We start from the raw sequence: 53,347 nt of genomic DNA on the forward strand, positions 1-53,347 counted from the left end.
GGCCGCGCAGGCGAAGTGGGCGCCGCGGTGGGCGTCGTCGATGTCGCCCAGCTGGGCGAGGAGCAGGTCGAGGTTGGCCTGGTCGTCACCGTGCCGTCCGGCCCAGCGGGCCGAGAAGATGCCGGGGGCGCCGTTGAGCACGTCGACACACAGCCCCGAGTCGTCGGCGACGGCGGGCAGCCCGGTCGCCTGCGCCAGGGCATGGGCCTTCAACAGCGCGTTCTCGGCGAAGGTGACGCCGGTTTCCTTGACGTCGGGAATCTCCGGGTAGGCGTCCGCGCCGACGAGGTCGTGATCGAGACCTGCGTCGGCGAGGATCGCCCTGAGCTCGGTGATCTTTCCGGCGTTACGGGTGGCGAGGATGAGGCGGGTCATGGGGTCCAGTATCCCGGCCTCACCCGTAGTGGTTGCCCGTGGCCGGGGTTACGGCGTGCAGACCTTGGTCAGTTCGCCCGCCGCGTCCGTGACCGGGCTGATGTCGGGGGTCTCGTCGCCGTTCCTGACCGCGTCACGGACGTTGGTGACGGCCTGCTGGAGGTCGTCCACCGCCTTGTTGACGTCGGTGTTGTCCGTCTTGTCGCCGATCTTGTCGAGGTTCTGGTCGATGGAGGTCAGCGACTCCTCGAGCTGCGTCGGGTCGTTCGAGGCGCTCTCCACGGCCTGCTGGAGTTCCGTGACGCTGTCGGCGATCGCGTCGGCGGTCTGGACGCAGTCCAGCGCCTTGCTGACGGCATCGCAGCCCGTGGTCAGACCGACCGTCAGCCCGACTGCCGCGATGGCTGCGGCGGCTATGGCGGTACGGCTCCGGCGTCGTCGGCTCGTGGCCATGCTTGACGTTCCCCTCCCTGCACAGGCCTCGCAGGCCCCCGTGTCCACTGGCCGGGCGTACAGCGATGTGCCGTACGCCCGTACCCCTAGTGACGCCGGGAAGGGCCGCGCGGTTGCCCGCGGCTGCGGCTCTACTTGGCGCGTCCTTTACTTTTCGAGGACGGTATCAAGTGCCTTGCGCTGGAGTTCCGCCAGCTCCCCGCAGCCCGAAACCGCAAGGTCCAGAAGGGCGTTGAGCTCCTCGCGGGCGAAGGGCTCGGCCTCGGCGGTGCCCTGGACCTCGACGAAGCGGCCGTCGCCGGTGCAGACGACGTTCATGTCGGTGTCGGCCTTCACGTCCTCCTCGTAGCACAGGTCGAGGAGCGGGACGCCGCCGACGATGCCGACCGAGACGGCGCTGACCGTGCCGGTGAGCGGCTTGCGGCCGGGCTTGATCAGCTTCCGGCCCTGGGCCCAGGCGACGGCGTCGGCGAGGGCGACGTAGGCGCCGGTGATGGCCGCGGTGCGGGTGCCGCCGTCGGCCTGGAGGACGTCGCAGTCGAGCACGATCATGTTCTCGCCGAGCGCCTTGTAGTCGATGACCGCACGCAGGGAGCGGCCGATGAGGCGGCTGATCTCATGCGTACGGCCACCGATCTTGCCCCGGACGGACTCGCGGTCGCCGCGGGTGTTGGTGGCGCGGGGCAGCATGGCGTACTCCGCGGTGACCCAGCCCTCGCCGCTGCCCTTCCGCCAGCGCGGGACGCCTTCGGTGAAGGAGGCGGTGCACAGGACCTTCGTGTCACCGAAGGAGACGAGGACGGAGCCCTCCGCGTGCTTGCTCCAGGCGCGTTCGATGGTGACCGGGCGGAGCTGCTCGGGGGTGCGCCCGTCGATTCGAGAAATTGAGGAGGTAGCTGCCATGGCGTGAGCCTAGCCCGACATGTGGAAGGGGCCGCTCCCGCGGCTTCGATCGCCTGGGAGACGGCCCCTTCGGTGAGCTCACGGCTCACATCATGTCTTCGATCTCCGCCGCGATCGGGTCGGCGTCGGTGCCGATGACGACCTGGATGGCGGTGCCCATCTTCACGACGCCGTGTGCGCCGGCGGCTTTCAGGGCGGCCTCGTCGACCAGCGAGGCGTCGCTGACCTCGGTGCGCAACCGGGTGATGCAGCCCTCGATCTCCTCGATGTTGTCGATGCCACCGAGCCCGGCGACGATCTTCTCAGCCTTGCTGGCCATGTGCCTTCTCCCTGATCCGAACCGCTTTGTCGCAGTAACCCACAGTTGGCCCATCTTCGCGAGCGGTCCCCTCGTCTGTACCGAAGGATGGCGTTCACGACAGCGGAACCGTCCGTCAACTGGTCTACACCACCTTACCGAGGGGCGTCCATGAGTGCCGACAGCTCCGCCATCAGCCCCGCGCGCGCCCGTTGGAACAGGGCGTTCCAGGGGCTGCAGAAAATGGGGCGCAGCCTCCAGCTCCCGATCGCCGTACTGCCCGCCGCCGGCATCCTCAACCGCCTTGGCCAGCCTGACGTGTTCGGCGACGACGGGCTCGGCTGGACCGATGTCTCCAAGGTGATGGTGGGCGCGGGCGGCGCGCTGCTCGACGGTTCGCTCGGTCTGCCGCTGCTGTTCTGCGTGGGTGTGGCCATCGGCATGGCGAAGAAGTCCGACGGCTCGACGGCGCTGGCGGCGGTCGCGGGGTTCCTCGTCTACTACAACGTGCTGCGCCAGTTCCCGGAGGACTGCCCCGGGGGCTCGAAGGCGGTCCCGAACGTCGGCTGCCAGCTGCAGGACGGCACGGTCACCGTCTTCGAGTACCAGAACCCGGGCGTCTTCGGCGGCATCGTGATCGGCCTGCTGGCCGCGTTCTTCTGGGCCCGCTTCCACCGTACGAAACTGGTGGACTGGCTCGGCTTCTTCAACGGCCGGCGACTCGTGCCGATCATCATGGCGTTCGTGGCGATCGCGTTCGCGGCGCTGTGCCTGTGGGTGTGGCCGCCGATCGGCGACGCGCTGGAGAGCTTCAGCGACTGGATGGACGGCCTGGACGCCTGGGGCGCGGGCGTGTTCGGCGTCGCCAACCGCGCGCTGCTGGTCGTGGGCCTGCACCAGTTCCTCAACGTGCCCATCTGGTTCCAGTTCGGCAGCTACACCAAGCCGGACGGCACGGTGGTGCACGGTGACATCAACATGTTCCTCGCGGGCGACCCGGACGCCGGCCAGTTCACCTCGGGCTTCTTCCCGATCATGATGTTCGCGCTGCCCGCGGCGGCCCTCGCCATCACGCACTGCGCGAAGCCCGGCCGCCGCAAGGAGGTCGGCGGCCTGATGCTGTCGGTGGCGCTGACGTCGTTCGTCACCGGCATCACGGAACCGATCGAGTACTCGTTCCTCTTCGTCGCCCCGCTGCTTTACGCGGTGCACGCGCTGCTGACCGGTGTGTCGATGGCGGTGACCTGGGCGCTGGGCGTGCACGACGGGTTCAGCTTCTCCGCCGGGCTGATCGACTACATCATCAACTGGAACCTCGCCACGAAGCCCTGGGCGATGATTCCGATCGGCCTGTGCTTCGCCGTCGTCTATTACGTGATCTTCCGTTTCGCGATCACGAAGTTCGATCTCAGGACTCCGGGCAGGGAGCCCGAGGACCAGGTCGAGGACGTCACAAAGGTCTGAAATAGGGCTTGATAACGGTCCAGAAAACCCTTGGGAATCGCGGGTTCCTTATCTCCCCTTCATCGTGCTACAACAGGTCTACACCACTGAGTGGTGTAGACCACCACCCGATGGAGGAAGTCTATGAGCACCGCCACCTCGCCAACGGCGGCCCCCACAAAGAAGTGGGGATCCGGTCTTTTCCAGGGCCTGCAGAAGGTCGGCCGCAGCCTTCAGCTCCCGATCGCCGTGCTCCCGGCCGCGGGGCTGCTGCTCCGCTTCGGTCAGCCCGACGTGTTCGGCAAGGACGGACTCGGCTGGGACAAGGTCGCCGCCGTGTTCGCCACCGCCGGTGGCGCGATCTTCGACAACCTGCCGATGCTGTTCTGTATCGGTGTCGCGATCGGCTTCGCCAAGAAGTCGGACGGCTCGACGGCCCTGGCGGCGCTGGTCGGCTTCCTGGTCTACAGCAACGTGCTGAAGGCGTTCCCGGTCACCGAGGCGAAGGTCCAGGCCGGCGCGGACATAGCCGCGACCTACAACAACCCCGGTGTCCTCGGCGGCATCATCATGGGTCTGCTGGCCGCCGTGCTGTGGCAGCGCTACCACCGCACCAAGCTGGTCGACTGGCTCGGCTTCTTCAACGGCCGCCGCCTGGTCCCGATCATCATGGCCTTCGTCGGCACCGTCATGGGCGTCTTCTTCGGCCTGGTCTGGGAGCCGATCGGTGAGGTCATCGCCGACTTCGGCGAGTGGATGACCGGTCTCGGCGCCGTCGGCGCGGGTCTGTTCGGTCTGATCAACCGCGCGCTGATCCCGGTCGGCATGCACCAGTTCGTGAACACCGTCTCCTGGTTCCAGCTCGGTGACTTCAAGGACGCCGCCGGTGAGATCGTGCACGGCGACCTGAACCGCTTCTTCGCGGGTGACCCGACCGCCGGTCAGTTCATGTCGGGCTTCTTCCCGATCATGATGTTCGGTCTGCCGGCCGCCGCCATCGCCATCGCCCACTGCGCCCGCCCCGAGCGCCGCAAGGCCGTGATGGGCATGATGATCTCGCTCGCGCTGACCTCCTTCGTGACCGGTGTGACCGAGCCGATCGAGTTCGCGTTCATGTTCATCGCCCCGGTGCTGTACGTGATCCACGCGGTGCTCACCGCCCTGTCGATGGCGATCACCTGGGCGCTCGGCGTCCACGCGGGCTTCACCTTCTCCGCGGGCTTCATCGACTACGCGCTGAACTGGAACCTGGCGACCAGGCCATGGATGATCATCCCGATCGGCCTGGTCTTCGCGGCGATCTACTACTCCGTCTTCCGCTTCGCCATCACCAAGTGGAACCTCCCCACCCCGGGCCGCGAGCCCGAGGAGGAGCTCGAGGACCTCACCAAGGCGTGAGTTACAGCCGTAAGGCACTGAGCCGTACGGCATGACGAAGGCCCCGGAACCGAATTGGTTCCGGGGCCTTTCTCGCGCATACGGGCCTGAGCCCCGTACGGACTGTGTTCGAGAGGTTAGATCTCGTACGTCTGCCTCGGCGCCGCGAGCTCCACCGGACCGTCGTAGACCTCGCGCGCGTCGGCCAGGTTGACCTGGGGATCGGTCCACGGCGGGATGTGGGTGAGCACCAGACGGCGGGCACCCGCGCGGGCCGCCGACTGACCTGCCTCGCGGCCGTTGAGGTGCAGGTCGGGGATGTTCTCCTTGCCGTGCGTGAAGGCGGCCTCGCACAGGAACAGGTCGGCGTCGCGGGCGAGTTCGTCCAGGGACGTGCTGATGCCCGTGTCACCGGAGTAGGTCAGGGTCTTTCCACCGTGCTCGATGCGGATGCCGTACGCCTCCACCGGATGGGCCACGCGTTCCGTGTGCACCAGGAACGGGCCGATCTCGAAGGTGGAGGGCTTGACCGTGTGGAAGTCGAAGACCTCGCTCATGGACGAGGCGGTGGGGGTGTCGGCGTAGGCGGTGGTCAGGCGCTGTTCGGTGCCCTCGGGTCCGTAGACCGGGATCGGGTCGCAGCGGCCGCCGTCGTGCCGGTAGTAGCGCGCGACGAAGTACGCGCACATGTCGATGCAGTGGTCGGCGTGCAGATGACTGAGGAAGATCGCGTCGAGGTCGTAGAGACCGCAGTGGCGCTGCAGCTCGCCAAGGGCACCGTTGCCCATGTCGAGAAGCAACCGGAAGCCGTCGGCCTCGACGAGGTAGCTCGAGCAGGCCGATTCCGCGGACGGGAACGACCCCGAGCAGCCGACGACGGTGAGCTTCATGAAACAGAAACCTCCGCTGGCGGGAAATCCAGAAGATCGGGAATTGGGGCGTCGGGGGTCGTGCGGTTTGTCGAGCGTAAGGCGCAAAACCTCCGGTCGCTCCTCCGCAAAGGTCTGTTGTGGGCGAACTCACCTGTGGTGTCACGCGTTCGGCTGGATACGCGGCGCGAGAAACGAGAGGTGCGTGCGAAGCACTCGCACAAGGGTGGTGAGAGCGACGGGTGGGAGCGGGAGAACGCGGGCGCGGGTGGGGGCGCACCGGTACCTTCGTCCGCATGGACACGTCCTGGTGGTTGGCGCTCGCGGCGGTGGTACTGCTCGCGCTGGTCGCCACGCTCGTGGACGGGTGGGGACGCGGACGGCGGCCGAAAGGGCGACGGACCCGGCCGCCGGGGAGGCCCGGACGGCGCACGCCGGCCCGTCCGGTGCCCGCCGAGATCTGGTGGGCGAGGGTGCCCTACGAGGACGGGCCGGGGGCCAAGGACCGGCCGTGTCTGGTGCTGGCGGTGCGCGGGCAGCAGGTCACCGTCGCGAAGATCACCAGCAAGTACCGCGACGAACGGTACGGCGTGATTCCACTGCCGCCGGGTGCGGTCGGGGACGCCCGCGGCCGGGCGAGCTTCCTGGAGACGGCCGAGCTGCGGCACGTACCGGTGGCGGACTTCCGGCGGCGGGTCGGGGTGATGGACCCGGTCGTGTGGGACCAGGTCCGTCACCTCTCACCTTAGGGCGCCGTCACTCGCCCCGAGCCGGCGGACCGGCTCACGCCCAGAGCTGCCCCTGGAGCGTCTCGATGGCCTCTTCGGTGGACGCGGCGGTGTAGACGCCGGTCGAGAGGTACTTCCAGCCGCCGTCGGCCACGACGAACACGATGTCGGCGGACTCCCCCGCCGCCAGCGCCTTCTTTCCGACACCGATCGCGGCGTGCAGGGCGGCGCCCGTGGAGATGCCCGCGAAGATGCCCTCCTGCTGGAGGAGTTCACGGGTGCGGGTGACCGCGTCGGCCGAGCCGACCGAGAAGCGGGTGGTCAGGACGGAGGCGTCGTACAGCTCGGGAACGAAGCCCTCGTCGAGGTTGCGCAGGCCGTACACCAGGTCGTCGTAGCGCGGTTCCGCCGCGACGATCTTCACGTCCGCCTTCTGCTCGCGCAGGAAGCGGCCGACGCCCATCAGGGTGCCGGTGGTGCCGAGGCCCGCGACGAAGTGCGTGATCGAGGGGAGGTCGGCGAGGATCTCCGGGCCGGTCGTGGCGTAGTGCGCGCCCGCGTTGTCCGGGTTGCCGTACTGGTAGAGCATCACCCAGTCCGGGTGCTCGGCCGAGAGTTCCTTGGCGACCCGTACGGCGGTGTTGGAGCCGCCCGCGGCGGGGCTGGAGATGATCTCCGCGCCCCACATGCCGAGCAGGTCGCGGCGCTCCTGCGAGGTGTTCTCGGGCATCACGCACACCATGCGGTAGCCCTTGAGCTTGGCCGCCATGGCCAGCGAGATGCCGGTGTTGCCGCTGGTCGGCTCCAGGATCGTGCAGCCCGGGGTGAGCCGGCCGTCCTTCTCCGCCTGCTCGATCATGTGCAGGGCGGGGCGGTCCTTGACCGAGCCGGTGGGGTTGCGGTCCTCCAGCTTGGCCCAGATGCGGACGTCCTCGGACGGCGACAACCGCGGCAGGCACACCAGAGGGGTGTTGCCCACCGCGGCGAGCGGGGAGTCGTAGCGCATTCGGATCAGGCCATACCGCCGGCCACGGCCGGCAGGATCGTGACGTTGTCGCCGTCGGCCAGCTTGGTGTTGATGCCGTCGAGGAAGCGGACGTCCTCGTCGTTCAGATAGACGTTGACGAAGCGGCGCAGCTGGCCGTCGTCCACGATGCGGGCGTGGATGCCCGCGTGCCGGCTCTCGAGGTCGGTGAACAGCTCGGCGAGGGTGTCACCGCTGCCCTCCACCGCCTTCTGACCGTCGGTGTAGGTGCGGAGGATGGTGGGGATGCGGACCTCGATGGCCATGGCTCAGGGCTCCTGTCGGGAGTAGTCAGTCGGGGGCGCGCGGCAGCGCAGTACAGCGGAGGTGGTGCGTGTGTGAGGCGCCGCGGCTCACGGCCGTACGGCGGCAGGGTGTCGCGTCAACAGATGGCGCTGGCGAGCCTGCACAGGTCGACGTGCAGCCGCGCCACGAGCAGCATGCCCGGCGTCTTCTCGCTCACGTCGTCGAAAACCATGGGGTCATCGTATCGATTCCCGGTCCGGCTTTTGGAATGTGATCCCACATCGCGGACGGTTGAGGGCCGAGGAGTGAGACCGCGCTGTTCAGACCGACTCAGTACGCCTCGACGACCTTGACCTCCTCCTCCGTCACCTCGCCGTCGACGATCCGGTAGGAGCGGAACTGGAAGTCGCCCAGGCCGTCGGTGTCGGCGGTGGAGACGAGGACGTAGTGGGCGCCGGGCTCGTTGGCGTAGGAGATGTCGGTGCGCGAGGGGTGGGCCTCGGTGGCGGTGTGGGAGTGGTAGATGACCACCGGCTCCTCGTCGCGGTCGTCCATCTCGCGGTAGAGCCTGAGCAGGTCGCCGGAGTCGAACTCGTAGAACGTGGGCGACATCGCCGCGTTCAGCATCGGGATGAACCGCTCGGGCCGGTCCGAGCCGGCCGGGCCCGCGACGACGCCGCACGCCTCGTCGGGGTGGTCCTTGCGCGCGTGGGCGACGATCTGGTCGACGAGGGCCTGGGTGATGGTCAGCATGTTCGTCAGGATAGACAGAGGGGCCGCTCCGTACCGAGGGATGGTACGGAGCGGCCCATATACCGGACGCCCTGAGCGGCGGCCGTCGGGAGCGCCACGAGTGCTCCCGACGGCGGGACGTCCTGGACAAGCAGCTCGGCAACGCCCCTAAAGGGGCGCGGGGAACTGCGCGACCAGCCACAGCGGCGCCGCAGACAACGGACGGCCTTTTGTGGCAATCACCTCACGGGCTCTTTCAGCGAAGCGTCCAGCTCGGGCTCATCGCCGCCGCGATCCGCGATCTGCGGGTTGCGGTTCTTGAGGATCGCCCAGCCGACGCCCAGGGCGACGGCCCAGCCGGCCGCGACGTACAGGCAGATCCGCGCGTCCTTGTCGTACGCGATCATGAAGGTCACGCCGATGAGGAAGAGCAGCGCGACCCAGCTGAAGACCGCCCCGCCGGGAGCGGGGAAGGACGAGGCGCGCAGCCGGCCGGCGTCGACCGCGGCGCGGTAGCGGATGTGGCTGACCAGGATCATCATCCAGGTCCAGATGCCCGCCGCGGTGGCGACCGAGGTGACGTAGAGGAACGCCTTCTCGGGGACGACGTAGTTCAGGACGACGCCGATGCCCATGAGCGCCACGGAGACCGTGATGCCGACGGCGGGCGTCTTGCGGGCGTTGAGCCTGCCGAAGGCCTGCGGGGCCTCGCTGTTGGCGGCGAGGTCGCGCAGCATCCGGCCGGTCGAGTACATGCCCGAGTTGCAGGACGACAGGGCCGCGGTGAGCACCACGAAGTTGACGATGCCCGCGGCGAGCGGGATGCCGATCTTGCCGAACGCGTGGACGAACGGGCTCTCGCCCGCGGTGAACTCGGTCCACTTCACGACGGACAGGATGACCAGCAGCGCGCCGACGTAGAAGACGATGATGCGCCAGGGCAGGGTGTTGATGGCCTTGGGTAGGGTCTTCTCGGGGTTCTCGGACTCGCCCGCGGTGACGCCGACGAGCTCGACGGCGAGGTAGGCGAACATGACGCCCTGGAGCGTCATCAGGCTGGAGCCGATGCCGTTCGGGAAGAAGCCGTCGTGCGACCAGAGGTTGGAGACGGCGGCGGTGTCACCGGCGTCGGAGAAGCCGAGGGTGAGCACGCCGAGGCCGATGACGATCATGCCGATGATGGCCGTGACCTTGATCATCGAGAACCAGAACTCGACCTCGCCGAAGATCTTGACGGAGATCAGGTTGACGCCGAAGAGCACCACCAGGAACACCAGGGCGCTGACCCATTGCGGGATCTCGGGGAACCAGAAGTGGATGTAGATCGCGGCGGCCGTGAGTTCGGCCATGCCGGTGACCACCCACATGAGCCAGTACGTCCATCCCGTGGCGAACCCGAAGAACGGGCCGAGGAATTCGCGGGCGTACTCGGCGAAGGAGCCGGAGACGGGCCGGTAGAGGAGCAGTTCGCCCAGGGCCCGCATGATGAAGAAGATGACGACGCCCGCGAGGGCGTACATGAGGATGATGCTGGGGCCGGCCTTCGCGATGTTCGCTCCGGCACCCATGAACAGCCCGACACCGATGGCGCCGCCGATCGCGATCATCTGGACCTGACGGCTGCCCAGGCCTCGCTCGTACCCCTCTTCCGGGGCACTCGTGGCCTTCTCGTCAGTGACCTTCGCAGAGGTCATGTGTAGTGCGCCTTTCTCCATGCCGACCCGGGCCTTCGGCGGCCTCGGATCGGGTCTCGATCCCCCCGGATTGCTGGAGCTGTGCCCGGCCGACGATCCGTCGGCCACCTGGCGCACCCGGCCGAACATTCGGGTGGTGCTCGCCGGGCGGTCGTGAAGATTTATCACGGCCGCAACAGTGATCGGCCAAGGCGCTTGTGGCGCATCACACAGGAAGAACCGGACAAATACATCGCCGCCCCCCAGAGGGGGCGGCGGCGGTGACGCGATCGTTATCCGGATTTGAGCGTCCGCTGAGCGAACACAAAATCGTCACATATGACGATGAAAGCGGCACAAACTGCGCTCCCGAGGCAGCGTGAGCTACGGCATCAGCGTCCCGACCAGGGTCTCCTGGAGTCCGCCCAGCCATAGATACGCCATCACCATCGGCTTGCGCGGATCCTCGTCCGGGAGCCGGTAGAGCAGGTCGGTGTCGTCCTCGTCGGCGATGTCCAGCCGGGAGCCGATGGCCAGCCGCAGGTCGTTGAGGGCGCCGAGCCACTGCTGGGACTCCTCGACGGAGAGCTTCAGCACCGCGCCGCCCTCACCTGCGGAGGCATCGCTGAGCGAGTCCAGGGAGCGGACCACCATGAGCGCGTTGTCCCGCTTGCCGGCGCGCAGGTCGTTCTCGGTGTACCGGCGGAACTCCGCGGAGTACGCCCGCTGCTCCTCGGCCTCCTTGGCCTGCGGAGTGCCCTCGGGATCGCCGTACGCGTCCGGGAACAAACGCTTGAGGACCGGGTCGGCGGGCGGTTCGCTCGGGCCCTCGGCGAACAGCTCCGCGAGCGGGTCGTCGGGGGCGTCCTCGCCGGGGCCGGGGCCGATGAGCTCCAGGAGCTGCACGGCCAGCGACCGGATGATGGAGATCTCGACGTCGTCGAGGGCGACGGCCGCGCCGCCGCCGGGGAGCGGTTCGAAGGTTCCTGGCATGAAGACGATTCGCTACTTCCGGTCCTGCTGCAGGGTGGCCCACAGACCGTAGCCGTGCATCGCCTGCACATCGCGTTCCATCTCCTCGCGACTACCGCTGGAGACGACCGCCCGGCCTTTGTGGTGGACATCGAGCATGAGCTTGGTGGCCTTGTCCTTGGTGTACCCGAAGTACGCCTGGAAGACATACGTCACGTAGCTCATGAGGTTGACCGGGTCGTTGTGCACGATCGTGACCCAGGGGACGTCCGGCTCGGGGACGGCGAAGGTCTCTTCCGCCGTTTCGGTGCGTTCGATCTCTACGGGAGCGGGTGACGTCACAGTGCCCATGCTGCCACCGGAGGGGGGTGGTCGCACAAATCCTCGGCGAACCCACGGGACCAAATCGTCAGACTGACGAGATGGGGGTACGATCGGTTGCCATGAACACAGCGGACCTTGGGCTGCCAGAAGAAGAAGGGCGCGAAGCGCTTCCTCAGAAGGGCGGTGGCGGGCGACGGGTGGGCGTTCCCTCTACGGCGCTCTTCACGGACCAGTACGAGCTCACGATGCTGCAGGCCGCCCTGAAGGCGGGCACGGCCGAGCGGCGGAGCGTGTTCGAGGTCTTCACCCGGCGACTGCCGGAGGGGCGGCGCTACGGCGTCGTAGCGGGCACTGGCCGCGTGCTGGACGCCGTCGAGAACTTCCGCTTCGAGGCCGACGTCCTCGGCTTCCTGCGCGAGCGGAACATCGTCGACGAGCAGACCCTGAAGTGGCTCGCGGACTACCGCTTCTCGGGCGACATCTGGGGCTACCCCGAGGGCGAGGTCTACTTCCCGGGCTCGCCGATCATGCGGGTGGAGGGCACCTTCGCCGAGTGCGTGCTGCTGGAGACGGTGATCCTCTCCATCCTCAACCACGACTCCGCGATCGCCGCGGCCGCCTCCCGCATGTCGTCGGCCGCCGGTGACCGCCCGCTCATCGAGATGGGCGCCCGGCGCACCCACGAGCTGGCCGCGGTGGCCGCCTCCAGGGCCGCCTACCTCGGCGGCTTCGCCTCCACCTCCGACCTGGCCGCCGGCTTCCGCTACGGCATCCCCACGGTCGGCACCAGCGCCCACGCCTTCACCCTGCTGCACGACCGCGAGCGCGACGCGTTCCAGGCCCAGGTGGACTCCATGGGCCGCGGCACCACGCTGCTCGTGGACACCTACGACGTCGCCGAGGCGGTCCGGACGGCCGTGGAGGTCGCCGGGCCCGGCCTGGGCGCGGTCCGCATCGACTCGGGCGATCTGCTGCTGGTCGCGCACCGGGTCCGCCAGCAGCTGGACGAGCTGGGCGCGACGGGCACCCGGATCATCGTGACCTCGGACCTGGACGAGTACGCCATCGCCTCCCTGGCGGCGGCGCCGGTGGACGCGTACGGCGTCGGCACCCAGCTGGTGACCGGCTCGGGGCATCCGACCTGCTCGATGGTCTACAAGCTGGTCGCGCGCGCCGAGTCCACCGACCCCACGGCGCCGCTGGTGCCGGTGGCGAAGAAGTCGACCGGCGGCAAGACCTCCATCGGCGGGCGCAAGTGGGCGGCCCGCCGCCTCGACGAGTACGGCGTCGCGGAGGCGGAGGTCATCGGCACGGAGGCCGTTCTGGACGAGCTCGCCGACCGGCAGCTGCTGGTCGAGCTGGTCAAGGGCGGTGACGTGGTGGCGCGCGAGCCACTGGACGTCGTACGGGAGCGGCATACGGCCGCCCGCGCGAACCTGCCGTTGTCCGCGACGCAGCTCTCGCGCGGGGAACCAGTCATTCCGACGGAATATGTCAACGGGCGCTCGGAGAGCCGGACGGGGTCGTGAAGCCAGTGCGCCCGGCGCGCTCACCCCGTGCCCCCTCCCGCACCGCAACCGAAGTCTCTAGGCTCGGAAGTTCACGGCCGGGCCCGCACGCTTCACCGTCCCGACCTCAGCGTCCATAACCGAAGGACACGACCATGCGCCGCGCCTTGATCGTCGTAGACGTGCAGAACGACTTCTGCGAGGGAGGCAGCCTCGCCGTGTCCGGCGGAGCCGATGTGGCCGCCGCCGTCACCGAGCTGATCGGGCAGGCGGCCGGGTCCGGTTACCAGCACGTCGTGGCCACCCGCGACCACCACATCGCACCCGGCGGCCACTTCTCCGCCCACCCCGACTTCGTCCGCTCCTGGCCGGCGCACTGTGTCGCGGGCACCGAGGGCGTCGGCTTCCACCCGAACTTCGCCCCCGCGGTCGCCTCCGGCGCGATCGACGCGGTGTTCGACAAGGGGGCGTACGCGGCGGCATACAGCGGGTTCGAGGGGGCCGACGAGAACGGCGTGAAGCTGGCCGACTGGCTGCGGGCCAGGGATGTCTCGGAGGTGGACGTGGTGGGCATCGCCACGGATCACTGTGTGCGCGCCACCGCGCTGGACGGCGCACGGGAGGGGTTCCGTACCCAGGTGCTGCTGGACCTGACCGCGGGGGTGGCCACGGAGACCACCGAGCGGGCGCTTGAGGAGATGCGGGAAGCGGGCGTGGAGCTCACCGGGAAGCCGGTCGTCGCGTAGCGCTCCCCGCGCCCCTCAGCTCGTTGCCGCCGGGCGTCTGAGCAGCGCCCTGATCGGGTGCCACAGCTCCTGCATCAGGTCCGGGCACATGGCGACACCGTTGTCAGGGGCCGTTCGCCATATCAGGCCGTCGGGGTGGTGCAGGACGGCCGTGATCTCGTCGGGAGTCGGTGGGGCGGCGTTGCCGCGCAGGTAGACGGCGCGCATGCCCAGGTTGCGGAGCCTGGTCAGGGCTCGGGCGCGGTTCTGGGCGTGGACGAGGACACGGACGCAGCCCGTGCCGTCGGCGGTGGGTCTGGGCAGGTTCAGAGCCACCACCACGCTGCCGGTCGGCAGCTTGCAGAAACCTCCTGCGGCCATGCCCTACTCCCCGTTTCTAGGTCCTGGTGTCAATAACGGAAGCACAGGGTGCACCTAAACACGACCGGCGGCAACCCCGCCAGGGGGGTCACCGCCGATCATGCTCTGACCTGCTAAAACGCGATTTACTTCACCGCGGGACCAACTTCGAGCTCGATCGTGGAGCCGTTCTTGGCCTCCTTGACGATCTTGATCTTGGTGTTGGTGTCAGTGATCTTGACGCCCGCGGTCGGGGTCAGCGCGTCGTAGTACGTGTGGGTGCGGTCGTTGAAGACCGACACCCCCGCACTCGACGGGATCTTGGTCAGGACGTCGGCGTTGTGCAGGTTGATGCCGTCCGTCCGGAACTTGCTGAAGGGCGAGTCGAAGGACTGGATGCGGTTGCGCATCACCGTGCCGTCGGCCCACTTCAGCGCCGCCGGGTGGGAGTCGATCGGCAGGACCAGGCCGACACCGGGGTGCACGCTGGTGTTGTTGTCCGCCTGGGAGGTGTCCCACTTCCAGATCAACAGGCCGTTCTGGTACGCGTAGTGCTCCACCCAGTCCGGACGGACCCCGGCGAAGCCGAAGTTGTACGGGCCGGTCTTGAGGACCTTGTCGTACGACACGTACTGACGGTTCTCGGCGATGTAGTACTGCGCGTAGTCGTCCGTGATGGACGCGCCGATGCGCGAGAAGCCCTTGGTCTTCCAAGCGGCGTCCGCGCTCTCCGCGTTGTCGGAGAACAGGGCCGTGCCGTCGGCGGTCACGGTGATCTGGTCGGCCGCGAAGCCCTTCTGGGCCACGCCGCCGTCCGTCTGGTAGCGGAAGCGCAGGTCGATCTTCTTGCCCGCGTAGGCGTTCAGCGGGAAGACCAGCTTCTTGTACGCGTCCACCGAGCCGGTCAGCGCGGGCTTGCCGCTGGCGTCCTTCGGGAGGGCCGCACCGTCGACGGTGCCGTCGACCGCGGTCCAGTTGGCGCCGCCGTCGGTCGAGACCTCGGTGTAGAGGTAGTCGAACTCGGCCTCGATGTCGTACCAGCCGTCCAGCGTCAGCGAGGCGGCGGACTTGCCCGTGAGGTCCACGGAACGGGTCAGCGTGTTGGCGAGGTTGTCACCGCTGCCGCTCCACCACTGGTTCGCGCCCTGCGCCGGCTGCACGATCGGAGTGGTGACCCGCTTCTTGGGCAGCTCGACCACGAGAGCCTGCTTGTGCTTGGTGTTGTACTCGGCGACACCCAGCTTGTGCCACGAGCTCGTGGCGGCCTTGGCCGTGTCGTACTTCAGCCAGCCCAGCTGCAGCTTGTCCCAGGCGGTCATGTCGCCGGGCAGGTCACCGATCTCCTTCTTGCCGGTCCCGAGCCAGGAACCGGAGGACATCAGGGTCCAGAAGCCGGTGGAGTTGTCGCCGTTGCCGGTGGTGTCGTAGTGGTCCGGCAGACCGAGGTCGTGGCCGTACTCGTGGGCGTAGACACCCAGGCCACCGTTCTCGGGCTGGACGGTGTAGTCGCCGACCCAGATGCCGGTGTCGCCGATCTTCGCGCCGCCGAGCTTGTTGCCGTCGGGGCCGGTGGCACCCGCGTCGGTGCCGAACGCGTACCAGCGGTGGGCCCAGATGGCGTCGGTGCCCTGCGCGCCGCCGCCCGCGGACTCGTCCTCACCGGCGTGCACGACCTGGAAGTGGTCGATGTAGCCGTCGGACTCGTTGAAGTCGCCGTCGCCGTCGAAGTCGTAGCGGTCCCACTGGTCGAACTGCTTGACGTCGGCCTTGATCTCGGCGTCGGTCTTCCCAGCCGCCTTCTGCTGGGCGACCCACGCGTTCAGACCGTCGCTGACGACGTTCCAGACGCTGGAGCAGTTGGTCTGGCCGCAGGCGTTGTTGCCGTAACGGGCCTCGTTGTAGGGGACCTTGACCCAGTCGGCGACCTCACCCTCGACCGAGTAGCGGCCCGAGGACTGCTTCTCGTAGTACTTCTTCACCGACTCGGTCTTCTTGCCGGTGCCGAAGTAGAGGTCCTGGTAGTGCTTCTGGTTGTAGTCGGCCTGCCACGCGGTCGAGTTGTCCTTGGCGCGGTCGGGCTCGGCTATCTGGTTGTGGGCCGGGCCGGCCGTGCCGCCGAACTCGCTGAGCTTGTCGCCGAACTCGACCAGGATCGTGAAGATCTTGTCGGTCTTCTCGCGCCCGAGCTCGACGTACTTGCTGTCGCCCTTCTTGCTCTTGAGCTGGACGACCTGCGAGCCCTCGCGCTTGGTCACCTTGGCGTCGCCGGATATGACCTGCTGCAGGGCTTCCTCGCGCTGGGCCTCCTGAGTCTTGCTCATCGGGCCTTCGAGGTTGTGCTCGGCGTGGGTGTTGTCCGCCGGGTCGTGCCGCTCCACCGAGGCCGGTGCGCCTTCGCCGGCCTGGGCCACCGCGTAGGTCGAGAAAGTCGCCGCCGCCGTGGCGAGCGCGACGGCGGTTGCCGCCGTTCTGAACGTCCAGGGTCTACTGGTCACTTGAGATCCTCCCCCGCGCTGGGCGCGCGGAAGGAGGGTCCTGGTCATGGAGGATCCGCGCACGTCGATCAACGCGTGTAGTCAAGTGACGACATTTGACTAGAGGTTAAGCAGAAAATACAGACCTTGACTTGGACAGGTCAATTGCACTATGCGAAGTCGATGTTCGTTTAGCGAACAACGACCTTTACCCGAACAGGCGCGCGACCCTGTCCACTTGCTGGACGCCATGACTCCGTGCGCCCCCTGTGCACCGGCACTGTTGGTCAGGTCACGCTTACTGTTTGTTCCCCTCGGGCATGCACGCGGTTAGAGTCGGATGGCGGAACGCCCGGACGTCGGCGGAAAGCCAGGCCGAGACCCCCGTGCACCCCTGATTCCGAGGACACGATGATCATGCCTCGTCCGACCGCCGCACAGCTCGCCTACGGCTCGTGCACCGTGATCTTCTCGACGCTCGCCATGCTGCTGCTGTCACAGACCAGTTCGGGCGTGGGTATCGCGGTCATCGCCGTCTCGGCGCTCCTGCTCGGACTCCTGGTCGCCATGACGGTACCCATGCCGAAGAAGCCACGCGTGGTGGCGGTGCGCAAGCCCGCCGGCGTGGAGCGGCAGAAGACCGAGGAGCCCGCACTCACCCAGTCCTGACGCGCCTCAGTTGCCGGTGCTGACCACGACCGTCTTCGCCGCCTTGTCGTGCAGACCCTGCTTGTAGGGCCGGTCGAAGTAGCTCCAGCCGCCACAGATCGCGGTCCAGATGCAGGCGCAGCAGAACGCGAACGGGATCCACAGCACCGCCGCGCGGATCAGTGAGGTCTGCACGGACGGTGTGGCGCCGTTGTCGAGGTCGGCCACCCGCAGGTTGAGCAGCTTCTTGCCGAGGGTCTGCCCCATCCTGACGGTCATGACGGTGTCGTACGCGATGTACAGCACGGCGGCGATCGCGGACTGCCCGAGGGACTTGCCGTACTCCACCTTGTCGGTGTCCACGTCGAGTTCGGTGACACCGAAACCCCAGGTGAGCAGCCAGACGACGACACCCACCAGGATCATGTCGATGATGCGCGCCAGTGTGCGCTTGCCGCTGTCGGCGAGCGGCGGCATCCCGGCGAGCGGGTCGGCGGGCCGACCGCCGCCGCCGTACGGGTCACCGCCGTAGGGACCACCGCCGCCGGGAGGGGGCGGGGGCTGGCTGCCGTACGGCGGCTGGTCACCGTACGGCGAACCCGAGCCGCCGGACGGCGGGGGCTGCTTCCTGAACGGGTCGTCTTCCGGGGGCTGCTGACCGGAGCCGGGAGGCGGTTCACTGCTCATGGCCCCGAGTCGACCGCGAACCCGGCGGTTTCGCATCCGGCGAGGGGCCGTCCGGAGTACGTAAATCCCCTGCGCCGCTTCCCGTACGCGGTCAGCCCGCGACGAACGTACCCGCGGCCTTGTCGTGCCAGCACTGGCGCCATGGCCGGTCGAACACGCACCACAGCACGCCGACGACACCGACGACGAGCAGGCCGGGGACGCTGTACACGAGCCAGCGGCGCAGGGCGGCGCCGAACTCCGGTGGCTCGTGGGCCTCGATGTCCCGCACCTCCAGGCCGAACAGCTTCTTGCCCAGCGTGCGGCCCCACTTGGCGGTGGGCAGGGCTTCGTAGACCAGGCCGACCAGGAGCAGCACGGCCAGGATGATGCCCAGGTACACCGCCGTGGTGCCGTCCAGCAGCCAGACGGTGACCGTCTCACCGGAGAGCTTGGCGGCGTCGATCTTCTCGTTGACGTGGTCGATCGCCTTGGTGCCGAGCGGCACGGCGGCGACCGCGGTGAAGGCGGCGAGCACGACGGTGTCCAGCAGCCGCGCGGCCAGCCGCTTGCCGAGGCCCGCGGGGCGGGCGGCGGACTGACGCAGGGCGGCCGCCTGGAAGGGGTCCAGGACCGGGGGCTTCCACGGGGCGACCGGCTGGTCCTCGTCGGAGGGGCCCGCGAGCCGGTGGACCTGCTGCGCCCAGGAGGACTGCCCGCCGCCGGCGCCGGACGCCATGGGGGCGGCTGAGGCGGCTGCCGCGGACTGCGGGCCGCCGGATTGGTGGGGGACGCTCGGAGCGGCCTGCTGCGGGCCGGAGAGGCCCGTGGGGGCCTGCGCGGCGGGTCCGGCGCCCGCCTGCGGCTGGGTCGCCCCGGCGCGCTCCGCGGCGGCCTTCCCGGCGCCGAAGCCGGGGCCCTGCGGGGCGCCGGGCGCGGAGGGGCGCTCTGCGTCCGGACGTGCGGCGCCCGGGACGGCGGACGCGCCCGTGCCTCCGGTCTGCGCCCCGGCCGCCCCGCCCTGCTGCGCCGTGCGCGGGGACACCGCGCGGATCGCCATGGTGCCGTCGACGGGGGCGGGGCCACCGGGGTTCGGGATGCCGGGAGTTGCCTGCCCCGAGGGCCCGGAGGACTGCGCTCCACCGCTCCCGGGTACCGGCCTGCGGATCATGAACGTGTCACCGGAGGCGACGCCTCCGGCTTCCTGGTCCGGCTCGGCGGGCGGGATCGTGGCCGTGCCGTCGGTGCGGGCGGCGTGGCCGTCCGGCTGTCCGACCGCAGCTCGCGGGTCCCTCGGATCGGACTCCGGCTGCCCCCACGAGACACGGCGGTCCTGGTCGCCGCCGAAGCCGGACTGGTGGGCGGAGTCGGCACCCCAGGCGGACGCCGGCTCGGGCCGGCTGCCATGCTGGGCACCGCCCGACGCGGCCGGCTCCTCGTCGAAGAAGTGCGGGCCGGTCTCCTCCACCGAGGGGGCCTGCGCGGGCTGGGCGCCCGGGGGCGGGGCGAGCGTTTCGCCGTCCGTCGGCGCCGGACGGCTGGTGCCCGGCACCCAGGAGGCACCGTTCCAGTACCGGACATATCCAGGAATGGACGGGTCCGGGTAATACCCGTCGCGGGGCCGGTCGTCACCGGGGGCCGGGGTTGGGGCGCTCATGTCCGTCGTCCGGTATCTGCTCGTGGGTCAAATAGAGGCCTCCACATCTATCAGACGGGCGCAACAAGCACCGCCCGTCCCGCCGGACCCACCCCTTTCCGGGCAACCTCGTACACGTACTTCACACGAGCGGAACCGGCCCGGAGAACATCGGCGACACGCGCTCAGGGGCGTGCACCACGCGTCCGCCCTTCGGGCACGGCCGCCCGTCCCGCGGCTGGGGGTCCGGGGGTCGTCCCCCGGGAAAGCACGGCCAGACGGGCGCAACAAGCACCGCCCGTCCCGCCGGACCCACCCCTTTCCGGGCAACCTCGTACACGTACTTCACACGAGCGGAACCGGTGTGGGAACAGGTCGGGAAAAAAGTTCCGGGAACCCGCGTAATGATCCGCGCCCCTGCTCCCTCTCCACTCGTACGGGCCCGCCCACGCGGGCCGCACGTGTCAGAGAGAGGGCATCCACGCCATGCATCACACCGTCGTAGAGCGCGAACTGGAGCTCAGGCTGATCCTTTCGCCGGAGCGCAGCGTCGCCGTGCCGGCGCGGCTGAGCTATCACAGCGAAGACCCGTACGCCGTCCACATCACCTTCCACATCAACTCCGAGCACCCCGTGTACTGGACCTTCTCCCGCGACCTCCTCGTCGAGGGGGTGTTCCGGCCGTGCGGGCACGGGGATGTGCGGGTGTGGCCGACGAAGGTCGACGGCCGCAGCGTCGTGCTGATGGCGCTGAGCTCGCCCGACGATGACGCCCTGCTGGAGGCGCCGGCGGCGCCGGTGTCGGCCTGGCTGGAGCGGACGTTGCGGGTGGTGCCCCCGGGGAGTGAGGGCGAGCAGCTGGGGATCGACGACGCGCTCGACCAGCTGCTCGCCCAGTGAGGCACCGGACGTCAGAAGAGCTTGCCCGGGTTCAGGATGCCCAGCGGGTCGAAGACCTGCTTGATCCCGCGCTGCATCTCGATCCCCACCGGGCCGATCTCGCGCGCCAGCCACTCCTTCTTCAGTACGCCCACCCCGTGCTCGCCCGTGATGGTGCCGCCGAGTTCCAGGCCGAGGGCCATGATCTCGTCGAAGGACTCACGGGCCCGCCGGGACTCGTCGGGGTCGCCCGCGTCGAAGCACACCGTCGGGTGGGTGTTGCCGTCGCCCGCGTGCGCGACGACGCCGATGGTGAGCTGGTGCTTCTCGGCGATCCGCTCGACGCCCTCGATGAGGTCGCCGAGCCGCGAGCGGGGCACGCACACGTCGTCGATCATCGTCACGCCCCGCACCGCCTCCAGCGCGGTGAGGGACAACCGCCGCGCCTGGAGCAGCAGTTCGGACTCGACCGCATCGTCCGCCGGGACCACCTGGGTGGCGCCCGCCGCCTCGCACAGCGCGCCGACGGCGGCCAGGTCGGGCCCGGGGTCCGGGGTGTCGAAGGCGGCCAGCAGCAGGGCCTCGGTCGTGTCCGGCAGCCCCATGTGCGCCAGGTCGTTGACCGCCTTGACCGTCGTACGGTCCATGATCTCCAGCAGTGACGGCACATGCCCGCCGGCCATGATCCGGCACACCGCGTCGCAGGCGGCCGACGCGGAGGCGAACTCGGCGGCGAGCACCAACTGCTGCGGCGGCTGCGGCCGCAGCGCCAGGACGGCCCGTACGACGATGCCGAGCGAGCCCTCGGAGCCCACGAACAGACGGGTCATGTCGTAACCCGCCACGCCCTTGGCCGTACGGCGGCCCGTGGACATCAGGCGTCCGTCCGCGAGGACGACGTCCAGGCCGAGGACGTACTCGGCGGTCACCCCGTACTTCACACAGCACAGGCCCCCGGAGGCGGTGCCGATGTTGCCGCCGATCGTGCACATCTCCCAGCTGGAGGGGTCCGGCGGGTAGTACAGCCCGTGTTCGCCCACCGCGCGGGAGAGGGCCGCGTTGATGACGCCGGGCTCGACGACGGCGATCCGGTCGACGGGGTTGATCTCCAGGATGCGGTCCATCTTGGTCAGGGACAGCACCACGCAGCCGTCGGAGGCGTTGGCCCCGCCCGACAGGCCCGTGCGGGCGCCCTGAGGGACGACGGGGACGCGCAGCTCGGAGGCGGTGCGCATGACGTGCTGGACCTCTTCGACGGTGCGCGGCAGCACCACCACGGCGGGACTGCCGGCCGGGCAGAAGCTGGCCATGTCGTTGGCGTAGGAGGCCGTGATGTCGGGGTCGGTCAGGACGGCCTCGGCGGGCAGACCCGCGAGCAGCCGCTCGGTGAGATCACCCCGGGCCTGGTCGGGTGCGGCTTCGGTACGGCTCATGATCACAGCGTGACACCCGGGGCCATCGGTGTGAACCCCGCGTACGGCGGCCGAGGTAAGGCGGGTGTGGTCGTCGTATCGGCGCACCGTTTCACGCACAGTGAGCGCCATGGAGAACGACGCCGTGGAGAACGAACCGGGCACGCCGCAGCGCCGCCCGCCCATCCGGCGGCGGGTGCTGCTCGCCTCGGTGGCGGGGTGTGCCGTGCTCGGCGGGGTGCTGGCGCTGCTGCCGTGGGGGACGGGCGGGACGGGGACGCCCGCACCGGCACCGGGGGCGCAGGCGCTGACCGCGGTCACCACGGGGGTGCCGGCGGCGCTGCCCGATCTGGCGGTGCTGATCGACGAACGCGAGAAGCGGCTGCGGACACATCCAAGGGACGCCGCATCGTGGGCGGTGCTGGGGACGGCGTATGTGGAGCAGGGGCGGCGGACCGCTGAGGCGGAGTACTACCCGAAGGCGGAGAAGGCGCTGCGTACGTCGCTGCAGGTGCGGGAGAAGAACGCCGAGGCGATGGACGGAATGGCGGCGCTGGCGAACGCGCGGCGGGACTACCGGGCGGCGCGGACGTGGAGCGAGGCGGCGCTGAAGGCGGACCCCAAGCGGTGGACGGTGTATCCGCAGCTGATCGACGCCCAAACGGGGCTGGGTGACTACAAGGCGGCCAAGCGGGCGGCGGACCGGATGCTGAAGCTGCGCTCGGGTCCCGCGGTGCTGGCGCGGGCCGCGGGCGTGTACCGGGACGGAGGGCGGCGGGAGGACGCGGCGGCGGCGCTGTCGGACGCGGCGGCGGGCGCCGAGGCCCCGGCCGAGCGGGCGGCGTATCTGGAGCGGGGCGGGCAGCTCGCCTGGGAGCGCGGCGATCTGGACGTGGCCCTGCGGCACTTCCGGGAGGCGGTACGGCTCGACCCCGACCAGCGGGCCGCGCTCGCCGGGCAGGGGCGGACGCTGACGGCGCTGGGCCGGACGACGGAGGCGCTGAACGCCTACCGGGCGGCCTTCGCCAAGCAGCCGAACCCCGAGTACGCGCTGGAGCTGGGCGAGTTGTACGAGTCGCTGGGGCTGGGGCAGGCGGCGCGGGTGCAGTACGACCTGCTGCGGGAGCGGGCGGCGCGGGCCGCGGCCGGCGGGGTGGACGAGGAACTGGTGCTCGGCCGCTTCGAGGCGGACCACGGCGACACGGACTCCGCCGTACGGCGGCTGCGGGCCGAGTGGCGCAACCAGCCGGGGATCGCGGTGGCCGACGCGTTGGGCTGGGCTCTGCACCGGTCCGGTAAGGACACGGAGGCGCTGAAGTTCGCGCGGGTGGCGACCGACCGGGAGCACGGGGGGACGGTGCGCAGCGCGCTGTACGTGTACCACCTGGGGATGATCGAGCGGGAGCTCAAGAGGCCGGGCGCCGCGCGGCGGCATCTGCAGGAGGCGCTGCGGATCAATCCCCGCTTCTCGCCGACTCGGGTGCCGTTGGCCGAGGAGGCGTTGAAGGAGTTGGGGGAGCCGTCGCTGGAGGACGTACCGGACATGGACGCCAAGCCCCGGCGGAAGTGAGCGGGGGCACCGGCGGTCTCACCCGGTCGTGCGGACGCCCCCCGTGGCACCCGCACGACCGGAGTGGCTCAGCCGGCCGTCACAGATTGCCGCGCTTGGCCTGCTCGCGCTCGATCGCCTCGAACAGGGCCTTGAAGTTGCCCTTGCCGAAGCCCATCGAGCCGTGGCGCTCGATGATCTCGAAGAAGACCGTCGGACGGTCCTGGACCGGCTTGGTGAAGATCTGCAGCAGATAGCCGTCCTCGTCGCGGTCCGCGAGGATCTTCAGCTCACGCAGGGTCTCGACGGGGACGCGGGTGTCGCCGACCCACTCGCCGAGGGTGTCGTAGTACGAGTCCGGGGTGTCGAGGAACTGGACGCCGGCCGCGCGCATCGTGCGTACCGTCGCCACGATGTCGTTGGTGTTGAGCGCGATGTGCTGGACGCCCGCGCCGCCGTAGAACTCCAGGTACTCGTCGATCTGGGACTTCTTCTTGGCGATGGCGGGCTCGTTGATCGGGAACTTGACCTTGAGCGTGCCGTCGGCCACGACCTTCGACATCAGCGCGCTGTACTCGGTCGCGATGTCGTCGCCCACGAACTCCTTCATGTTCGTGAAGCCCATGACCTTGTTGTAGAAGCCGACCCAGTCGTTCATCCGGCCGAGCTCGACGTTGCCCACGCAGTGGTCGATGGCCTGGAAGGTGCGCTGGGCGGGCGGCTCGACCATCGGGTTCACGGCGACGTAGCCGGGCAGATAGGGGCCGTCGTAGCCGGTGCGCTCGACGAGGGTGTGGCGGGTCTCGCCGTAGGTCGCGATGGCGGCCAGCACGACCGTGCCGTGCTCGTCCTTCAGCTCGTACGGCTCGGTGACGGACGTGGCGCCGTGCTCGATGGCGTACTCGTACGCCCGTCGCGCGTCCGGCACCTCGATGGCGAGGTCGACGACGCCGTCGCCGTGCTCGGCCACGTGCTGGGCGAGGAAGTGGCCCCAGGTGGTGGCGGGCTTGATGACGGAGGTGAGGACGAAACGGGCGGACCCGTTCTCCAGCACATAGCTCGCGGTCTCGCGGCTGCCGTTCTCCGGTCCGGAGTAGGCCACGAGGCGCATACCGAAGGCGGTCGAGTAGTAGTGCGCCGCCTGCTTGGCATTGCCCACGGCGAAGACGACCGCGTCCATTCCCTTGACCGGGAAGGGGTCGGCCTGCCGTGCGGTGTCGGGAGTGTCATGTGTGGTCTGCGTCATAGGCGCAGCCTCACTCCGAGGCGGCAAGGTGCGCAATAGTTCGCGTATCCACTGGGCAATATGACCAGTGCAGTGCTCGTTTCCTCGGGCTCTCTGTACAGGATGACCACCTCGCTCGGGAGGCTGCTGTGGCGATCGATCATCTGGACGGGCGGATCATCGTGCTGCTCGCCCGCGAGCCCCGGATCGGGGTGCTGGAGATGTCCCGGCGGCTGGGGGTGGCCCGCGGGACCGTACAGGCACGGCTTGACCGGCTTCAGTCGAACGGAGTCATCCGGGGATTCGGTCCCCAGGTGGACCCGGCCGCGCTCGGCTACCCGGTCACGGCCTTCGCCACGCTCCAGATCCGGCAGGGGCAAGGGCCGGACGTCCGGGCCCACTTGGCGACCGTGCCTGAGGTGCTGGAGCTGCACACCACCACCGGGACCGGGGACATGATGTGCCGGCTCGTGGCACGTTCCAACGCCGATCTTCAGCGGGTGATCGACCGCGTCGTCGGTTTCGATGGGATCGTCCGGGCCTCCACCGCGATCGTCATGGAGAACCCCGTGCCACTGCGGATCATCCCGCTCGTGGAGCAGGCGGCGGAGGACAGGGACGACAACTAGCCCGCGACCCGGTGGGGTGAGTGCGTGTGAGCTTCTGGGAGTACCTGGGCAACCGCCACCAGCAGCTGTTCGCCGATGCCCTCCAGCACGCCAGTGCCGTCCTTCAGTGCATGGTCGTGGCGACCGTGCTCGGGGTGCTGATCGGCGTGGTCACCTATCGCAGCGAGTGGGCAGGCAACCTCGCGACCCTCACCACCTCGGGCATCCTGACCATTCCGTCGCTGGCCATGATCGGTCTGCTCATCCCGATCGTGGGGCTGGGCGTGGCGCCCACGGTGATCGCGCTGACGCTGTACGGACTGCTGCCGATCGTGCGGAACTCCATCGTCGGGCTGCGCGGGGTCGACCCGTCCCTGGTGGACGCGGCCAAGGGCATCGGGATGTCCCGGCTCACCCGGCTGCGGAAGGTGGAGCTGCCGCTGGCCTGGCCGCCGATCCTGACCGGGATCCGGGTCGCCACGCAGATGCTGATGGGCATCGCGGCCATCGCCGCGTACGCCTCCGGCCCCGGCCTCGGCAATGTCATCTTCCGCGGTCTCGCCTCGCTGGGCAGCGCCAATGCGCTCAACCAGGTGCTCGCGGGCACGGTCGGGATCATCATCCTGGCGCTGCTCTTCGACGCCGCGTACGTCCTGATCGGACGGCTGACCATCTCCAGGGGGATCCGTGCCTGAGAACAGCGGCCAGACCGACCACCACGGCGCCTCCATCGAGCTGGAGAACCTCTCGAAGCAGTATCCGGGCAATCCGCAGCCGGCCGTGGACAACGTGAACATGGAGATCAAGGCGGGCGAGGTCGTCATCCTCGTCGGTCCCTCCGGGTGCGGGAAGTCGACGACGCTGAAGATGATCAACCGGTTGATCGAGCCGACCGGTGGCCGGATCCGCATCGGCGGCGAGGACGTCACCGACATCGACCCGGTGAAGCTGCGCCGCAAGGTGGGCTACGCGATCCAGTCCGCGGGACTGTTCCCGCACATGACGGTCGCGCAGAACATCGGGCTCGTCCCGAAGATGATCGGCTGGTCGAAGACGCGGATCGCGTCGCGGGTCGAGGAGCTGCTCGACCTCGTCGGGCTGGACGTCGGGGAGTTCCGCGGCCGGTATCCGCGGCAGCTGTCCGGCGGGCAGCAGCAACGCGTGGGCGTGGCGCGGGCGTTGGCGGCCGATCCGCCGGTCCTGCTGATGGACGAGCCGTTCGGCGCGGTCGACCCGATCACCCGTGATCATCTCCAGGACGAGCTGATCAGGCTCCAGCACGAGCTGCACAAGACGATCGTCTTCGTCACGCACGACTTCGACGAGGCGATCAAGATCGGGGACCGGATCGCCGTGTTGCGCGAGCAGTCGCACATCGCCCAGTTCGACACCCCGGAGGCGATCCTCACCAATCCCGCGGACGACTTCGTGTCCGGTTTCGTCGGCGCCGGTGCGGCGCTGAAGCGGCTGAACCTGAGCCGGGTACGGGATGTGGAGATCACCGACTATCCGACGGTGACCGTCGACGACCCGCTCCAGGAGATCTTCAACCGGCTCCGCTCCAGCGGCACCAACGAGATCCTGCTGCTCGACAAGCGGGGCCGGCCGTACAAGTGGCTCCGGCGCGGCGATCTGATGCGGGCCAGGGGTTCGCTGGCGCGGGCCGGGACGCTGGTGCACGACACCGTGACGCCGGACGCCACGCTGCGGGACGCCCTGGAGGCGGTCCTCACCGACAACGCGGGGCGGGTCGTGGTGACCGGGCGGCGCGGTGAGTACACGGGCGTCGTCGACATGGAGACGCTGATGAACTCCGTGCACGAGCTGCTGGAGGCCGACCGGCTGGAGGCACTGGAGGCCCAGCACGAGCTGGAGGGGGCGCGGGCGGAGCGCACGCACGCCGAGCAGGAGGGCGAGGAAGGGGGGATGAAGGCGTGAGCACTCCCGAGGCCCCCAGGACGTCCCGGGCGCGGGAGGCGTCCGGGGAACCCGAGGCAGGCGGAACCGGCGAACCCGCGGGGTCCGACGAGGCCCCCTCCTCCACGCATGTGCGGCCGCCGGCCCGGCTGAGCTGGCAGAAGCTCACCGTCGTGCCCGCGATGCTGGTGGTGATCCTGCTCGCGACCTGGCTGTGGTTCCAGCAGGCCGACCTCGACGCGGTCTCCGAGAACGCGCTGTCGAACGGTCAGGTGTCCCAGGCCCTGTGGGAGCACATCGAACTCACGGTGATCTCCACCTTCTTCGTGCTGATCATCGCGATCCCGCTGGGCGTCCTGCTCACCAGGCGGGCGTTCCGGAAAGCCACCCCCGTGGCCATGGCGTTCGCCAACATGGGCCAGGCGACCCCGGCGATCGGTCTGCTCGCGCTGCTGGTGATCTGGCTGGGCATCGGCCGCAAGGCGGCCCTCATCGGCATGATCGCGTACGCCGTGCTGCCCGTGCTGTCCAACACGATGGCCGGTCTCAAGGCGAACGACCCGACCGTGCTGGAGGCCGCGCGCGGCATCGGGATGTCACCGACGGGGGTCCTGTCACGGGTGGAACTCCCCCTGGCGGTCCCGCTGATCCTGGCGGGCGTGCGCACGGCCCTGGTCCTCAACGTCGGTACGGCGACCCTGGCGGTGTTCGGCGGAGGCGGCGGCCTCGGCGTGCTGATCACGGCCGGCATCACCAACCAGCGCATGCCGGTCCTGGTCCTGGGCTCGATCCTCACGGTCTCCCTCGCCCTGCTGATGGACTGGCTGGCGTCGCTGGCGGAAGTGCTGCTGCGGCCGCGGGGGCTGGACCTGTGAGGCGGCCGGCGGTCCTGCTGACGGCGGGGTTGCTGGTGGCGGCCGCCGGGTGCGGCCTGACCAGCGGCTCCCCCATGGTCGACGACGTGCAGCCCGGGACGATCGGTCGGGGCGAGCCGCTCAAGGGCGCCGAACTGACGGTGACGTCGAAGTCGTTCACCGAGCAGCTCATCCTCGGCGCGATCATGGGCATCGCCTTCGAGGCGGCCGGCGCGGATGTGCTCGACCGCACCGGCATCCAGGGGTCCATCGGCAGCCGCGAGGCGGTGCGCAAGGGGGACGCGGACGCCGGGTACGAGTACACGGGCACGGCCTGGATCACGTACCTGGGGCACAGCGATCCCATCGTCGACCCGCAGAAACAGTGGGAGGCGGTGCGCGAGGAGGACGCGAAGAACGGGCTGACCTGGCTTCCGCCGTCCGCGCTGGACAACACGTACGCGCTGGCGATGAACCAGGAGAACCACAAGAAGTACCGCACGAACGACCTCTCCCAGGTCGCTGCGCTGTCCAAGTCCGACCCCGCCGCGGTGACGCTGTGCGTGGAGGTCGAGTTCGCCAACCGGGCGGACGGGCTGCCGGGCATGCAGAAGGCGTACGGGATGAACGTGCCGACGAAGAACATCACCCAGATGGACACCGGCATCATCTACACCCAGGTCGCCAAGGGGACTTGCACCTATGGCGAGGTCTTCACGACCGACGGCCGCATCAAGTCCATGAACCTCGCGGTCATGGACGACAACAAACACTTCTTCCCCAACTACAACGCCGCCCCGGTGATCAACACCAAGACCCTGAAGAAATGGCCGGCCATCCCCGATGTCCTCGACCCGATCACCAAGAAGCTGAACAACTCCGTGGCGCAGGACCTGAACGCGAAGGTGGATGTGGACGGGGAGGATCCGCATCAGGTGGCGTTGGACTGGATGAAGGCGGAGGGGTTCGTCAAGTAGGGGCTGCCACGCTCCCCTGCCCGGCCCCGGTCCCTGACATCTGTCAGGGACCGCTGCGCGATTCGCCTTCCTAGTCTTGCGGTGCGCAATGCCCCTGTCAGCCCAGCCGCGAGGAGCATCATGTCCCTGTACACGCGTATGGCCGCCACGCTGGGCGTGGCCGCTTCGTTCGTCGGCCTCGTCGGACTCGCACCGCAGGCATCAGCCTCGGCGTCGTCGGACGGCACGCACTGCTCCGTGGTGGTGGAGCGGGTGAAGCCGGGTGAGAAGTTCTCCCGGGTGAAGAGCCGGACCTGTTCCGACACCGGGACGGCGGCGGTCAACCGCAGCGGCCGGACCCTGCTCATGACCTGGTACGAGCACGCCGAGTACGGCGGCGACAACACCGACGTATACGGGGACTACGGCCCCTGCGACTCTGCCGGCTACGTCCTGAGCACCGGCACGTGGTGGCGCTCGATCTCCTCGTTCATCACCTACAACAGCTGCGACGGCCAGGAGGCCGTCCTCAACGACGCCCAGAGCGCCGTCTATTACTACGGGTTCGGCACGCCGAACGTGGGCGCCCGGGCGAACGACAACATCGGCTGGTTCAAGGTGTGGGACGCCCTCTAAGCCCACGCGGCAGCCTTGCCCTAGCTAGCTAGCAGCTCGGCACAGAACTCTTCCCCGACCCCAGCGCGTCAAGCGCGCTCACCGCACCCTTGAGCGTGGTCACCGGCACCAGTCGCAGCCCCTTCGGCAGTTCCGCCTTTGCGTCGCCGCACTCGGCCTTCGGGACCAGGAAGACCGTCGCGCCGTCTCGCTTGGCGGCCTGGGTCTTCAGGGAGACGCCGCCGACCGCGCCGACCTTGCCGGCGGCGTCGATCGTGCCCGTGCCGGCGATGGTGTCACCGCCGGTGAGGTCGCCGCCCGTGCCGTTGCCGTTGAGCTTGTCGATGATGCCCAGGGAGAACAGGAGGCCGGCGCTGGGGCCGCCCACGTCGGCGAGCTTGAGGGTGACCTTGATGTCCTTGTCGTTCAGGTCGAGGTAGTTCAGCGCGGCCTGCGTCGCCTCGTCCTGCGACTCCTTCATCTGCTCGGTGTTGTACCGCTCGATCTCCCGCGTGCTCTGTCCGCTCGGATAGACCGAGTCGCGCGGCATGACCGCCTCGTCCGTGCGGAACCACGCGTCGACCAGATCGCCGAGCCTGACGTCCGCATCCGGTGAGGTCGCCTCGATCGTGGTCATGCGCAGCTGGCCGCTGGTCTCCCGGGTCGGCGCGCCGGAGATCGTGATCACCGGGTCGCCCCGGTTCTCGCCCAGCACGTTCGCCGTCAGGCCTGGCTGCGTCAGCGAGAACGGCAGTGGCGCGAAGGCCACCGTGGCGAGCAGGGCCACGACCGGGAGGGCGCAGACGGCGACGGCCCGGGGGCGCGTGAGGCGAGAGAACACGGGATCAATCTAACGTGGCGGCGGGTTCCGGCCAGGGCCAGGTCGGAGCTGCCCAGGTTGCCCCATCCAGGTCACATACAGGTCTCGGCCCAGGCCCTGTCGTTTGGATCAGCTCGGCCGTGAGGTGCGGTTCTTCTCAGCCGACCCGAGCGTGCCATGCCCCGCGACGCCGAGATGATCCAAACGACAGGGCCTAGGTCACGTACAGCTCCCGCCGCTCCTTAGTGAAGCGCCGCAGCACTTCCGGCAACGGCTCCACCCCGATCCCCGGCGACCGCGGCACCGGCAGATGGCCGTCCACCAGCACGAACGGCTCCGTGATGTCCTCGGCGAAGTAACGGCTGGAGGCCGAGGTGTCCCCGGGCAGCGTGAAGCCCGGCAGGGCCGCCAGTGCCAGGTTCGGCGCCCGGCCGATCCCCGTCTCCAGCATGCCGCCGCACCACACCGGCACCCCGTGCGCGTGCGCCACGTCATGGACCCGCCGCGCCTCCAGATATCCCCCGACCCGCGCGGGCTTCACGTTCACGACCCGGCACGCGTCCATCGCGATGGCGGAGGCGGTGTCGCGGGCGTTGTGCAGGGACTCGTCCAGGCAGACGGGGGTCGCGATGCGCTGCTGGAGCCGGGCGTGGGCGTACAGGTTGTTCTCGTCCAGCGGCTCCTCGATCAGCAGCAGCCGGAACTCGTCCAGCCGCCGCAGATGCTCGGCGTCCGCGAGCGTGTACGCCGTGTTGGCGTCGACCTGGAGCGGCAGGTCCCACCCGAAGCGCTCGCGTACGGCCCGTACCGGCTCCAGATCCCAGCCGGGCTCGATCTTCAGCTTGATCCGGACGTAGCCCTCGGCGAGATACCCCTCGACGTCGTCCAGCAACTCGGCGAGCGTCCCCTTGATCCCCACCGACACCCCGGCCGGCACCCGCTCCCGCACCGCCCCGAGATAGGTGGCCAGCGGCATCCCGTACGACCGCAGCTCCGCGTCCAGCACCGCCGTCTCCAGCGCCGCCTTCGCCAGCTCGTGCCCCTTGATCTTCGCCGTCGCCGGCGCGAGGTGGGCCGTATCGCACACGGGGAGCGCGGCGACGCGCGGCAGCAGGAAGTCGCGCAGCACGATCTCCGCTCCGGCCACGAACTCCGAGCAGTACAGCGGCTCGGGGTCGGCCGCGAACTCCGACCAGCCCTCGGCGGCGTCCGTGACGACGTGCAGCAGGAAGGTGTCCTTCGTCGTCATCGTGCCGAAGGACGTACGGAAGGGGGTGACCAGCGGGATCGCCACGTGGACGATCTCGACGCGTTCGATTTTCACGAGGTGGCCTCCCGGCGGGTGAGCGTGTACCAGCCGTCCCGGGACATGCCCGTCGCGGTGAAGCCGTCGGCGAAGGCCTTCGTGAGCACCTCACGGACGGCCCGCCGCCAGGCCAGCGCCAGCGCCGGCTCGGCGGCCCGGATCCGCACTATGTCGTCCGGCACCCGGCACCAGACGTGCCGCTCGTCGAGGTCACGGCAGGCGAGCGGCCCGCCGTCGGGGGCGAGGTGCGTGGTGGGCGCGCAGTCGCGGTCGGGGGTCTCGTCCGGTCTCGGGGAGGAGTCCGGGTACGAGGGTGCGGGCCCCGTCAGCTCCCAGGTCACCGCCAGCCGGTCGCTCTCGTCGCCGTCGTTGACGCCGTCCCGCATGGGCCCGTAGAAGTCGACGAGGTACTCGGTGCCGACGGCGCCCAGCTTGATCAGGTTGAACCGGGCATTGCGCCCGACCAGCGGATCGAAGGTCCACCGCATGATCCGCGCCCCGCGCTCCACCGCCCAGGCCCGCTGCGCCTGCTTCACCTCGAACCCGAGCCCCGGATCGGCCGCCGCGACCAGCGAGTACGTCTCCTTGGACGCGGGCGGCCCGAACACCGCGACGGATGCCCCGGCCAGCCGCGCCCCGTCGTACGCGGCGTGCACCGCCCCGCCCGCGTGCACAAGACTGTGCAGCACTTCGGCCGGGTAGGGCGGGGTACTACGGGGCGTCCGCCATACGTCGCTGAAGTGGTCGGCGACGGCTGAGAGCGCGGTGACGTCGTGGACGGTGCGGATGCTGACAGAGGTCATACACCGAGTGTCGGAGGCCGTGGCGGCTGTGCCTAGAGTGCCGCGCGGCCACCGCCACCGTGCGGGGAGCAGCGCCCCCCGGCACACTCACCCGTCACCGCAGCGCTTCGGCGACCTCCTTCGCCGCGTCCACGACCCTCGGTCCCACCCGCTCCGGCACGGCGTCGGCCAGCATCACCACACCCACACTGCCCTCGACGCCGGTCACCCCCAGCAGGGGCGCTGCCGCCCCGCTCGCGCCGGCCTCCAGCTCGCCGTGGGTCAGGGTGTAGCCGGGTTCCTCCATCGGCTGCTGCCGGGCGGAGAGTATCGCCCGGCCCGCGGCACCTCGGTCCAGCGGGTGCCGGAAACCGGCCCGGTAGGCCACGTGATAGTCGGTCCACGTCGGCTCGACCACGGCGACGGCCAGCGCCTCCGTGCCGTCCACCAGCGTCAGATGGGCCGTCGCCCCGATGTCCTCGGCGAGCGAGCGCAGCGCGGGCAGCGCGGCCTCACGTACCAGGGGATGCACCTGTCGGCCCAGTCGCAGCACCCCGAGTCCGACCCGGGCGCGGCCGCCCAGGTCACGGCGTACGAGGGCGTGTTGTTCCAGCGTGGCGAGGAGCCGGTACACAACGGTCCGGTTCACGCCCAGTTTGTTGGAAAGCTCGGTGACGGTCAGTCCGTGGTCCGTATCGGCCAGCAGTTTGAGGACACGCAGTCCCCGGTCGAGCGTCTGAGAGGTCTCCGCGGTCACGACGCCCACTCCTTAGTGGTGAGGTCGGCAGCCCCCTCGCGACGGATGCGTCACCGAGTCCCGTCAGTGACGCGCTTCAGAGGCCGCCGATCGGTCTGCGGTCCGGCCTTCCGGACCGCGTCGCTTCACGGCTGCGCTCCGCGGCGGCGCTGCCACGGGGCGTGTGCGTAGGCGGACATTAGCGAAGCCGGTTCGCTGAGCGGAAGGCTCCGTCCAGAATCCGGGCAGTGTCCGGTACGGACCACGACCGTTTGCCCTGATACGTACGGCGCCCGAGTAGGCGCGAAGCGCAAAAGGGGCGCGGGGCCGTATCGATGTGCGGCTCCGCCGCGTGGGCGCGACCAGCCCCCACCGACCCGCAGCCGAAACACAAGCGGCGCCACATCACTCGCGGCGTCACTTCATCCGCGTCGCCCACTCCTGCACCTTGGCGATCCGCTGCCGCAGCTGCCCCGCAGTGGCCTCCGCACTGGGCGGCCCACCGCACACCCGCCGCAGCTCGGTATGGATCACCCCATGCGGCTTCCCGCTCTGATGGACGTAGGCACTCACCATCGTGTTGAGCTGCTTACGGAGCTCCATCATCTCCTTGTGCGAGACGACGGGCCGCCGCTCGGCGGGCAGCTCCAGCAGATCCGCCTCGGTGTCCGGCTTCTTGCGGCTGTGCGCGATCTGCCGCGCCTGCCGCTTCTGGAGCAGGAGTTGGACCTGGTCGGGCTCCAACAGCCCCGGAATCCCGAGGTAGTCCTGCTCCTCCTCGCTGCCCGGGTGGGCCTGCATGCCGAACTCTGCGCCGTCGTAGAGGACCCGGTCGAACACGGCCTCGGACTCCAGCGCCTCGAAGGAGAACTGCTCCTGCTCGCCGGTGTCCTCGTCCTGCTCCTTGTTCGCCTCCTCCATCTCCTTCTCGGATTCGGCGTACGGGTCCTCCTCGCCCTCCTTCTTCGGCTTGTCGAGCGCGTGGTCGCGCTCGACCTCCATCTCGTTGGCGAAGGTGAGGAGGTCGGGGACGGTCGGCAGGAAGACGGATGCGGTCTCGCCACGCCGCCGGGACCGTACGAATCGGCCGACGGCCTGGGCGAAGAACAGGGGCGTGGAGATGGTGGTGGCGTACACCCCGACGGCGAGCCGAGGCACGTCGACGCCTTCGGACACCATTCGGACGGCGACCATCCACCGGTCGTTGCTGCCGCTGAACTCGTCGATACGGTTCGACGCCCCGGCATCGTCGGAGAGCACGACGGTCGCCTTGTTGCCGGTGATCTCACGGATCAGCTTGGCGTAGGCGCGTGCGGAGTCCTGGTCGGAGGCGATGACGAGGGCGCCCGCGTCCGGGATGCCCTTCCTGACCTCGGTCAGCCGCTGGTCGGCGGCGCGCAGCACGCTGGGCATCCACTCGCCGCGCGGATCGAGGGCGGTGCGCCAGGCCTGCGAGACGGCGTCCTTGGTCATGGGCTCGCCGAGCCGGGCGGCGATCTCGTCCCCCGCCTTGGTCCGCCAGCGCATGTTGCCGCTGTAGGAGAGGAAGATGACGGGCCGCACGACGTGGTCGGCGAGCGCGTTGCCGTACCCGTAGGTGTAGTCGGCGGCGGACCGCCGGATCCCGTCGTTCCCCTCCTCGTACGTCACGAAGGGGATGGGGTTGGTGTCGGACCTGAAGGGCGTGCCGGTGAGGGCGAGTCGGCGCGTGGCGGGCTCGAAGGCCTCCAGACAGGCCTCGCCCCAGGACTTGGAGTCACCGGCGTGGTGGATCTCGTCGAGGATGACGAGGGTCTTGCGCTGCTCGACGCGGTTGCGGTGCAGCATGGGCCGTACGCCGACACCCGCGTACGTCACGGCGACGCCCTGGTAGTCCTTGCCGAGCGGGCCGGCGCTGTACTCGGGGTCGAGCTTGATGCCTATGCGTGCGGCGGCCTCCGCCCACTGCTTCTTGAGGTGCTCCGTCGGCGCGACCACGGTGACCTGCTGCACGACATGGTGGTGCAGCAGCCAGGAGGCCAGGGTGAGGGCGAAGGTCGTCTTGCCGGCGCCCGGCGTGGCGACCGCGAGGAAGTCACGCGGCTGCTCCTGGATGTACTTCTCCATCGCCCCCTGCTGCCAGGCACGCAGCTTGCTGGCGGTGCCCCAGGGGGCGCGGCCGGGGAAGGCGGGGGATAGGTGGTGCGAGGAGGAGGCGGCGGTGGTAGTCACGGTCTCCGTAAGGGGGTCGGGCGGCTACGTATGACAACCGGGCCACCCTACCGGCGGCCCGGCGGTGCAAAAGCGCGGACGAGGCCGGGTCACGCGTGGGTGGGACCGACGTCACAACGGCCGCAGCCGTCCCGCGATCACGGAGACATCGCTCTCGTCACCGGAGGCGACATCGATGACCAGGTCGTACGCGGCGTCCTGGTCGCAGCCCGCGAGGTCGACGCCGTTGACACCGAGAAACGTCGCGGCGGCCAGCCAGGCCGTTCGCTTGTTCCCGTCGACGAGCGGGTGGTTCGTCGCGATGGCATGCAGCGGCGCGGCCGCCTGCTCGTGGAGATCCTCGTAGGCCGCGGTGCCGAACATGCGGGCGCGGGGCCGGTGTACGGCCGACGCGAGCAGTCCGGGCTCGCGCGCTTCCGACGCCCGCCCGCCGAAGGCGACGGTGAGGTAGCTGGCCATTCTCGCCCAATCTCCTCAACAGGTCGGCATGGGCGGCACCGAGCCGCTCGGCGACGTCTCCCCCTCCCGATACTTCCGTACGGCTTCCCGGGCGATGGCCTCCGGCAGGCCGCCGGAGGCGCGGGAGAGTGCGGCCCGCGATCACACACGTACGACCGGTTTACGACCACCCGACGCCTCCGGCGCCCCCGCTCACCGCTCCCGCAGCCGCGTGGTCACCCACGCCCCCGCCAACGCCACCCCCGCCATCGGCAGGAACACCGCGGCGAAGGCCGCCGGATGGGAACCGGACGCGCCGGACGCCTCCAGCGCCGTATGACTCACCGAGCCGCCGCCCAGCGCCGCGAACGCCGCGCCGCCCAGCGCCAGCAGGATCACGTTGGACAGGCCGTCGGAGATCTGCAGGGCGGCGGAGTTGGTGCCGGCCTCCTCGGGAGCGGAGAGGTGGAGCAGCAGCACGCTGGTGGAGGAGATCACCAGCCCCATCCCGAAGCAGCCGAACGCCCACGCCACGGCCAGGGTCCATGCGGGCACGGAATCGATCAGCACACTCGGCGCGGCGGCGATGGAGGCCGCCACCAGCACCATCCCCACCGTCATCAGCCGTTCCCGGTACGGCTCCGCCCGTGGCCGCGACTGCAGCCACGACCCCAGCGCCCATGTGCCCCCGCCCGCCGCGAGCGAGAACCCGGCGAGCGTCGGCGAGAGCCCGCGCTGGGTGACCAGCATCAGCGGCACGAAGGACTCGGCCGCGATGAACGACCCGGCGGCGACCCCGCGCAGCAGCACCACGGACGGCAGCCCGCGCGCCGCCCGGTACGTGCCGCGCGGGAGCAGCCCGAGCACGGCCGGCACGAGGAGCGCGGCGCCGACGGCGCCGGGCACGAGGGAGAACCAGCGCAGGTCCTGGGCGGCGTACTGCAACAGGCCCGCGCCGAGGGAGATCCCGAGGGCGAGCCGGATGCGCCGCCGGTCGAAGGAGGCCGAGCGGGCGGAGTCGTCGACGGGCCCACCCGCCCGGCGCCGTATCTGCGGCAGCGCGAGCGCGAGCGGAAAGACGACCAGCGCCGGAATCCCGACGAACACCCAGCGCCAGCCCAGATGCTCGGTCACCGCCCCGGAGGCCAGCGGCCCCACGATCGACGGCACGACCCAGCTCGCCGCGAACGCCGCCATGATCGCCGGCCGCAACCGCTCGGGGTAGGCCCGCCCGACGACGACGTACAACGCGACGATGACCAGTCCCCCGCCGAGCCCCTGCACGGCCCGCCCGAGAATGAACAGCCACATCGCCCCCGCGGTCCCGGCCAGCAGCAGCCCGGCCCCGAAGGACGCGATCCCGGCCGTGAGCGCCCCGAGCGGCCCCCGCCGGTCCGACCACTGCCCGGCGAGCACCATCCCGAACAGGCTGGTGGTGAAGTACCCCGAGAACGCGAAGGCGTACAACGACAGCCCGTCCAGCTCCCGAGCCGCCACCGGCATCGCCGTCCCGACGGCCGTCGCCTCGAACGCGATGAGCAGCACCACGGAGACGATCCCGATGCTGAGCGCCCGGTACGACCGCCCCAGCACGGTCTCCTCGACCTCGGGGACGGAGCGGACGTCGGGCACATCGGTGGTCTTCGCGACGTCGGCGTCGCGTGGCTCGAGGGTGGTCATGGTCGCCAGCGTAAGGGCCACAACCGGCTTTGGCCCCTGTCGGGAGTCGGCTCCGCGCTGAGACCTTGGTCGTACGACCACGGGGTTCGCCCGGCGGGCTTCATGAACGGGGTGTGGCAGTCGCGTTGCAGGGCTCGCGTTTCCCTTGAGCGGCCCGCGACCCCGCGCTTACGGTCGATTCACCGATCACGGCCGTGTGCCCGAGTGGTTCAGGGATTCGCCTGCAAAGCGAATTACGCGGGTTCGATTCCCGCCACGGCCTCCATCATTTCCCTCTGCACCCACTGTCTCCTCATCCTCTCCTCAAACAGCAGTACAACCCTCGGCACGCTCCAGGTGTCCAGGACATGACCGGACGGCAAACGTCCGGTCATCGTGCTTCCTGTTTCGACGAGGAGACCCATCCGTGCGCCAGCGCATCCGCCCTTCGCACCTCCGCACGTCCGCCGCCTTCGTGGCGGCCGCCGCGATCGCCGCCGCCGTTCCCGCGGTCACCGCCTCCTCGGCGTATGCCGACGAGGCAGGGCCCTCCCTGGTGATCTCGAATCTGCCGAGTGCGTCTCCCAAGCCCGGCGAGGTGTACGACGAGAACGTCGTCATCACCAACAACGGCACCGCGGCCGCGGACGGCGTCACCTTCCGCATCCGGCTGACCCGGGGACTCGACTTCCCCGAGGCGGTGCAGGGCTGCACCTACTCGACGGTCGCGGACCAGGTCAGGCAGGCCGTGTGCGAGCTGGACACCGTCGTGGAACCCGGCGCCTCCGTCGAGACGCCCGTGCGGTTCAAGGCGCAGCCCGACGCGCTGATGGAGGCCGTCGAGTACGGCACCTCGGCCACCGGCGAGGCCCCGGGCGAGGGATTCGACGACAGCTACCGTCGGCTCACCCTGACCGCGGACAGCTCGGCCGACCTCGTCGCCGTCGGTGAGGACACAGAGGCACTCGCGGGCGGCGAGCAGTCGATCACGGTGAAGCTCCGCAACGACGGCCCCGGCTGGATCCAGAACCAGGAGAGCGACGACCAGACGGCTCTCATGGTGCAGATCCCGAAGGACACGGTGGCCACCGAAGTGCCCAAGGAGTGCGCGCCGTTCGGCATCGACGGTCCGTCCGGGCCGGGCGGTACGCCGGGCAAGTCCAAGTACGTCTGCTGGCCCGCCGACCACACCATCGACGTCGGCGAGTCCCTCTCCTACACCTTCATGCTGAAGATCGACGCCGACGCGAAGACCACCACCGGTGAGGTGAAGGCGACCTCCGTCTACGACATCCACCCGGCCTTCGACAAGAACCCCGCCAACGACAAGGCCCAGATCCGCGTCGCCATCCCCACCGACAACGAACCCGAGCCGACTCCCTCCGGCGGCTCGACGGACGGCGGCTCCACCGCGGGCGGCGACGGCAACGACCCCGAGGGCCAGTCCACCGGCGGCACGGGCAGCACGGGCAGCACGGGCGGCACCGGCTCCACCTCGTCCGGCACCACCACGGGCGGCTCCACCACCGGCTCCGTCGACGGCAATCTCGCGAGCACCGGCTCCGACGGCACCCCGCTCATCGCCGGCGCAGCGGCCGCCACGGCGGCCCTCGGCGCCGGCCTGCTGCTGGCCGTTCGGCGCCGCCGCGCGGCCGCCAAGTCCTCCTGAGGACACCGACCAGCCCCTGACGACACCCGTCCCTGAGTCCGGCCACCGAAGGTGCCCGGCCGGTCTCAGGGGTACGGCGTCGTCCGCGCGACCTGCGCCTGGAGAAGGCGGGGCGAGTTCTCGAACGAGGTCTCTCGCTCTGGCCAGGGTCTCGGTCGCGAGCCACCTTCGTACGCCACTTCGTCACCTGGGCCGAGCAGAAGGCCTCCTCGCGCCGCTGCATGGTGGTCCGTACGGGCACCGCCGACCGGGCTCAGCGCACTCCGACCACCGACTCCAGCAACCCGCTCGCCTCGTCCTGGAACGCCTCTGTCCAGTAGTGCCGGCCCTCGCTGCCCGCCCTGGTGCCCGTCGGGTCGACCGTCGAGAGGACCTGGAGCATCGTCATGGCCAGTTGGTCATAGGTGTCGCTGGTCAGCGCGTGGCCCGACTCCTCGTCCATCACCTGCTCGCGGTGCAGCAGCCAGAGGGTGAAGGCGAGGGTCGAGACGTCCGTGTTCAGCGGGAACAGCCTCGCCTCGGGCTCGCTCCAGTTCAGGACCGCGCCCGACTCGCCGTCGATGACCAGGCTGTTGTCCTCGACGAGGTGGCCGAGGCGTATCAAGTGGTCGGCGCGGGCCGGGAGTTCGGCTGCGGGGTCGATGTCGGCGTAGTACTCGGCCAGCGTCGGCAGCGACCCGTCCGGGTCGAGGGAGAACAGGAACCCGTCCTCCGGCAGGCCCACCTCGCGCAGGAAGCGGCGGGTCGGCTCGTGCGTGAGCGTGGCCGGGAAGTCGACCTCCTCGAAGCGCACCACCTTGCGCCGGCCGAACTCCTCGTCCAGCAGGCGCGGCGGCAGGTCCAGCGCCAGCCCCGACTGCCCGGCCCGGCCCGCGACGAGTGCCAGCGGCCGGATCAGGGCCGCCATCCGCCAGAACGGTGCCGGCTCGCCGTCCGTGTCCTCCTCGAACACGGCCAGCAGATGGCGCGACGCCTCCGCAACCGCCTTCGGGCCGTACCGGCCGACGTACGAGGCGAACTGGCCGCGCAGGCCCGCCAGTTCGTCCGTCGCCTCCGCGAAGCGCACCAGCGTCCGCAGGGACGGGGCCAGCGGGCGGCGGTCCATCAGGTCGGGGCGGTCGTGCAGAAAGTGCGTCGTGGAGATCTCGCCGGTCGCGCCGTCCAGCAGGACCGACTCCGTCTCCAGGCCGCCGGGGCCCAGCAGTCCGCCTATCACCAACTGGTCCCTGAGCTCCGCCGCCAGCCGGTCCTGCGGATCACCCGTCGAGTCCGCCACCGTGCGCAGCCCCGCCCGGTCCAGCTCGGCGAAGCTCAACACGCCGCTGTCGCCGGGCAGTCCGGGTCCGGTCAGCCAGCGTCGCGTCGACGTGTGCGTGATGTACGGACCCAGCTCGGCCTCGGTCAGGACGATCGCCGTATCACCGACGCGAGTCGTGGTCGTCGTGCTCATGGCTCCCCCGCATGCGCTTTCTCCCCGCCCGGACGCGGCACGGCCTACCGGCCGGCCCGCCGGATCCGGCTGCCGTCCCCACTGCCCAGAACATTACGCGCCACCACTGACAACGACCCGGACCAGCACGCCCACTGACAGCGCTTCACATCAGTAGACGCACAGCCCACCCGGGAACGTTCCCTCCTGGCTGGAATCGCTCCCATGACCGCCGTCGCGACCGGGACAATCTTGACTCATCCGGACAATCCGGCACGCGGCCGGAGCCCGCTCACTGGGCGTTGACCACCGCGGCCTGCGGCCGGATCGGCAACCGGTTCACCGGTCGGCCCGTCGCGGCGCGCACGGCCGAGGCGATGGCCGCCGGTGATGTCACCACCGGCACCGCGCTCACCGCCTTCGCGCCGAAGGGCGCGACCACGTCCCGCTCCTCGACCAGCTTCACGATCCGGATGTCGGGGGCGTCCAGGGCGGTCGGCAGGGAGTAGCCGGTCAGGTCCGGGTGGCGGATCAGGCCGCGTGCCGAGCGCAGGTTCTCCGTGAGCGCTATGCCCACGCCCTGCGTCACGCCCGCCTCGATGCGCGCCTCCAGCTGAGCCGGGTTCAGGACCCGGCCGACGTCCTGGGCGAGCGCCAGCTCGACCACGCGGACCGAGCCCAGCTCGATGTCGACGTCGACGACCGCGCGGATCGCGCAGAAGGCCATCCCCACGAAGGCGTCGCCCTGGCCGACGTCGTTCAGCGGCTCGGTCGGATGCGGGCGGCACTGGGCCGTCGCCCACAGCTCCTTGCCGTCCATCGCCTCGGTGACGGTGGTCGACAGGACGCCGTCGTACGACGTGATCTTCCCGTCGGTGATCTGGAGCAGCTCCGTGGACATGCCGAACTTGTGCGCCAGGGGCTGCAGCAGCTGAGTACGGACCATCTTGGCCGCCCGCTCCACCGCGCCGCCCGACACCCAGGTGTGGCGGCCGCGGCAGCCCGGGCCCGCCGGGGGCTGGTCGGTGTCCACGGGCGCCACGTGCACCTCGTCGATGCCCAGCGTGTCCTGGACGATCTGCCGGGCCAGCGTGGTGAAGCCCTGGCCGGTCTCCACCGCGGCGCACAGCACCGTCGCGACACCGTCGTGGACCTTCACGGTCGCCGTGGAGACCTCGTCCGCGCCCTCGGCGCCGAGCATGTGCACCATGCCCAGGCCGTAGCCCACGCCCCGCCGCACGGCGCCCGGTTCACCCGCGCCCTCGGGGCCGCCGGGCAGCAGCCACTCGTCCTCCGGCGTGTCCTTCGGAAGGGCCGGCAGCGGATGGTCCCGTACGGCCTGCAGGAGCTCCGCCACGGGAGCCGGGCACGTCACCGTCTGGCCCGTCGGGAGCACGTCACCGGTCGCCATGGCGTTGCGCAGGCGCAGTTCCGCCGGATCCATGCCGAGCTTCTTGGCCAGCTTGTCCATCTGCGCCTCGTACGCGGCGCACACCTGCATGGCGCCCTCGCCGCGCACATGGCCCGACGGCGGGTTGTTGGTGCGTACGGCCCAGCCTTCGATGAAGGCGTTCGGGACGACGTAGGGGCCGCAGGCGAAGCCGACCGCGGCGGCCAGCGCTTCGGCGGAGGTGTCGGCGTAGGCGCCCGCGTCCAGCAGGATCTGCGCCTCGACCTTGACCAGCCTGCCCTCGGCGTCGGCGTGATGGCGGTACCGGAGCAGGGTCGGATGGCGGTGCGTGTGGCCCAGGAAGGACTCCTCGCGCGTGGCCGTCAGCTTCACCGGGCAGCCGGTCTTCAGCGCCAGCAGGCCGAGCGGGAGTTGGAAGCCCTGGTCCTCGCGGTCGGCGGTGGCGCCCGGGACGCCGGTGACGACGACCTTGACGCGCTCGGGTTCCAGTCCGTAGCAGGCGGCGGCCCGGTCACGGTCGGTGTGCGGGTCGGTCGAGGCCAGGTAGAGCTCCACGCCGCCGTCGGGGCGCGGGACCGCGAGGCCCGCCTCGGCACCGATGGGGGCCGGGTCCTGGCGGCCGATGCGGTACAGGCCCTCGACGACGATGTCGCCGGCCGCGTCGGGGTCGCCGTGGCGCAGCGGGATGTGACGGATCAGGTTGCCGTCGGGGTGCAGCGGCTCGGCCTCGAAGGCCTGCTCCGGGTCGGTCACCGGGTCGAGCGTCTCGTACTCGACGATGACGGCCGCGGCGGCCAGACGCGCGGTGTCGGGGTGGTCGGCGGCGACGGCGGCGATGGGCTCGCCGTGGTGGCGTACGACCTCGGACGCGAAGACCGGGCGGTCCGCCTTGCCGCGGCCGAGCAGCGGGGTGCCCGGCACGTCCTCGTGCGTGACGACGGCCCGGACTCCGGGCATCTCGCGAGCGTGGGTGGTGTCGATGGACTTGATGCGCGCGTGCGGGTGCGGCGAGCGCAGCACGGCCGCCCACAGCAGGCCCTCGGCCCACAGATCGGCCGCGTACGGGAAGGTGCCCTCGGTCTTGGCGCGGGCGTCGGCGGCCGGCAGGGAGGCGCCGAGGCCGTGCGGGATCGGCTCGGGGGCGGGTGCTGCCTCCGCTGCTGTGGTCGCGGTGGCGGCTTCGTTGCTCACGCCTGGCCTCCGTCCTGGCCGTACGCCTGGTCATGCGGTCCCCTGACGCCCCGTGCCTCGAACGCCGACGGGTTGACCCCGCCGGCCCCCGGGCCCGCCTGGTGAGGGATACGCGGCTCGTCGCCGTCGTGTTCGGGCCCGTCGGCCGCCGCGTGGGCCTCGCGCTCGGCGACGACCTCCTGTACGGCCTCCACGACGCCCCGGTAGCCCGAGCAGCGGCACAGGTTGCCGCACAGGGCCTGGCGGGTCTCCAGCTCGGTGGGTGCCGGGTTGCCCTCCAGCAGGTCGTGCACGGTCATCGCCATGCCCGGCACGCAGAAGCCGCACTGCACGGCACCGCACCGCGCGAGCGCGCGCTGCACGTCCGAGGACTGCCCGTCCTGGGCGAGTCCCTCGACCGTGCGCACCTCGGCGCCGGCGGCGGTCACGGCCGGCACCAGGCAGGACGCCACGAGCCGTCCGTCGACCTGCACGTTGCAGGCCCCGCACTCGCCCTGCGAGCAGCCGTCCTTGGCGCCCGCGAGGCCGAGCCGCTCGCGCAGCACGTAGAGCAGCGACTCGCCGATCCAGGCGTCCGAGACGGGCCGGTCGGCGCCGTTGACGCGCAGGACGTAGGAGGCGAGGGGGTGTTCCTCGCCGGAGGGCGGCGGTGCGTCGTCCGCGGCGTCCTCGTGGGCGGAGTCACCGTCGACGGCAGGGGCGTTCGCGTCGGAAGCCGCTGCCGGGCCGTGTGCGGCCTCTGGGGCGCCCTGGGCGTCCGCGACGTGCGTGGCGGGCTCACCGGCCCGCGCGGCGGCCTGTGCGGCCTCTGTGGCGCTTGCCACGGAGTCCTCGGCGGGCTCACCGGGCCGTACGGCGCCGTGGTCGCCGGGGTGTACGCCGTGCCGGTCGCCAGCGTGCGGTCCCGGCCGCCCGGGAACGTGCCCGGCGTCGGCGGGGTGTCCGGGCGCGGTTCCCAACGCCTCGCCGGCCGCCGCCTGCGCCTCCTGCCCCCAGGGCTGTCCGGTCGCCTGGGGCGCCCAAGGCGCGGACGCACCGCCCGGCAGCGTGGCCGGCGGGGTGCCGCCGCCCCACTGCTCGACGAGCGACGACGTGGTGAACTCGCCCGATTCGTCGGGAAGGTCCCCATCGGCGACGGGGATCGACCACTGCCCGGTGACGTCCTGACCGGGCGCGGCACCGGCGCCCTCCCGGCCTGCCGCGGTCTCCGAGAAGTTCCACTGCTGGGTGGCCGCGGGGTTGTACGTGAACTGGCCGCTGCCGGTGTCCTGCGCGGCGTTCGGGTCGGGCCACCCGGCACCCTCGGCGGGCGCTCCCGCGACCGGCCAGCCGCCGGGGGCCGCGGGGTCGGTGCCCGCCGGCGATTCCGGTGCGGCCGTTATCCGCGGCGGGACGTACCCGTGTCCGGGTGCGGCGAGCGGGCTGTCCGAGGACGCCAGGAGGGCGTCGATGCCCCCTTCGGGGAGTTTGACGAAGGCGGTCGCGCCGTCGTCGTACTCGCCCTGGGGCAGCGGGTCCCAGCGGCCCCTGCCCCGGGGCGTGCCCTCTCCGTGCTGGTCGTCGGTCACGACAGTGCCCTCCCCAGTGCTCGTCGGGCCAGCGCGGCGACGGTGCGCCGCAGGTGCAGTACGGCGGGCGGATGCTGGGCCACGGACCCGTCCTCGGCCGGGGCCGGGTCGGGGATGCAGGCCGCGGCGACGTACTCCCCGAAGGCCTGCAGTGCCTCCGGGACGATCGCGCGGTTGTTGTCCCAGTCGATCAGCTGGGCGACCCACTGCTCGGCCTCCAGGGGCCTGAGCGGCATCGGAGCTATGGCGCCGACGGCGCACCTGACTCCGCGCCGGGCGGGGTCGAGCACGACCGCGACGGACCCCGTGGCGCGTCCCGGGCCGGTACGGCCGGTGGCCTTGAGGAAGACCTGTGGGGCGTGCAGCAGCGGCACGCGCACGAAGCCGATGAGTTCGCCGGCGCGCAGCATCTCCATGCCCGCCAGCAGGTGCGACACGGGGATCTCCCTGCGGGCTCCGCCCGGGCCCGCGACGATCAGGGTCGCTTCGAGGGCGGCCAGCACAGGCAGTGCGTCACCGGTCGGGGACGCCGAGGCGATGTTGCCGCCGAGGGTGCCCGCGTTGCGGATCTGCGGCGGGCCCGCGGCGCGCGCCGCGGCGGCGAGCGCCGGGATGAGGGCCGCGAAGTCGGGGCGGCCCATACGCGCGTGCGTCAGGCCCGCGCCGAGCAGCGCGTGGCCGTCCTGGTACTGCCAGCCGCGAATCTCGCTGATCCGGCCGAGGCCGACCAGTGCGGCGGGCCTGAGCTGCCCGGAGTTGACGGCGGCCATGAGGTCGGTGCCGCCCGCGACGGGCACGGCGGCGGGCATGGCGGCGAGTGCCGCCACGGCCTCGTTCAGCGTCGTGGGCAGCGTGACGGCCTGCGCCGCCTGCGGTGCGTGCGTGGTCAAACCGGCTGCCCCTTCCCGCTGCCCCACCTGGTCCCACCTGTGTTGCCGTACGGTACGTGCTGACAGGGCGGACGTGGCAACTCTGGCACATCTTCGCAGGGCACGAAGACAGGGGTCCGCTAGGAGGCATTCGCCCACCTGATCAGGGAGATGGTCCGTTTTCGTACACCATCGCCGGTGAATGCCGATTGACACTCTTCGGTGACCCCTTGCCGGTTTTTTTCCATTATCTGTTCGGGGGCGGCCCGTCGATCGGCCGGCCGAGCACTCCGGGACGCCGCTGCCAGGGCCGTGGCCCCGTCGGTGGCCGGTAGGCGACCCCCAGCGCGTCGAGCCGCCCGTAGTGGGCGGTCATCCGGCGCTCGAAGTCGGCGAAGTCCCGTTCCGCGGGGGCGGACAGGCTGCTCCAGGCCACCTCGGCGAAGGCGGCCAGCCGCGGGAACGTCTGGTAGTCCACGCGCGCGGCATCCTCCATGACCTCGGTCCACACGTTGGCCTGCGTACCGAGCACGTGCCGGGCCTCGTCCGGCGTCAACTCGCCGGGAACGGGCTCGAACCGATAGACGTCCTCCAGGGTGCGGACGTACCCGATCGGCACCGGCTCATCGGCGCCCGGGTCCTGACGGTGGTCCAGGTAGACCTGCTGCTCGGGGCACATGACGACGTCGTGACCGGCGCGGGCCGCCGCGATGCCGCCTGCGTATCCGCGCCAGGACGACACGGCCGCTCCGTCCGCGAGCCCGCCCTCCAGGATCTCGTCCCAGCCGATGAGCCTGCGCCCGCGCGCGGTCAGCCACTTGTCGAAGTGGCCGATGAACCACGCCTGGAGCTCGTCCTCGTCCTTCAACCCGAGTTCCCTGATGCGCTCCTGCGCGGCGGGTGACTGCCGCCACTGGTCCTTGAGGCATTCGTCACCCCCGACATGAACGAACTCCGCGGGGAACAGCTCCAGGACTTCCTCGAAGACCCCCTCGTAGAAGCGCAGGGTGTTGTCAGTGGGGGCGAGTACGTTCGGGTTGATCCCCCAGGTGTCCCAGACGGAGAGGGCGGTGGTGTCGATGACGTCGGTGTTGCCGAGTTCCGGGTACGCGGCGATGGCGGCCTGCGAGTGGCCGGGTACGTCGATTTCGGGGACGACGGTGATATGCCGCTCGGCGGCGTAGGCGACGATCTCCCTGATGTCGTCCTGGGTGTAGTAGCCACCGTGCGGCTTCTCCTCCCAGAGCGCGGAGGCCCGATGGCCGAATTTCGTGCGCGCCCGCCAGGAGCCGGCCTCCGTCAGCCGGGGGTACTTCTTGATCTCGATGCGCCAGCCCTGGTCGTCCGTCAGATGGAAGTGGAAGACGTTGAGTTTGTGGGCGGCCATCAGGTCCAGGTAGCGCAGGACGCCGTCCTTGGGCATGAAGTGCCGGGCGACGTCGAGCATGAGGCCGCGCCAGCGGAATCGGGGGGCGTCCTCGATGGTGAGGTGGGGCACGGCCCAGGTGCGGTCGCGGCCGATCGGGGCCTTGCGGTAGGCGTCGGGGCCGAGGAGCTGACGCAGCGTCTGGGCGCCCCAGAAGACACCGGCCGCGCTGCCGCCCTCGATCAGGACGCCGGTCGGGTCGCTGACGAGGCGATACCCCTCCGGGTGCAGCCCGGGGGCGAGCTCGAGCCCGATGCCGTCGCCGTCGGTGTCGTCGAGTTCCCACCCCTCGCGCAGGGGCAGGCCGGTGGCCTGGCGCAGCACCGTGCTCAGCCAGTGGGCGACGCCCTCCGTCCCCGGGCCGGCGTAGATCTGGGAGTACGCCGTCAGCCCTACCTCGCCGGAACCGGCGACGACATCGCGGGGCATCGGAATCAGTTCAGTCACGTCAGTCCTTTACCGCTCCGCCCAGCCCCGACACCAGCCGTCGCTGCACGAGCACGAAGAAGATCAGCACCGGAATCGTCATCACCGTGGACGCCGCCATCACCCCGCCCCAGTCCGGCTCGTCCGGCTTGTAGAAGACGAGCAGGGCCATGGGCAGGGTGGACTGCGAAGTGTCGCTGATGATGAAGGACTTGGCGAAGAGGAAGTCGTTCCAGGCGGAGATGAAGGAAAACACGCTCGTGGCCACGAGCCCCGGGAAGACCAGCGGGAAAAGGATCTGCCACAGGAATCGCGACCGGCTCGCCCCGTCGATGTACGCGGCCTCCTCCAGGGCCTCCGGAACGGCCTTCACAAACCCCCGCAGCATCCAGATCGCGAACGGCAGCGAGAAGGCGATGTGCGGCAGGATCAACGAGCCGAGCGTGTTCAGTTGGCCGAAGTCCCGCATGAGGAAGAACAGGGGGATGGTGAGGGCCTCCACCGGCACCATCTGGGCCACCAGAAACATGATCAGCAAGGTGGTCCGGAAGCGGAACCGGAATCGGGTCACCGCGGTCGCCGCGAGAAACGCGATCAGCGCGGAGGCGATCACGACGGTGCACGCGACGACGAGACTGTTGACGAAGTAACGGCCGAATTCGTTCTGCTCGAAGACCCTCCGGAAGGAGTCCAGCGAGGGGTCCAGCGTCCATGGCCGTGGCTCGCTCGACTCGATCTCCCCGGCCGGTTTGAAGGCGCTGAGCACCATCCAGTACAGCGGAAACGCCACCACGACGGCGATCAGCAGCGCGGACGCCTCCGCGAGCAGCCGCCAGGGCCGCCGTACGAATCTCGTCGGACTGACGGAACGTATGGAACTCACAGCTCCTCCCCCTGTCTGCGCAGCAGCCGCAGGTACACGAGCGTCACGGCCAGCAGGATCAGCAGCATCACGACGCCGATCGCCGAGCCGAGGCTGTACTGCGAGGACGCGAAGGCCTTCTGGTAGGCGTACACGTTCAGCACGAGGTTCTGACCGGCGATACCGCCGCCGTTGGTCATCACGTAGATCTGTGTGAAGACCTTGAAGTCCCAGATCACCGACTGGATGGTGACGACCACCAGGATGGGCCGCAGCATCGGCGCGAGCACCGACCGCCAGACCCGCCACTGCGAGGCCCCGTCCAGCTCGGCGGCCTCCAGCACCTCGGAGGGCACGGAGCGGATCCCGGCGTACACCGTCACCATGACGAACGGGAAGGAGCACCAGACCACTTCGAGCAGGACGAGGAAGAAGGCGCTGAACCGCCCGTACGTCCAGGAGTGGTCACCGAGCCCGAGCATGCGGTTGACGGGCCCGAAGTCCGCATCGAACAGGAACAGCCACACCGTCGACCCGGTGATGGCGGGGGTCGCCCAGGCTCCCAGCGCGGCCAGCATCAGCGCCAGCCGCGGCACGGCCCGCACGCGCGTGAGCAGCACGGCGAGGGCACACCCGACGGCGAGCGTCGACACGACACAGGCTGCCGCGAAGACGACGGTGGCGAGCAGCACCTGCCAGAACTGCGCGTCCGAGAACAGCTCGGAGTAGTTCCCGAACCCCCGGAAGGTAGTCGGCTCACCACCACTGACCTGCGCCTGCGTGTACTCGAGGAACGAGATCAGCCCAAGCTGATAGATGGGATAGACGAGCAGTCCACCGAGGACGACGAGGGCGGGCGCGAGATACAGCCAGGGGGTCTTCTGACTCCGGCCACGCGGACGCCGATAGGGGCGCGGGGAACTGCGCGACAAGCCACCGACAACCCGCACCCGCGACCGATCCGGAGCCCCCACCCCGGTAGGCGCCGTCATCCGACGGAACCGAACGCCTCGTCCATCTTCCTCGCCGCATCCCCCGAAGCCCCGGCGACATCCTTCTTACCGCTGATGACCTCCTGGAACATCGTCGGCAGGACGAGCGACGAGTCGATCTCCGACCACGCCGGCGACGCGGGTACGAACTTCGTCCCCGACCCCAGCGTCTCGACGAAGGGCTTCACAAAGGGCTCCTCCTTCGCGGCAGCGTCCCGCACGTCCCCGAACGTCGGCAGGAATCCCATCGCCTCGAACATCGACGCCTGGGTCTTCTTCGAGGTGAGCTGCTCCATCAGACCGACGGCCAGCGTCCGGTGCGACGTGCTCTTCAGGACGCCGATGTTGTTGCCGCCCGCGAACGCCGGCGCGACCGACCCCGCCTTGACCCCCGGCAGCGGGACGACCGCGTACTTGCCCTTCACCTTCCCGGCCTCCACCGCGGTGTGGCTGAAGTCGCCGCCGATCGCCATGCCCGCCTTGCCGGCCGCGAACGCGGTGACGGTGTCGTTGCCGCCCATGCCCGCGCACTTGGCGGCGGGACAGTTGTCGTCGGTGAAGAGGGAGGTGTACTCCTTGATGCCCTTCTGGGCGGCCGCGCTGTCGATCGCGGAGGCGTACGAGCCGCCCTTGCCGGTGGCTATCTCACCGCCGTTGGCCCATACGAACGGCATCGCGCCGTAGGTGTACGCCCCGCCCACCACCAGCCCGTACAGCTCGGGCTTCGCGGCGCGGATCTGGCGGGCGGCCGTCGCCAACTCGGCCATGGTCTTCGGGACTTCGAGGCCGAGTTCCTCGAAGACGTCCGTGCGGTAGTACAGGGCGCGGACCCCGACGTAGAAAGGCGCACCGTAGAGCTTGCCGTCCACGGTGACGGACTGCTTGGCGGTGGGGTCGGTGTCCTTCGCCTCGCTCCAGTCGCCGAACTCCTCGGTGACGTCGAGGAGTCCGCCGTCCTTCACATAGCCGGCGGTGTCGGTGTTGCCGTACTCCATGACGTCGGGGGCGGACTTCGGGTCGTTGAAGGCGGCCTTGACGCGCTGGGCGCGGGTCTCGACCGGGATGTACTCGACCTCGATCTTCGTGCCCTCGTGCTCCTTCTCGAAGGCGGTGACGACGGAGTCGACGACCTTCTCCTTCGGCTTGTTGCCGACTTCCTGGAACAGCCAGACCCGCAGGGTCCCGGACTTCTCGTCCTTGTCGGAGGAGGAGTTGTCGGAGGTCTGCGGGGCGCAGGCGGAGACGAAGAGGGCGGCGGCCGCGAGCGCGGGGATCCCGAGAGAACGGACGGACAGGTTCATGGAGTGCTCCTCCGATGAGGTGTTGCAACATGCGCAATGACGGTTTCGCTGTGCACAACACTCGGAGGCTAGGGAGTTCATGAACACGACCACAAGAGGTCTCAACCACTCTGTGACCGGTGAACGCACTCCATGCAACGCGCGGGCAGCACAAAGGCCCCCAGGGCGCGCAAAACGCACCCTGGGGGCCTCACGGCTACCGGGCCTTACGGCCGGGCCGGGACCGGGCTACTTGTCGCCCTTGCCCTTGCCCTTGTCGTCGCCACCGCCGGCGCTCATGGACTCGTAGATCTCCTTGCACATGGGGCACACGGGGTACTTCTTCGGGTCGCGGCCCGGCACCCAGACCTTGCCGCAGAGCGCCACGACGGGGGTGCCGTCGAGGGCGCTCGCCATGATCTTGTCCTTCTGGACGTAGTGGGCGAAGCGCTCGTGGTCGCCGTCGCCGTGGGAAGTCTGCGGCGTGGGCTCGACGAGGGTCCCCGTACCAGTCCCGCGCTCGGGCTCGAGAGTGCTCATACCGCCAAGGGTACTGAAAGCTCACCTGCATCAGTTGAGCGAAGGGTCGTCCGGATACGTGGCCACCATCGCGAGCTCGTTGCGCTGGCGGCGCAGCACCGAACGCCAGAGTCCTTCGGGGGACGGCGAGGACACATCGCCCGGCTCGGACTCCACGACGTACCAGGCGCCCTCCACCAGCTCGTCCTCCAGCTGGCCGGGCCCCCATCCGGCGTACCCGGCGAAGATTCTCAAGGACCCGACGGCCGAGGCGAGCAGCTCCGGCGGCGCCTCGAGGTCCACGAGCCCGATCGCGCCGTGCACCCGGCGCCAGCCCAGCGGGGCGCTCTCGCCGGCCCCGCCGCCGGGGATGACGGCCACGCCGAGCGCCGAGTCCAGGGAGACCGGGCCGCCTTGGAACACGACCCCGGGTTCGCCGGCGAGGTCGGCCCAGCCCTCCAGGATGTCGCCCACGTCCACGGGCGTCGGGCGGTTGAGGACGACACCGAGCGAGCCCTCCTCGTCGTGGTCGAGAAGGAGCACCACAGCGCGGTCGAAGTTCGGGTCCGCCAGGGCGGGCGTTGCCACGAGCAACCGCCCTGTGAGCGAGGACACCTCGGTCATGCCAGACATGATCCCGCATCTTCCCTTCGCGTGGGGAGGCAATGCCGGTTCGGGAGTGAATGCAGCTCAGGGCGGACAGAAGCGCCACCCGGCGCACGGCCGAGACGGTGACCGCTCGTGCCCGACGGGGAACCGTTCGTGTTGTGACAGAGCTATGACGTTCCTGAGCCGCACTTGGGCTTACTGAAGGGGGGGCGACGGCGATTACCCTTTCCCTCCTGGCCCCTGCCCAACTCATCGGAACGCGAGATACATGACCGTCAACGACGATGTCCTGCTTGTCCACGGCGGAACCCCGCTGGAGGGCGAGATCCGTGTCCGCGGTGCGAAGAACCTCGTACCGAAGGCGATGGTGGCCGCTCTGCTGGGCGGCGAGCCAAGTCGACTGCGCAACGTACCGGACATCCGTGACGTACGGGTCGTACGTGGTCTGCTGCAGCTGCACGGGGTCACGGTCCGTCCGGGTGAGGAACCGGGCGAGTTGGTGATGGACCCCTCGCACGTCGAGAGCGCGAACGTCGCTGACATCGATGCCCACGCCGGTTCCAGCCGCATCCCGATCCTGTTCTGCGGCCCGCTGCTGCACCGCCTCGGTCACGCCTTCATCCCCGGCCTCGGCGGCTGCGACATCGGCGGCCGGCCCATCGACTTCCACTTCGAGGTGCTGCGGCAGTTCGGCGCGAAGATCGAGAAGCGGGCGGACGGCCAGTACCTGGAGGCTCCGCAGCGGCTGCGCGGCACCAAGATCAAGCTGCCGTACCCGTCCGTCGGCGCGACCGAGCAGGTGCTGCTGACGGCGGTGCTCGCGGAGGGCGTCACCGAGCTCTCGAACGCGGCCGTGGAGCCCGAGATCGAGGACCTCATCTGCGTCCTGCAGAAGATGGGCGCCATCATCGCGATGGACACCGACCGCACGATCCGCATCACCGGTGTGGACTCGCTCGGCGGCTACAACCACAAGGCGCTCCCCGACCGCCTGGAGGCCGCCTCCTGGGCGTCCGCGGCGCTCGCGACCGAGGGCAACATCTACGTCCGTGGCGCCCAGCAGCGCTCGATGATGACGTTCCTCAACACCTACCGGAAGGTGGGCGGTGCCTTCGAGATCGACGACGAGGGCATCCGTTTCTGGCACCCCGGCGGCCAGTTGAAGTCCATCGCTCTCGAAACGGACGTCCACCCGGGCTTCCAGACCGACTGGCAGCAGCCGCTGGTCGTGGCGCTCACGCAGGCGACGGGGCTGTCCATCATCCACGAGACGGTCTACGAGTCCCGCCTCGGCTTCACCTCCGCGCTGAACCAGATGGGCGCTCACATCCAGCTCTACCGCGAGTGCCTCGGCGGCTCCCACTGCCGCTTCGGCCAGCGCAACTTCCTGCACTCGGCGGTCGTGTCGGGCCCGACGAAGCTGCAGGGGGCCGACCTGGTCATCCCCGACCTCCGCGGCGGCTTCTCGTACCTCATCGCGGCCCTCGCGGCCCAGGGCACGTCCCGGGTCCACGGCATCGACCTCATCAACCGGGGCTACGAGAACTTCATGGAGAAGTTGGTCGAGCTGGGCGCGAAGGTCGAGTTGCCGGGCAAGGCACTCGGCTGACCTTGCCGAAACGCCGCTGGGGGGGGCACCCCCCTTTTGGGGGGCTCCCCCCCCGTTGTCTGGGCTGTTGCCCCAAACGGTACTGG

51 protein-coding genes and 1 tRNA gene (1 of these 52 cut by a window edge) are annotated in these 53,347 nt (G+C 70.0%); 17 read left to right on the plus strand and 35 right to left on the minus strand.

All coding sequences use genetic code 11. The features are described 5' to 3' along the window. From rdgB to ACFQ6S_RS38660, 4 genes are all read right to left on the minus strand, one after another. Positions 1-375, minus strand: partial view of an RdgB/HAM1 family non-canonical purine NTP pyrophosphatase gene (rdgB, locus tag ACFQ6S_RS38645; protein ID WP_383420059.1) — the 5' portion only. The gene continues 231 nt to the left of window position 1, outside the view; the window shows 375 of its 606 coding nt (coding positions 1-375); its start codon is at positions 373-375; its stop codon lies beyond the left edge, outside the window. A 48-nt stretch (positions 376-423) separates the two neighbouring features. Then, positions 424-828, minus strand: coding sequence for a hypothetical protein (locus ACFQ6S_RS38650; protein ID WP_383420061.1), 405 nt, complete (start codon positions 826-828; stop codon positions 424-426). A 147-nt stretch (positions 829-975) separates the two neighbouring features. After that, the gene (gene rph / locus ACFQ6S_RS38655) at positions 976-1,713 is read right to left on the minus strand and encodes a ribonuclease PH (protein WP_383420272.1); all 738 of its coding nucleotides are present in this window, start codon (positions 1,711-1,713) and stop codon (positions 976-978) included. 103 nt (positions 1,714-1,816) lie between these two features. After that, a complete protein-coding gene (locus ACFQ6S_RS38660; RefSeq protein ID WP_030610403.1) occupies positions 1,817-2,050 on the minus strand; it encodes a glucose PTS transporter subunit EIIB in 234 nt (77 codons plus the stop codon). Positions 2,051-2,200: 150 nt separating this feature from the next. On the opposite strand from ACFQ6S_RS38660, the gene ACFQ6S_RS38665 reads away from it, so the two are divergent. Further along, positions 2,201-3,493: a PTS transporter subunit EIIC gene (locus ACFQ6S_RS38665; protein WP_383420063.1), complete on the plus strand. Its 1,293-nt coding sequence runs from the start codon at positions 2,201-2,203 to the stop codon at positions 3,491-3,493. Positions 3,494-3,616: 123 nt separating this feature from the next. After that, entirely contained in the window at positions 3,617-4,870 is a 1,254-nt protein-coding gene (locus ACFQ6S_RS38670) for a PTS transporter subunit EIIC (protein WP_383420065.1), read from the plus strand. Between the two features lie 116 nt (positions 4,871-4,986). On the opposite strand, the gene ACFQ6S_RS38675 is transcribed toward ACFQ6S_RS38670, so the two are convergent. Further along, a complete protein-coding gene (locus ACFQ6S_RS38675) occupies positions 4,987-5,739 on the minus strand; it encodes an MBL fold metallo-hydrolase (protein ID WP_383420067.1) in 753 nt (250 codons plus the stop codon). A gap of 275 nt (positions 5,740-6,014) precedes the next feature. Here ACFQ6S_RS38675 and ACFQ6S_RS38680 point away from each other — a divergent pair, with 275 nt between their 5' ends. Then, positions 6,015-6,467, plus strand: a complete 453-nt coding sequence (locus ACFQ6S_RS38680; protein WP_383420069.1) for a type II toxin-antitoxin system PemK/MazF family toxin — start codon at positions 6,015-6,017, stop codon at positions 6,465-6,467. 34 nt (positions 6,468-6,501) lie between these two features. Here the strand turns inward: ACFQ6S_RS38680 and ACFQ6S_RS38685 are convergent, their stop codons facing one another. The 7 genes from ACFQ6S_RS38685 to clpS form a co-directional block, all read right to left on the minus strand. Further along, positions 6,502-7,452: a PLP-dependent cysteine synthase family protein gene (locus tag ACFQ6S_RS38685; protein WP_383420071.1), complete on the minus strand. Its 951-nt coding sequence runs from the start codon at positions 7,450-7,452 to the stop codon at positions 6,502-6,504. Positions 7,453-7,457: 5 nt separating this feature from the next. Further along, a complete protein-coding gene (locus ACFQ6S_RS38690; protein ID WP_383420073.1) occupies positions 7,458-7,736 on the minus strand; it encodes a MoaD/ThiS family protein in 279 nt (92 codons plus the stop codon). 116 nt (positions 7,737-7,852) lie between these two features. Further along, entirely contained in the window at positions 7,853-7,948 is a 96-nt protein-coding gene (locus tag ACFQ6S_RS38695; protein WP_310736469.1) for a putative leader peptide, read from the minus strand. A 98-nt stretch (positions 7,949-8,046) separates the two neighbouring features. Next, complete coding sequence (locus tag ACFQ6S_RS38700; RefSeq protein ID WP_383420075.1) at positions 8,047-8,469, minus strand: Mov34/MPN/PAD-1 family protein; 423 nt, start codon at positions 8,467-8,469, stop codon at positions 8,047-8,049. 218 nt (positions 8,470-8,687) lie between these two features. Beyond that, positions 8,688-10,142, minus strand: coding sequence for an amino acid permease (locus tag ACFQ6S_RS38705; RefSeq protein WP_383420077.1), 1,455 nt, complete (start codon positions 10,140-10,142; stop codon positions 8,688-8,690). Between the two features lie 363 nt (positions 10,143-10,505). Continuing rightward, complete coding sequence (locus ACFQ6S_RS38710) at positions 10,506-11,114, minus strand: DUF2017 domain-containing protein (RefSeq protein WP_383420079.1); 609 nt, start codon at positions 11,112-11,114, stop codon at positions 10,506-10,508. 12 nt (positions 11,115-11,126) lie between these two features. Then, on the minus strand, positions 11,127-11,444 hold the full coding sequence (clpS, locus tag ACFQ6S_RS38715) for an ATP-dependent Clp protease adapter ClpS (RefSeq protein ID WP_383420081.1): 318 nt from the start codon (positions 11,442-11,444) through the stop codon (positions 11,127-11,129). Between the two features lie 92 nt (positions 11,445-11,536). On the opposite strand from clpS, the gene ACFQ6S_RS38720 reads away from it, so the two are divergent. Then, positions 11,537-12,946, plus strand: coding sequence for a nicotinate phosphoribosyltransferase (locus ACFQ6S_RS38720; protein ID WP_383420083.1), 1,410 nt, complete (start codon positions 11,537-11,539; stop codon positions 12,944-12,946). A gap of 134 nt (positions 12,947-13,080) precedes the next feature. After that, entirely contained in the window at positions 13,081-13,671 is a 591-nt protein-coding gene (locus ACFQ6S_RS38725; RefSeq protein WP_383420085.1) for a nicotinamidase, read from the plus strand. 15 nt (positions 13,672-13,686) lie between these two features. Here ACFQ6S_RS38725 and ACFQ6S_RS38730 read toward each other — a convergent pair whose 3' ends face one another. Further along, the gene (locus ACFQ6S_RS38730) at positions 13,687-14,031 is read right to left on the minus strand and encodes a hypothetical protein (RefSeq protein ID WP_383420086.1); all 345 of its coding nucleotides are present in this window, start codon (positions 14,029-14,031) and stop codon (positions 13,687-13,689) included. A 125-nt stretch (positions 14,032-14,156) separates the two neighbouring features. Continuing rightward, on the minus strand, positions 14,157-16,505 hold the full coding sequence (locus ACFQ6S_RS38735) for an immune inhibitor A domain-containing protein (RefSeq protein ID WP_383420088.1): 2,349 nt from the start codon (positions 16,503-16,505) through the stop codon (positions 14,157-14,159). A gap of 390 nt (positions 16,506-16,895) precedes the next feature. Between ACFQ6S_RS38735 and ACFQ6S_RS38740 the strand changes: the two genes are divergently transcribed. Then, entirely contained in the window at positions 16,896-17,153 is a 258-nt protein-coding gene (locus ACFQ6S_RS38740) for a hypothetical protein (RefSeq protein ID WP_383420090.1), read from the plus strand. 6 nt (positions 17,154-17,159) lie between these two features. Here ACFQ6S_RS38740 and ACFQ6S_RS38745 read toward each other — a convergent pair whose 3' ends face one another. Beyond that, positions 17,160-17,819 carry an RDD family protein gene (locus ACFQ6S_RS38745; RefSeq protein WP_383420092.1) on the minus strand — a complete coding sequence of 220 codons (660 nt, stop codon included), beginning with the start codon at positions 17,817-17,819 and terminating at the stop codon, positions 17,160-17,162. Positions 17,820-17,910: 91 nt separating this feature from the next. Continuing rightward, complete coding sequence (locus tag ACFQ6S_RS38750) at positions 17,911-19,455, minus strand: RDD family protein (protein WP_383420094.1); 1,545 nt, start codon at positions 19,453-19,455, stop codon at positions 17,911-17,913. A 465-nt stretch (positions 19,456-19,920) separates the two neighbouring features. Here ACFQ6S_RS38750 and ACFQ6S_RS38755 point away from each other — a divergent pair, with 465 nt between their 5' ends. Next, a complete protein-coding gene (locus ACFQ6S_RS38755) occupies positions 19,921-20,334 on the plus strand; it encodes an SsgA family sporulation/cell division regulator (protein WP_383420096.1) in 414 nt (137 codons plus the stop codon). Between the two features lie 11 nt (positions 20,335-20,345). Here the strand turns inward: ACFQ6S_RS38755 and ACFQ6S_RS38760 are convergent, their stop codons facing one another. Then, positions 20,346-21,752, minus strand: coding sequence for an FAD-binding oxidoreductase (locus tag ACFQ6S_RS38760; RefSeq protein WP_383420097.1), 1,407 nt, complete (start codon positions 21,750-21,752; stop codon positions 20,346-20,348). A gap of 103 nt (positions 21,753-21,855) precedes the next feature. Between ACFQ6S_RS38760 and ACFQ6S_RS38765 the strand changes: the two genes are divergently transcribed. Continuing rightward, positions 21,856-23,295: a tetratricopeptide repeat protein gene (locus ACFQ6S_RS38765; RefSeq protein ID WP_383420099.1), complete on the plus strand. Its 1,440-nt coding sequence runs from the start codon at positions 21,856-21,858 to the stop codon at positions 23,293-23,295. Positions 23,296-23,374: 79 nt separating this feature from the next. Here the strand turns inward: ACFQ6S_RS38765 and hppD are convergent, their stop codons facing one another. Next, complete coding sequence (gene hppD / locus ACFQ6S_RS38770) at positions 23,375-24,520, minus strand: 4-hydroxyphenylpyruvate dioxygenase (RefSeq protein WP_383420101.1); 1,146 nt, start codon at positions 24,518-24,520, stop codon at positions 23,375-23,377. A 128-nt stretch (positions 24,521-24,648) separates the two neighbouring features. Here hppD and ACFQ6S_RS38775 point away from each other — a divergent pair, with 128 nt between their 5' ends. From ACFQ6S_RS38775 to ACFQ6S_RS38800, 6 genes are all read left to right on the plus strand, one after another. Further along, positions 24,649-25,128 (plus strand): Lrp/AsnC family transcriptional regulator, encoded by a 480-nt coding sequence (locus ACFQ6S_RS38775; protein WP_383420103.1) that lies wholly within the window; start codon positions 24,649-24,651, stop codon positions 25,126-25,128. Between the two features lie 26 nt (positions 25,129-25,154). After that, positions 25,155-25,802: an ABC transporter permease gene (locus ACFQ6S_RS38780; RefSeq protein WP_383420105.1), complete on the plus strand. Its 648-nt coding sequence runs from the start codon at positions 25,155-25,157 to the stop codon at positions 25,800-25,802. Continuing rightward, entirely contained in the window at positions 25,795-27,045 is a 1,251-nt protein-coding gene (locus ACFQ6S_RS38785) for a betaine/proline/choline family ABC transporter ATP-binding protein (RefSeq protein ID WP_383420107.1), read from the plus strand. Before ACFQ6S_RS38780 ends, ACFQ6S_RS38785 begins: the two co-directional genes overlap by 8 nt. Then, a complete protein-coding gene (locus tag ACFQ6S_RS38790) occupies positions 27,042-27,899 on the plus strand; it encodes an ABC transporter permease (RefSeq protein ID WP_383420109.1) in 858 nt (285 codons plus the stop codon). Before ACFQ6S_RS38785 ends, ACFQ6S_RS38790 begins: the two co-directional genes overlap by 4 nt. Continuing rightward, the gene (locus ACFQ6S_RS38795; RefSeq protein ID WP_383420111.1) at positions 27,896-28,855 is read left to right on the plus strand and encodes a glycine betaine ABC transporter substrate-binding protein; all 960 of its coding nucleotides are present in this window, start codon (positions 27,896-27,898) and stop codon (positions 28,853-28,855) included. The genes ACFQ6S_RS38790 and ACFQ6S_RS38795 overlap by 4 nt, the downstream gene beginning before the upstream one ends. 120 nt (positions 28,856-28,975) lie before the next feature. Then, positions 28,976-29,470, plus strand: a complete 495-nt coding sequence (locus tag ACFQ6S_RS38800) for a hypothetical protein (protein WP_383420113.1) — start codon at positions 28,976-28,978, stop codon at positions 29,468-29,470. Positions 29,471-29,498: 28 nt separating this feature from the next. Here the strand turns inward: ACFQ6S_RS38800 and ACFQ6S_RS38805 are convergent, their stop codons facing one another. The 7 genes from ACFQ6S_RS38805 to ACFQ6S_RS38835 form a co-directional block, all read right to left on the minus strand. After that, positions 29,499-30,290, minus strand: coding sequence for a S16 family serine protease (locus ACFQ6S_RS38805; RefSeq protein ID WP_383420115.1), 792 nt, complete (start codon positions 30,288-30,290; stop codon positions 29,499-29,501). Between the two features lie 193 nt (positions 30,291-30,483). Further along, complete coding sequence (gene menC, locus ACFQ6S_RS38810) at positions 30,484-31,593, minus strand: o-succinylbenzoate synthase (RefSeq protein ID WP_383420117.1); 1,110 nt, start codon at positions 31,591-31,593, stop codon at positions 30,484-30,486. Beyond that, the gene (locus ACFQ6S_RS38815) at positions 31,590-32,378 is read right to left on the minus strand and encodes a chorismate synthase (RefSeq protein ID WP_383420119.1); all 789 of its coding nucleotides are present in this window, start codon (positions 32,376-32,378) and stop codon (positions 31,590-31,592) included. Before ACFQ6S_RS38815 ends, menC begins: the two co-directional genes overlap by 4 nt. Before the next feature lie 94 nt (positions 32,379-32,472). After that, positions 32,473-33,114, minus strand: coding sequence for an IclR family transcriptional regulator (locus ACFQ6S_RS38820; RefSeq protein WP_383420121.1), 642 nt, complete (start codon positions 33,112-33,114; stop codon positions 32,473-32,475). A gap of 396 nt (positions 33,115-33,510) precedes the next feature. Continuing rightward, a complete protein-coding gene (locus ACFQ6S_RS38825; RefSeq protein WP_383420122.1) occupies positions 33,511-35,304 on the minus strand; it encodes a DEAD/DEAH box helicase in 1,794 nt (597 codons plus the stop codon). Between the two features lie 111 nt (positions 35,305-35,415). Next, the gene (locus ACFQ6S_RS38830; protein WP_383420123.1) at positions 35,416-35,763 is read right to left on the minus strand and encodes a type II toxin-antitoxin system death-on-curing family toxin; all 348 of its coding nucleotides are present in this window, start codon (positions 35,761-35,763) and stop codon (positions 35,416-35,418) included. A gap of 192 nt (positions 35,764-35,955) precedes the next feature. Next, a complete protein-coding gene (locus ACFQ6S_RS38835; RefSeq protein ID WP_383420125.1) occupies positions 35,956-37,422 on the minus strand; it encodes an MFS transporter in 1,467 nt (488 codons plus the stop codon). A gap of 190 nt (positions 37,423-37,612) precedes the next feature. On the opposite strand from ACFQ6S_RS38835, the gene ACFQ6S_RS38840 reads away from it, so the two are divergent. Then, positions 37,613-37,687, plus strand: a tRNA-Cys gene (locus tag ACFQ6S_RS38840). 141 nt (positions 37,688-37,828) lie between these two features. Next, positions 37,829-39,070, plus strand: a complete 1,242-nt coding sequence (locus tag ACFQ6S_RS38845) for an LPXTG cell wall anchor domain-containing protein (RefSeq protein ID WP_383420126.1) — start codon at positions 37,829-37,831, stop codon at positions 39,068-39,070. A 253-nt stretch (positions 39,071-39,323) separates the two neighbouring features. On the opposite strand, the gene ACFQ6S_RS38850 is transcribed toward ACFQ6S_RS38845, so the two are convergent. From ACFQ6S_RS38850 to ACFQ6S_RS38895, 10 genes are all read right to left on the minus strand, one after another. Continuing rightward, on the minus strand, positions 39,324-40,520 hold the full coding sequence (locus ACFQ6S_RS38850) for an SUKH-4 family immunity protein (protein WP_383420128.1): 1,197 nt from the start codon (positions 40,518-40,520) through the stop codon (positions 39,324-39,326). Positions 40,521-40,791: 271 nt separating this feature from the next. Continuing rightward, positions 40,792-43,101, minus strand: coding sequence for a xanthine dehydrogenase family protein molybdopterin-binding subunit (locus ACFQ6S_RS38855; protein WP_383420129.1), 2,310 nt, complete (start codon positions 43,099-43,101; stop codon positions 40,792-40,794). Next, positions 43,098-44,669, minus strand: a complete 1,572-nt coding sequence (locus ACFQ6S_RS38860) for a 2Fe-2S iron-sulfur cluster-binding protein (RefSeq protein WP_383420131.1) — start codon at positions 44,667-44,669, stop codon at positions 43,098-43,100. Before ACFQ6S_RS38860 ends, ACFQ6S_RS38855 begins: the two co-directional genes overlap by 4 nt. Further along, positions 44,666-45,559 (minus strand): FAD binding domain-containing protein, encoded by an 894-nt coding sequence (locus ACFQ6S_RS38865; protein ID WP_383420133.1) that lies wholly within the window; start codon positions 45,557-45,559, stop codon positions 44,666-44,668. Before ACFQ6S_RS38865 ends, ACFQ6S_RS38860 begins: the two co-directional genes overlap by 4 nt. A 226-nt stretch (positions 45,560-45,785) precedes the next feature. Next, positions 45,786-47,393, minus strand: a complete 1,608-nt coding sequence (locus ACFQ6S_RS38870; RefSeq protein WP_383420274.1) for a beta-N-acetylhexosaminidase — start codon at positions 47,391-47,393, stop codon at positions 45,786-45,788. A 19-nt stretch (positions 47,394-47,412) separates the two neighbouring features. Beyond that, positions 47,413-48,273, minus strand: coding sequence for a carbohydrate ABC transporter permease (locus ACFQ6S_RS38875; protein ID WP_383420135.1), 861 nt, complete (start codon positions 48,271-48,273; stop codon positions 47,413-47,415). After that, a complete protein-coding gene (locus ACFQ6S_RS38880; RefSeq protein WP_383420137.1) occupies positions 48,270-49,244 on the minus strand; it encodes a carbohydrate ABC transporter permease in 975 nt (324 codons plus the stop codon). Before ACFQ6S_RS38880 ends, ACFQ6S_RS38875 begins: the two co-directional genes overlap by 4 nt. Beyond that, on the minus strand, positions 49,241-50,545 hold the full coding sequence (locus ACFQ6S_RS38885; RefSeq protein WP_383420139.1) for an extracellular solute-binding protein: 1,305 nt from the start codon (positions 50,543-50,545) through the stop codon (positions 49,241-49,243). Before ACFQ6S_RS38885 ends, ACFQ6S_RS38880 begins: the two co-directional genes overlap by 4 nt. A 228-nt stretch (positions 50,546-50,773) precedes the next feature. Further along, positions 50,774-51,064, minus strand: coding sequence for a DUF3039 domain-containing protein (locus ACFQ6S_RS38890; protein ID WP_383420141.1), 291 nt, complete (start codon positions 51,062-51,064; stop codon positions 50,774-50,776). Between the two features lie 30 nt (positions 51,065-51,094). Then, on the minus strand, positions 51,095-51,667 hold the full coding sequence (locus tag ACFQ6S_RS38895) for a YqgE/AlgH family protein (protein WP_383420143.1): 573 nt from the start codon (positions 51,665-51,667) through the stop codon (positions 51,095-51,097). Between the two features lie 253 nt (positions 51,668-51,920). Here ACFQ6S_RS38895 and murA point away from each other — a divergent pair, with 253 nt between their 5' ends. Next, the gene (gene murA, locus ACFQ6S_RS38900; RefSeq protein ID WP_383420144.1) at positions 51,921-53,261 is read left to right on the plus strand and encodes a UDP-N-acetylglucosamine 1-carboxyvinyltransferase; all 1,341 of its coding nucleotides are present in this window, start codon (positions 51,921-51,923) and stop codon (positions 53,259-53,261) included. Positions 53,262-53,347 lie beyond the last annotated feature (86 nt).

Source organism: Streptomyces sp. NPDC056479, assembly GCF_042795335.1.
In the GTDB taxonomy this organism is placed as follows: domain Bacteria; phylum Actinomycetota; class Actinomycetes; order Streptomycetales; family Streptomycetaceae; genus Streptomyces.

Bases quoted from the DNA above. Each gene is read 5' to 3' on its own strand.
- ACFQ6S_RS38650 (WP_383420061.1), bottom strand. From the start codon at position 828: ATGGCCACGAGCCGACGACGCCGGAGCCGTACCGCCATAGCCGCCGCA.
- ACFQ6S_RS38660 (WP_030610403.1), bottom strand. From the start codon at position 2,050: ATGGCCAGCAAGGCTGAGAAGATCGTCGCCGGGCTCGGTGGCATCGAC.
- ACFQ6S_RS38665 (WP_383420063.1), top strand. From the start codon at position 2,201: ATGAGTGCCGACAGCTCCGCCATCAGCCCCGCGCGCGCCCGTTGGAAC.
- ACFQ6S_RS38670 (WP_383420065.1), top strand. From the start codon at position 3,617: ATGAGCACCGCCACCTCGCCAACGGCGGCCCCCACAAAGAAGTGGGGA.
- ACFQ6S_RS38675 (WP_383420067.1), bottom strand. From the start codon at position 5,739: ATGAAGCTCACCGTCGTCGGCTGCTCGGGGTCGTTCCCGTCCGCGGAA.
- ACFQ6S_RS38680 (WP_383420069.1), top strand. From the start codon at position 6,015: ATGGACACGTCCTGGTGGTTGGCGCTCGCGGCGGTGGTACTGCTCGCG.
- ACFQ6S_RS38685 (WP_383420071.1), bottom strand. From the start codon at position 7,452: ATGCGCTACGACTCCCCGCTCGCCGCGGTGGGCAACACCCCTCTGGTG.
- ACFQ6S_RS38690 (WP_383420073.1), bottom strand. From the start codon at position 7,736: ATGGCCATCGAGGTCCGCATCCCCACCATCCTCCGCACCTACACCGAC.
- ACFQ6S_RS38695 (WP_310736469.1), bottom strand. From the start codon at position 7,948: ATGGTTTTCGACGACGTGAGCGAGAAGACGCCGGGCATGCTGCTCGTG.
- ACFQ6S_RS38700 (WP_383420075.1), bottom strand. From the start codon at position 8,469: ATGCTGACCATCACCCAGGCCCTCGTCGACCAGATCGTCGCCCACGCG.
- ACFQ6S_RS38705 (WP_383420077.1), bottom strand. From the start codon at position 10,142: ATGACCTCTGCGAAGGTCACTGACGAGAAGGCCACGAGTGCCCCGGAA.
- ACFQ6S_RS38710 (WP_383420079.1), bottom strand. From the start codon at position 11,114: ATGCCAGGAACCTTCGAACCGCTCCCCGGCGGCGGCGCGGCCGTCGCC.
- clpS (WP_383420081.1), bottom strand. From the start codon at position 11,444: ATGGGCACTGTGACGTCACCCGCTCCCGTAGAGATCGAACGCACCGAA.
- ACFQ6S_RS38720 (WP_383420083.1), top strand. From the start codon at position 11,537: ATGAACACAGCGGACCTTGGGCTGCCAGAAGAAGAAGGGCGCGAAGCG.
- ACFQ6S_RS38725 (WP_383420085.1), top strand. From the start codon at position 13,081: ATGCGCCGCGCCTTGATCGTCGTAGACGTGCAGAACGACTTCTGCGAG.
- ACFQ6S_RS38730 (WP_383420086.1), bottom strand. From the start codon at position 14,031: ATGGCCGCAGGAGGTTTCTGCAAGCTGCCGACCGGCAGCGTGGTGGTG.
- ACFQ6S_RS38740 (WP_383420090.1), top strand. From the start codon at position 16,896: ATGATCATGCCTCGTCCGACCGCCGCACAGCTCGCCTACGGCTCGTGC.
- ACFQ6S_RS38745 (WP_383420092.1), bottom strand. From the start codon at position 17,819: ATGAGCAGTGAACCGCCTCCCGGCTCCGGTCAGCAGCCCCCGGAAGAC.
- ACFQ6S_RS38750 (WP_383420094.1), bottom strand. From the start codon at position 19,455: ATGAGCGCCCCAACCCCGGCCCCCGGTGACGACCGGCCCCGCGACGGG.
- ACFQ6S_RS38755 (WP_383420096.1), top strand. From the start codon at position 19,921: ATGCATCACACCGTCGTAGAGCGCGAACTGGAGCTCAGGCTGATCCTT.
- ACFQ6S_RS38765 (WP_383420099.1), top strand. From the start codon at position 21,856: ATGGAGAACGACGCCGTGGAGAACGAACCGGGCACGCCGCAGCGCCGC.
- hppD (WP_383420101.1), bottom strand. From the start codon at position 24,520: ATGACGCAGACCACACATGACACTCCCGACACCGCACGGCAGGCCGAC.
- ACFQ6S_RS38800 (WP_383420113.1), top strand. From the start codon at position 28,976: ATGTCCCTGTACACGCGTATGGCCGCCACGCTGGGCGTGGCCGCTTCG.
- ACFQ6S_RS38815 (WP_383420119.1), bottom strand. From the start codon at position 32,378: ATGACCTCTGTCAGCATCCGCACCGTCCACGACGTCACCGCGCTCTCA.
- ACFQ6S_RS38830 (WP_383420123.1), bottom strand. From the start codon at position 35,763: ATGGCCAGCTACCTCACCGTCGCCTTCGGCGGGCGGGCGTCGGAAGCG.
- ACFQ6S_RS38835 (WP_383420125.1), bottom strand. From the start codon at position 37,422: ATGACCACCCTCGAGCCACGCGACGCCGACGTCGCGAAGACCACCGAT.
- ACFQ6S_RS38850 (WP_383420128.1), bottom strand. From the start codon at position 40,520: ATGAGCACGACGACCACGACTCGCGTCGGTGATACGGCGATCGTCCTG.
- ACFQ6S_RS38870 (WP_383420274.1), bottom strand. From the start codon at position 47,393: ATGCCCCGCGATGTCGTCGCCGGTTCCGGCGAGGTAGGGCTGACGGCG.
- ACFQ6S_RS38880 (WP_383420137.1), bottom strand. From the start codon at position 49,244: ATGACGGCGCCTACCGGGGTGGGGGCTCCGGATCGGTCGCGGGTGCGG.
- ACFQ6S_RS38885 (WP_383420139.1), bottom strand. From the start codon at position 50,545: ATGAACCTGTCCGTCCGTTCTCTCGGGATCCCCGCGCTCGCGGCCGCC.
- ACFQ6S_RS38890 (WP_383420141.1), bottom strand. From the start codon at position 51,064: ATGAGCACTCTCGAGCCCGAGCGCGGGACTGGTACGGGGACCCTCGTC.
- ACFQ6S_RS38895 (WP_383420143.1), bottom strand. From the start codon at position 51,667: ATGACCGAGGTGTCCTCGCTCACAGGGCGGTTGCTCGTGGCAACGCCC.
- murA (WP_383420144.1), top strand. From the start codon at position 51,921: ATGACCGTCAACGACGATGTCCTGCTTGTCCACGGCGGAACCCCGCTG.